The 56,315-nt window shown below is 64.2% G+C and carries 52 protein-coding genes (2 of these 52 running past the window's edge); 37 read left to right on the forward strand and 15 right to left on the reverse strand.

Annotation, left to right across the window (positions count from 1 at the left end; all coding sequences use genetic code 11):
* On the reverse strand, positions 1-428 hold the beginning of the coding sequence (locus AC1Q6Z_RS12050) for a Gfo/Idh/MocA family oxidoreductase (RefSeq protein ID WP_492647976.1). 586 nt of this gene lie to the left of the window's left edge; 428 of the gene's 1,014 nt are visible here — the first part of the coding sequence; its start codon is at positions 426-428; its stop codon lies beyond the left edge, outside the window.
* Between the two features lie 351 nt (positions 429-779).
* Between AC1Q6Z_RS12050 and AC1Q6Z_RS12055 the strand changes: the two genes are divergently transcribed.
* The 10 genes from AC1Q6Z_RS12055 to AC1Q6Z_RS12100 all read left to right on the forward strand — a co-directional run bounded on the left by AC1Q6Z_RS12055 (position 780) and on the right by AC1Q6Z_RS12100 (position 14,599).
* On the forward strand, positions 780-1,805 hold the full coding sequence (locus tag AC1Q6Z_RS12055) for a LacI family DNA-binding transcriptional regulator (protein ID WP_492647977.1): 1,026 nt from the start codon (positions 780-782) through the stop codon (positions 1,803-1,805).
* Between the two features lie 511 nt (positions 1,806-2,316).
* Positions 2,317-3,345 (forward strand): sugar ABC transporter substrate-binding protein, encoded by a 1,029-nt coding sequence (locus AC1Q6Z_RS12060; protein ID WP_492647978.1) that lies wholly within the window; start codon positions 2,317-2,319, stop codon positions 3,343-3,345.
* Between the two features lie 97 nt (positions 3,346-3,442).
* Entirely contained in the window at positions 3,443-4,399 is a 957-nt protein-coding gene (locus AC1Q6Z_RS12065; RefSeq protein ID WP_492647979.1) for an ABC transporter permease, read from the forward strand.
* 17 nt (positions 4,400-4,416) lie between these two features.
* Positions 4,417-5,190 carry an ATP-binding cassette domain-containing protein gene (locus AC1Q6Z_RS12070; protein ID WP_492647980.1) on the forward strand — a complete coding sequence of 258 codons (774 nt, stop codon included), beginning with the start codon at positions 4,417-4,419 and terminating at the stop codon, positions 5,188-5,190.
* On the forward strand, positions 5,190-6,164 hold the full coding sequence (locus AC1Q6Z_RS12075; RefSeq protein WP_492647981.1) for an ABC transporter permease: 975 nt from the start codon (positions 5,190-5,192) through the stop codon (positions 6,162-6,164). Before AC1Q6Z_RS12070 ends, AC1Q6Z_RS12075 begins: the two co-directional genes overlap by 1 nt.
* A 172-nt stretch (positions 6,165-6,336) precedes the next feature.
* The gene (locus tag AC1Q6Z_RS12080) at positions 6,337-7,620 is read left to right on the forward strand and encodes an efflux RND transporter periplasmic adaptor subunit (RefSeq protein WP_492648345.1); all 1,284 of its coding nucleotides are present in this window, start codon (positions 6,337-6,339) and stop codon (positions 7,618-7,620) included.
* Positions 7,621-7,630: 10 nt separating this feature from the next.
* Positions 7,631-9,568, forward strand: a complete 1,938-nt coding sequence (locus tag AC1Q6Z_RS12085) for a MacB family efflux pump subunit (protein ID WP_492647982.1) — start codon at positions 7,631-7,633, stop codon at positions 9,566-9,568.
* 68 nt (positions 9,569-9,636) lie between these two features.
* Entirely contained in the window at positions 9,637-11,499 is a 1,863-nt protein-coding gene (locus tag AC1Q6Z_RS12090) for a sigma-54-dependent Fis family transcriptional regulator (protein ID WP_492647983.1), read from the forward strand.
* Positions 11,500-11,660: 161 nt separating this feature from the next.
* The gene (locus AC1Q6Z_RS12095; protein WP_492647984.1) at positions 11,661-12,734 is read left to right on the forward strand and encodes a 2,3-butanediol dehydrogenase; all 1,074 of its coding nucleotides are present in this window, start codon (positions 11,661-11,663) and stop codon (positions 12,732-12,734) included.
* 65 nt (positions 12,735-12,799) lie between these two features.
* On the forward strand, positions 12,800-14,599 hold the full coding sequence (locus AC1Q6Z_RS12100; protein WP_492647985.1) for an NAD(P)/FAD-dependent oxidoreductase: 1,800 nt from the start codon (positions 12,800-12,802) through the stop codon (positions 14,597-14,599).
* Between the two features lie 48 nt (positions 14,600-14,647).
* On the opposite strand, the gene AC1Q6Z_RS12105 is transcribed toward AC1Q6Z_RS12100, so the two are convergent.
* From AC1Q6Z_RS12105 to AC1Q6Z_RS12115, 3 genes are all read right to left on the reverse strand, one after another.
* Positions 14,648-16,021, reverse strand: coding sequence for an aspartate aminotransferase family protein (locus AC1Q6Z_RS12105; RefSeq protein ID WP_492647986.1), 1,374 nt, complete (start codon positions 16,019-16,021; stop codon positions 14,648-14,650).
* Positions 16,022-16,032: 11 nt separating this feature from the next.
* Positions 16,033-17,529, reverse strand: a complete 1,497-nt coding sequence (locus tag AC1Q6Z_RS12110) for an NAD-dependent succinate-semialdehyde dehydrogenase (protein WP_492647987.1) — start codon at positions 17,527-17,529, stop codon at positions 16,033-16,035.
* 120 nt (positions 17,530-17,649) lie between these two features.
* Entirely contained in the window at positions 17,650-18,132 is a 483-nt protein-coding gene (locus tag AC1Q6Z_RS12115) for an Lrp/AsnC family transcriptional regulator (RefSeq protein ID WP_492647988.1), read from the reverse strand.
* A 102-nt stretch (positions 18,133-18,234) separates the two neighbouring features.
* On the opposite strand from AC1Q6Z_RS12115, the gene ehuR reads away from it, so the two are divergent.
* From ehuR to doeB, 10 genes are all read left to right on the forward strand, one after another.
* Complete coding sequence (ehuR, locus tag AC1Q6Z_RS12120) at positions 18,235-19,620, forward strand: MocR-like ectoine utilization transcription factor EhuR (RefSeq protein ID WP_492647989.1); 1,386 nt, start codon at positions 18,235-18,237, stop codon at positions 19,618-19,620.
* 120 nt (positions 19,621-19,740) lie between these two features.
* Positions 19,741-20,526 carry an ectoine/hydroxyectoine ABC transporter ATP-binding protein EhuA gene (gene ehuA, locus AC1Q6Z_RS12125; protein ID WP_492647990.1) on the forward strand — a complete coding sequence of 262 codons (786 nt, stop codon included), beginning with the start codon at positions 19,741-19,743 and terminating at the stop codon, positions 20,524-20,526.
* Between the two features lie 56 nt (positions 20,527-20,582).
* Positions 20,583-21,434 carry an ectoine/hydroxyectoine ABC transporter substrate-binding protein EhuB gene (gene ehuB, locus AC1Q6Z_RS12130; protein WP_492647991.1) on the forward strand — a complete coding sequence of 284 codons (852 nt, stop codon included), beginning with the start codon at positions 20,583-20,585 and terminating at the stop codon, positions 21,432-21,434.
* Between the two features lie 73 nt (positions 21,435-21,507).
* Entirely contained in the window at positions 21,508-22,167 is a 660-nt protein-coding gene (ehuC, locus tag AC1Q6Z_RS12135; RefSeq protein ID WP_327509192.1) for an ectoine/hydroxyectoine ABC transporter permease subunit EhuC, read from the forward strand.
* A 2-nt stretch (positions 22,168-22,169) separates the two neighbouring features.
* A complete protein-coding gene (gene ehuD / locus AC1Q6Z_RS12140; protein ID WP_256116388.1) occupies positions 22,170-22,832 on the forward strand; it encodes an ectoine/hydroxyectoine ABC transporter permease subunit EhuD in 663 nt (220 codons plus the stop codon).
* A complete protein-coding gene (eutA, locus tag AC1Q6Z_RS12145; RefSeq protein ID WP_439655479.1) occupies positions 22,832-23,608 on the forward strand; it encodes an ectoine utilization protein EutA in 777 nt (258 codons plus the stop codon). The genes ehuD and eutA overlap by 1 nt, the downstream gene beginning before the upstream one ends.
* Before the next feature lie 3 nt (positions 23,609-23,611).
* Complete coding sequence (gene eutB, locus AC1Q6Z_RS12150) at positions 23,612-24,613, forward strand: hydroxyectoine utilization dehydratase EutB (protein ID WP_492647992.1); 1,002 nt, start codon at positions 23,612-23,614, stop codon at positions 24,611-24,613.
* Positions 24,610-25,602 carry an ectoine utilization protein EutC gene (gene eutC / locus AC1Q6Z_RS12155; RefSeq protein WP_492647993.1) on the forward strand — a complete coding sequence of 331 codons (993 nt, stop codon included), beginning with the start codon at positions 24,610-24,612 and terminating at the stop codon, positions 25,600-25,602. The genes eutB and eutC overlap by 4 nt, the downstream gene beginning before the upstream one ends.
* Positions 25,603-25,636: 34 nt before the next feature.
* The gene (gene doeA, locus AC1Q6Z_RS12160) at positions 25,637-26,818 is read left to right on the forward strand and encodes an ectoine hydrolase DoeA (RefSeq protein WP_492647994.1); all 1,182 of its coding nucleotides are present in this window, start codon (positions 25,637-25,639) and stop codon (positions 26,816-26,818) included.
* Between the two features lie 3 nt (positions 26,819-26,821).
* Complete coding sequence (gene doeB, locus AC1Q6Z_RS12165; protein ID WP_492647995.1) at positions 26,822-27,814, forward strand: N(2)-acetyl-L-2,4-diaminobutanoate deacetylase DoeB; 993 nt, start codon at positions 26,822-26,824, stop codon at positions 27,812-27,814.
* Between the two features lie 3 nt (positions 27,815-27,817).
* On the opposite strand, the gene AC1Q6Z_RS12170 is transcribed toward doeB, so the two are convergent.
* The 9 genes from AC1Q6Z_RS12170 to AC1Q6Z_RS12210 all read right to left on the reverse strand — a co-directional run bounded on the left by AC1Q6Z_RS12170 (position 27,818) and on the right by AC1Q6Z_RS12210 (position 35,988).
* Positions 27,818-29,131 (reverse strand): aspartate aminotransferase family protein, encoded by a 1,314-nt coding sequence (locus AC1Q6Z_RS12170; RefSeq protein ID WP_492647996.1) that lies wholly within the window; start codon positions 29,129-29,131, stop codon positions 27,818-27,820.
* 15 nt (positions 29,132-29,146) lie between these two features.
* A complete protein-coding gene (locus tag AC1Q6Z_RS12175) occupies positions 29,147-29,815 on the reverse strand; it encodes a cysteine hydrolase family protein (RefSeq protein WP_492647997.1) in 669 nt (222 codons plus the stop codon).
* Positions 29,812-30,840: a branched-chain amino acid ABC transporter permease gene (locus AC1Q6Z_RS12180; RefSeq protein WP_439615763.1), complete on the reverse strand. Its 1,029-nt coding sequence runs from the start codon at positions 30,838-30,840 to the stop codon at positions 29,812-29,814. Before AC1Q6Z_RS12180 ends, AC1Q6Z_RS12175 begins: the two co-directional genes overlap by 4 nt.
* Positions 30,841-30,852: 12 nt before the next feature.
* On the reverse strand, positions 30,853-31,743 hold the full coding sequence (locus tag AC1Q6Z_RS12185; protein ID WP_492647998.1) for a branched-chain amino acid ABC transporter permease: 891 nt from the start codon (positions 31,741-31,743) through the stop codon (positions 30,853-30,855).
* 3 nt (positions 31,744-31,746) lie between these two features.
* Complete coding sequence (locus AC1Q6Z_RS12190) at positions 31,747-32,454, reverse strand: ABC transporter ATP-binding protein (protein WP_492647999.1); 708 nt, start codon at positions 32,452-32,454, stop codon at positions 31,747-31,749.
* Positions 32,447-33,181: an ABC transporter ATP-binding protein gene (locus AC1Q6Z_RS12195; protein ID WP_492648000.1), complete on the reverse strand. Its 735-nt coding sequence runs from the start codon at positions 33,179-33,181 to the stop codon at positions 32,447-32,449. Before AC1Q6Z_RS12195 ends, AC1Q6Z_RS12190 begins: the two co-directional genes overlap by 8 nt.
* Positions 33,182-33,235: 54 nt before the next feature.
* Positions 33,236-34,408, reverse strand: coding sequence for an ABC transporter substrate-binding protein (locus AC1Q6Z_RS12200; protein ID WP_256116402.1), 1,173 nt, complete (start codon positions 34,406-34,408; stop codon positions 33,236-33,238).
* 124 nt (positions 34,409-34,532) lie between these two features.
* Positions 34,533-35,183, reverse strand: a complete 651-nt coding sequence (locus tag AC1Q6Z_RS12205; RefSeq protein ID WP_492648001.1) for a cysteine hydrolase family protein — start codon at positions 35,181-35,183, stop codon at positions 34,533-34,535.
* Positions 35,173-35,988 carry an N-formylglutamate amidohydrolase gene (locus AC1Q6Z_RS12210; RefSeq protein ID WP_492648002.1) on the reverse strand — a complete coding sequence of 272 codons (816 nt, stop codon included), beginning with the start codon at positions 35,986-35,988 and terminating at the stop codon, positions 35,173-35,175. The genes AC1Q6Z_RS12205 and AC1Q6Z_RS12210 overlap by 11 nt, the downstream gene beginning before the upstream one ends.
* Positions 35,989-36,135: 147 nt before the next feature.
* Between AC1Q6Z_RS12210 and AC1Q6Z_RS12215 the strand changes: the two genes are divergently transcribed.
* The 3 genes from AC1Q6Z_RS12215 to AC1Q6Z_RS12225 all read left to right on the forward strand — a co-directional run bounded on the left by AC1Q6Z_RS12215 (position 36,136) and on the right by AC1Q6Z_RS12225 (position 38,644).
* On the forward strand, positions 36,136-37,032 hold the full coding sequence (locus AC1Q6Z_RS12215) for a MurR/RpiR family transcriptional regulator (RefSeq protein ID WP_256116407.1): 897 nt from the start codon (positions 36,136-36,138) through the stop codon (positions 37,030-37,032).
* Entirely contained in the window at positions 37,022-38,335 is a 1,314-nt protein-coding gene (locus AC1Q6Z_RS12220; protein ID WP_492648003.1) for a type I glutamate--ammonia ligase, read from the forward strand. The genes AC1Q6Z_RS12215 and AC1Q6Z_RS12220 overlap by 11 nt, the downstream gene beginning before the upstream one ends.
* Positions 38,336-38,410: 75 nt before the next feature.
* A complete protein-coding gene (locus AC1Q6Z_RS12225; protein WP_256116410.1) occupies positions 38,411-38,644 on the forward strand; it encodes a DUF2171 domain-containing protein in 234 nt (77 codons plus the stop codon).
* Positions 38,645-38,691: 47 nt separating this feature from the next.
* Here the strand turns inward: AC1Q6Z_RS12225 and AC1Q6Z_RS12230 are convergent, their stop codons facing one another.
* Positions 38,692-39,453 carry a DeoR/GlpR family DNA-binding transcription regulator gene (locus AC1Q6Z_RS12230; protein ID WP_435265761.1) on the reverse strand — a complete coding sequence of 254 codons (762 nt, stop codon included), beginning with the start codon at positions 39,451-39,453 and terminating at the stop codon, positions 38,692-38,694.
* 233 nt (positions 39,454-39,686) lie between these two features.
* On the opposite strand from AC1Q6Z_RS12230, the gene AC1Q6Z_RS12235 reads away from it, so the two are divergent.
* From AC1Q6Z_RS12235 to dmeF, 7 genes are all read left to right on the forward strand, one after another.
* Entirely contained in the window at positions 39,687-40,652 is a 966-nt protein-coding gene (locus tag AC1Q6Z_RS12235; protein ID WP_439615756.1) for an ABC transporter substrate-binding protein, read from the forward strand.
* A 98-nt stretch (positions 40,653-40,750) separates the two neighbouring features.
* Positions 40,751-41,767 carry a quaternary amine ABC transporter ATP-binding protein gene (locus AC1Q6Z_RS12240; protein WP_492648004.1) on the forward strand — a complete coding sequence of 339 codons (1,017 nt, stop codon included), beginning with the start codon at positions 40,751-40,753 and terminating at the stop codon, positions 41,765-41,767.
* Positions 41,768-41,771: 4 nt separating this feature from the next.
* A complete protein-coding gene (locus AC1Q6Z_RS12245; protein WP_492648005.1) occupies positions 41,772-43,802 on the forward strand; it encodes an ABC transporter permease in 2,031 nt (676 codons plus the stop codon).
* Positions 43,802-44,713 carry a phosphotransferase gene (locus AC1Q6Z_RS12250; protein ID WP_492648006.1) on the forward strand — a complete coding sequence of 304 codons (912 nt, stop codon included), beginning with the start codon at positions 43,802-43,804 and terminating at the stop codon, positions 44,711-44,713. Before AC1Q6Z_RS12245 ends, AC1Q6Z_RS12250 begins: the two co-directional genes overlap by 1 nt.
* On the forward strand, positions 44,710-47,151 hold the full coding sequence (locus tag AC1Q6Z_RS12255) for a GcvT family protein (protein WP_492648007.1): 2,442 nt from the start codon (positions 44,710-44,712) through the stop codon (positions 47,149-47,151). The genes AC1Q6Z_RS12250 and AC1Q6Z_RS12255 overlap by 4 nt, the downstream gene beginning before the upstream one ends.
* Positions 47,152-47,238: 87 nt before the next feature.
* On the forward strand, positions 47,239-47,511 hold the full coding sequence (locus AC1Q6Z_RS12260; RefSeq protein ID WP_492648008.1) for a metal/formaldehyde-sensitive transcriptional repressor: 273 nt from the start codon (positions 47,239-47,241) through the stop codon (positions 47,509-47,511).
* 27 nt (positions 47,512-47,538) lie between these two features.
* Positions 47,539-48,450, forward strand: a complete 912-nt coding sequence (gene dmeF, locus AC1Q6Z_RS12265) for a CDF family Co(II)/Ni(II) efflux transporter DmeF (RefSeq protein WP_492648009.1) — start codon at positions 47,539-47,541, stop codon at positions 48,448-48,450.
* 9 nt (positions 48,451-48,459) lie between these two features.
* Here dmeF and AC1Q6Z_RS12270 read toward each other — a convergent pair whose 3' ends face one another.
* A complete protein-coding gene (locus AC1Q6Z_RS12270; protein ID WP_492648010.1) occupies positions 48,460-49,101 on the reverse strand; it encodes a class I SAM-dependent DNA methyltransferase in 642 nt (213 codons plus the stop codon).
* Positions 49,102-49,181: 80 nt separating this feature from the next.
* On the opposite strand from AC1Q6Z_RS12270, the gene AC1Q6Z_RS12275 reads away from it, so the two are divergent.
* The 7 genes from AC1Q6Z_RS12275 to AC1Q6Z_RS12305 form a co-directional block, all read left to right on the forward strand.
* On the forward strand, positions 49,182-50,087 hold the full coding sequence (locus tag AC1Q6Z_RS12275; protein ID WP_492648011.1) for a phosphotransferase: 906 nt from the start codon (positions 49,182-49,184) through the stop codon (positions 50,085-50,087).
* A gap of 203 nt (positions 50,088-50,290) precedes the next feature.
* Positions 50,291-51,319 carry a substrate-binding domain-containing protein gene (locus AC1Q6Z_RS12280; protein ID WP_256116423.1) on the forward strand — a complete coding sequence of 343 codons (1,029 nt, stop codon included), beginning with the start codon at positions 50,291-50,293 and terminating at the stop codon, positions 51,317-51,319.
* A gap of 66 nt (positions 51,320-51,385) precedes the next feature.
* Entirely contained in the window at positions 51,386-52,912 is a 1,527-nt protein-coding gene (locus AC1Q6Z_RS12285; protein ID WP_492648012.1) for a sugar ABC transporter ATP-binding protein, read from the forward strand.
* Between the two features lie 22 nt (positions 52,913-52,934).
* Positions 52,935-53,924 carry an ABC transporter permease gene (locus AC1Q6Z_RS12290; protein WP_256116425.1) on the forward strand — a complete coding sequence of 330 codons (990 nt, stop codon included), beginning with the start codon at positions 52,935-52,937 and terminating at the stop codon, positions 53,922-53,924.
* Between the two features lies 1 nt (position 53,925).
* Complete coding sequence (locus AC1Q6Z_RS12295; protein ID WP_256116426.1) at positions 53,926-54,933, forward strand: sugar-binding transcriptional regulator; 1,008 nt, start codon at positions 53,926-53,928, stop codon at positions 54,931-54,933.
* Entirely contained in the window at positions 54,930-55,925 is a 996-nt protein-coding gene (locus AC1Q6Z_RS12300) for an aldo/keto reductase (RefSeq protein WP_492648013.1), read from the forward strand. Before AC1Q6Z_RS12295 ends, AC1Q6Z_RS12300 begins: the two co-directional genes overlap by 4 nt.
* Positions 55,926-55,937: 12 nt before the next feature.
* Positions 55,938-56,315, forward strand: the 5' portion of a protein-coding gene (locus tag AC1Q6Z_RS12305; RefSeq protein WP_492648014.1) for a glycerol-3-phosphate dehydrogenase/oxidase. The gene runs 1,371 nt beyond the window's last position; only the first 378 of its 1,749 coding nucleotides appear in the window; it begins with the start codon at positions 55,938-55,940; the stop codon falls past the right edge of the window.

Below are 56,315 nucleotides of genomic sequence, written 5' to 3' on the forward strand. Positions count from 1 at the left end.
GATCCATCCGCGAGCGCGGCCTTCATATCGCGATAGGACGGGTCGAAACGGCGCATGAAGCCGAGCTGGACAAACCGGCGACCGCGCGCGACTTCCGCGTCGATGACCGCGCGGCATTCTCCGGAATTCTGCGACAGGGGTTTTTCGCAGAGCACGGATTTGCCCACCTCGATTGCGGCAAGCGACAAGGGCGCATGGGTTTCGTCCGGGCTGGCGATGATCACGGCGTCGATGTCTTCGCGCCGGATCGTCTGAAGTGGGTCGGTGGAGATGTCGGCTGCGCCGCAATCCTCGGCTATCGCACGGGCGCGCGTTTGGGATGCGTCGCAGACGACCTGCAACACGGCTCCGGGCAAATCCTCAGACACGATCCGTGCATGGTCGGCACCCATGATGCCTGCACCGATAATTGCAATTCTGACCGACATTCCATGTTCCTTGTTTTCGAAGCGCGATGGGCACAACGACGGGTCGCTATGAGCGAGTTCCTATTGCGACAATTCAAGTTTGAAGCCTCGCGGCGGGCCCTGAGCTGGAGCAAGGCACTCGTCGATGAGAAGCAATGCCAGCTTCGAGCGTGAGGATTTTCTTCAATTGATCGGTTGGATTATCTGGATTGAAATGCCATCATTCAACGAAAGCGAAGGACGAATTTCGATGTCTTTCACATCAAATATATCGCACCGCACAAATCCAGACCGACGTCGTCGTCTTCTTAGTAACACGCGGTCACTCAGTCGATTCCATGATTTAAATCGCATCAGACTGTGAGAGGAAAAATGCCAAAACCGGCAAAGCCTGGAACATGGAAAGGGCCATCGGTCCAAGCGATCGCGAAGATTGCGGCTGTGGGCTCCGCGACGGTCGACCGAGTGCTCAACAACCGTAGCGGTGTGCGGGAGAAGACCCGTGCACGGGTTCTCGCGGCGCTTGAAAAACTCCGCCATGAGAGCGCCGACAGCGACGTTCCCGTCCTCATTCGCCTGTTCTGTGAATCGGGTGAAACATTCAATGCGGCCATGGCGGCGGCGGTGTCGGAGGTGAACCGCACGCAGGCCGGCATCGACATACAAGGCGTTTACGTAACAACAAGCGACGCCGAACCGCTCGCCTTCGCGCGGCGGATCGAGCAGGAAGGCGTAGAGGGAGACGGCGTCGTCGTCATTGGCCGGGAGCATCCGGCAACGAACCGGGCCATTCGAAAGCTCCGGACGATCGGCCGGCCGGTGGTCTGCCTTACAACCGATCTGCCGAGTTCACGACGAAGCACTTATGTCGGGAACGATCAGTATGCCGCCGGCAGTGTTGCGGCACTCTTGATCGGCAATGCGCTGCCGAAGGAAAACAGCAGCATTCTGGTTGTCATGAGCGTGCCGTTTCGCTGTCAGCAGGAGCGGGAGATGGGCTTTCGGCGCGTTCTGCGGTCCGATTTTCCGTACCTGAAGATCGAGGAACGCATGATCTCGGACGAAAGGCCCGAGAGCACATGCGAACAGCTAACGCGATACTTCGAGACGAATGGGCATCCCGCGGCAATTTACAACGTCGCTGGCGCCAATCGCGGCATTGCCAAGGCGCTGGAAAATGCGGGCAAGGCAAATGAGACAGTGTTCGTCGGTCATGAATTGTCCATCCATTCCCGCGCGCTTCTGGAGTCCGGAGTGATGGATTATGTCATTTCGCATGATTTCGCGGCCGAACTCGCCTCGGCAGCAAGATGGATAAAAAGCAATTTGAATGGCGTGACCAGCGAGCCAAGCTATTCGCAGGTTCTCGTCCACACGCGATACAATTGCGGCGCTTAGCGCCTTCTGTGGGCATCTAAGTGGTGCCGGCCCGGGTGGCCTTGCTGCCCATCGGCGACGGGGGAATATCCGTTCGTTTCGTCGATGATGCTCTATTTGAAGCTTAAAAGCTGCAAAGGGACGATGTAGTTTACATCATTCTCATTTCTCCCTTCATAATAAATGAAACATTTTCAATATATTATGTGAAGTACGCTCTCCACGCCAATTTGATGAAGAGAAAATCAGAATTCACCCCATGAAAACCTTGTGAACCTTCATCTTCATCAATGAAAATACGTCCAAGCGATCTGGTGGCCAGGTCGCCCCAGATAGTCACGAACGCCCACCGCAACGCCGACTTCTGTCCGAATCTGGAATAAATATTGACTATCTGAATATTGTGCAATAAATGTTGCATCGAGGAGTTCAGCAGGCAGCGTGGAGGTTGCCTGTGATGCCGTCTGAAAACGACTGAGCCAGGCGCTCGCATCGAAGACTCCGTTGCTTCAAATCAAGGAGGAGGAACCTTATGAAAATTGGAAAGAGCATCCTGTACTCTGCGCTTTTGACGTCTGCTGCGCTTGGCATCGCCCACGCCCAGGATGCCGAAAAGCAGTATCGCTTCGTCATGGTATCTCATATCGGTTCTAACGATCCGAACATGAATTGGCTGACGACATCCTTGAAGGAGTTCGAAGCGAAGTATCCGGACGTGAAGACCGAATACATCTCCACGAACAACTATTCCGTTCAGGAGCATGTCCGTCTGCTCGAACAAGCGATCGCAACCCAGCCGGATGGCATTGCGGTGCCGATCGTCAGTTCCGATGCCTTTGAAGGCCCGCTGCGCAAGGCGATCGAAGCCGGCATCCCGGTCGTCGCCTTCAACATTCCTGACGGTCGTCCGGACGGCGAGCGCATTCCCTATCTGACCTATGTCGGCGGCGACGAGTTCCTGACGGGCAAGAAGCTCGGCGAATATGCACTTACGAAGGTCGAGGCCGGGGAGATCCCGAAGCCCACGCATGTCGTCTGCGCAAGCCATGACTCGGCACATCAGGGCCTCAAGGCGCGCTGCGCGGGCATGAAAGAGGTGATGGAGAAGGCGGGCGCCAAGTTCGACGAACTCTTCATCGGCGCGGAGCCAGCAACGGCGCGCAACACGCTGCAGTCGTTCCTGCAGGCCAATCCGGACACCAACTATATCTTCACGGTTGCCGGCTGGTCGTCTCCCTGGGCCTGGGGTGTGGCGAACGAAATGAAGCTCGATCCGGACGTCGATGACAAGGGCGTCACCGTCCTGACCGTCGATGAAGGTCCTGTGTCGATCGAAGGCGTGCGTGCGGGCCATATTCTCGCGACGAACAGCCAGGGCTTTTGGTTGCAGGGCTATGCTCCCATGGAGTGGCTCTATTGGAACAAGAAGTTCGGATACGCGCCCCAGCAAAGCATTCTGACGGGTCCGCTTGTAATCAACAGGGATAATGCGGATCAGTGGGCCACGCAGGTCCGCGGCGTGTTCGGCGACAAGGCCTACGACGAACAGAACACCTGGTAACCGGTACCCTCCCGGGCGAGGGCGGCTGGCCTTTCGACAGGCTGGCTGCCCTCATTTGCGCATCCCGCGGCGCATATCAACGAGCAGGACCAGAACCATGAAATACCTTGTCCGCAGCCAGGGTTTTGGCGCGACGGTTGGCGTCATCGCCATGCTGGCCGTTTTCACAGTGATCGATTTTTCTGGCTGGTGGACGGTGCAGACGCTGTCCAACGTCACGCAATTTACGGCGATCCTCGCCTTGGTGGCATTGGGTCAGGCCCTCGTGATCATGACGAAGGAAATCGATCTGTCCGTCGGTTCGATCTATGGGCTGACGGGCGTTGCATTCATAACGCTGGAGCCCTCTTTGGGCGTGCCGGGCTCTTTGGTCGTGGCTCTGGGCATTGCGGCGGCTGCAGGGTTTCTCCAGGGAACCGCTGTCGTCAAGGGTGAACTCCCGTCGATGATCGTCACGCTTGGCGGCCTGTTCGCGGCGCGCGGCATCATCTATGTCTGGACAGGCGGCTCCGTCCACAATTTCTCTCCCGATGCCCGTACCCACGCCCTGACCCGCCTCTTGGGCGGAGAGCTATTCGGCGTTGCAGCGGCAATATACTGGGTGGGCATCATTTCCGTCTTGTTGTCCATCATGCTCTGGGGCACCCGCTTCGGGAACCGGCTTCTGGCGACCGGCGGCAGTCGGGAAAGCGCTGAATCACGCGGCGTCCGCACCGACCGCGTCAAGACGGCAGCCTTTGTCCTTTGCTCGCTGCTTGCGGGCTTCGCCGGCATCCTGACGCTGTGCAACCAGCCGCAAACCCACGTGACGCTCGGCGAGAACATGGAACTCGAGGCCATCTCGGCAGCGGTAATCGGCGGGTGCCTTCTGAGCGGCGGGCGAGGATCGATCCTCGGTGTCATCCTCGGCGCCTTGATCGTCGTCAGCTTCCGCTACGAGTTGATCGCGCTCGGCGCGCCATCGTCCTGGTACATCACTTTCGTCGGCGCCGTTCTCATCGTGGCGGTTATTTTCAATCAGAAGCTTGCCCGCTTTATCGGGCACAGCGTTTGACGCGGGAGGACGCTCAAATGACCCAACAACCTCTGATCCAGGTGAAAAACCTCGACCTCTATTTCGGTGCCTTCCACGCCCTGAAAAACGTCACGGTCGATTTCAACGCGGGCGAACTGATCGGCTTGGTCGGCGACAACGGTGCCGGCAAGACCACACTGATCCGCGTTCTGTGCGGCATCCACCCCCCGACAAAAGGGGAGGTGTTCTTCGATGGCAAGAAGGTGGAAAAATTCCATCCGAAGCTCGCCATCGATCAGGGTATCGAGACCATTCAGCAGTCCGTTGGCCTCTGCGACAACCTTTCGATCGCGCGCAACTTCTATCTCGGCCGGGAGCCGGTCAAGCGCATCCTCGGCATACCATTCCTCGATTTCGCGAAGATGCGCGAGAAATCGAGCCGCGTTATCCGGCAATTCGGCCTTCGCGAAAATGTCTCGGCAGACGACGAGGTGGAACGGCTGTCGGGTGGAGAGCGTCAATCGGTCAAGATCGGCCGGGCCGTCGAGTTCAAGAATCGCGTCGTGATCATGGACGAGCCGACCAACCACCTGTCGGTTCGCGAACGCGAGCATGTCAATGAACTGGCGGTGCAATTGAAGGAGCAGGGTTTGCTCGTCATCTACATCACGCACGACATCTTTCAGGTGCACAAGCTCGCCGATCGCATCGTTATCATGGAAAACGGCGAAAAGGTCGCCGATGCGTCGACGGACAGCATGTCGGCGGAGGCGCTCGAAGACGTCATCCGCCAGGGCGGCCGTCTTGTCGAGAAGCAGGAGGCGGTCTGATGGCGCTGTCCGCGGCAAAGCCCGTCATTCGCCGTCACACGGAAATCGGCATCTTCCTGATCGGCGCCATCCTGATTGTCATTTTCGCTTCGACCTCTGAGGGGCGTTGGGCAAACCTCTATAATATCGGAACGATCATGCAGGTGACCGCGACGCTCGGCTTGATGAGCCTGGGTGTTGCCATCGTGATCGGGACCGGCGAAATCGACATTTCGGTCGGCTCGACCTTCGGCATGGGTGCGCTCGCTCATCTCTGGCTTGCCGTCCGTGTTGATCCCGTATTTGCCGCTTTGGCCGCCATCGTCGTGGGCGCGGCGATCGGTTACGTGAACGGCTGGTTGGTAACGAGGACCAAAACGCCTTCGCTGATCATCACGCTTGGCACGCTGATGATTTTCCGCGGCATCGCCATCGCTTTGACGGACGGCTTTTCCTTTTCCATTCCCTATGCTGCGCGCAACGGTTGGACCTACTTCCTTCTCGGTGGTGGTGACTTTCTCGGCTTCAACACTGCCCTGTTCTGGTTGATTGCCGCCTTTGCCGTGCTCATCGTCGTCCTGAAGGCCATGCCATTCGGCAACCGGCTGCTGGCCGTTGGTGGCTCAGCCGACAGCGCGCATTCGCGCGGTGTGCGTGTCGATCGGATCAAGCTCTCCGCATTCGTCATCTGCGGCACGCTCGCCGCCTTTGCCGGTGCGCTTGAGGCTGGAAAGCTCGGGTTTGCGGATGGTTCCATGGGGCGCCTGATGGAATTGCAAGCCATCGCTTCCTGTGTTCTGGGCGGTTGCTTGTTGGCCGGCGGACGGATTTCACTGATCGGAGCGCTGATGGGCGCTTTCGTCCTGTCCTCCATTCAATCTTATCTGGTCGTCACAGGCGTTCAGCCGCAATGGTTCATCCTCATTCTCGGCCTCATCGTCGTCGCGGCGGCCTATGGAGACAAGTCACTGCGAAATTGGGCGATCCGAAAATAGCGAATATTTGCCTAGCCAAGGCTCGGCGGCGGAGCCTAAAGAGGACTTCTAGGTCTGCTCCGGCGAACATTACGAAAATATAATGATCACAAGGGCTTCTCCTTTGGCGGTTACGGTGCCACCTTTGTTTTAAAGGGACGGCAGAGGCATGGCCTCGACCTATGGGAAGCCGATGACCAAGACCGCACGACCGCAAAAGGACGACAAGCCTGCCGATGAGGCGGGCCGGACCAATGTGACCTTCATGCCCGGCGCGACCCCGCCCGCCCGGCGCAAGCGGCGCTCGCGCGCCTGGATTTGGCTGCCGGTGATCGCGGTGCTTGCCGGCGCCGGCTATTATGGCTGGACCCGTTATGCGCCGGCCGAGACGACGACCGCTGTCATCACGCAGGCCGTCGTACGCGGTGATGTCGAGAATGCGGTGACGGCGGTCGGTACGCTGGAGGCGGTCAAGTCCGTCGATGCGGGCGCGCAGGTCTCCGGCCAGCTCAAGGTGCTGCATGTCGAGATCGGCGACACGGTCACGAAGGATCAGCTCGTCGCCGAGATCGACCCCGCGACGATCGAGAACCGCATCGAGATCAACCGCGCCGAGCTCGCCAATCTCCAGGCGCAGCTTCAGTCGCGCAAGGCGCAGCTCGTCTTCAAGCAGGCCAACATCACCCGCCAGCGCAATCTCATCGCCGGCAATGCCGTGGCCCAGCAGGCGCTCGATCAGGCCGTGGCCGATCTTGCGGCGGCGGAAGCCGACGTCAACGCCATCGACGCGCAAATCCGCAAGCAGCAGGCGACGCTGGCCGGCGACGAGGTCGACCTCGGCTATACCAAGATCTTTGCGCCTATGGCCGGCACCATCGTCGCCAATCCGGTCAAGGAAGGCCAGACGCTGAACGCCAGCCAGACCGCGCCGACCATCGTCACCATCGCCGATCTCTCGACCATGACGGTGCGCGCCGAAGTGTCCGAAGCCGATGTCAGCCGCCTGAAAGTGGGCATGGAGGCCTATTTCACCCTGCTCGGCCAACCGGGAAAACGCTTTGCCGGAAAACTCCGCCAGATCCAGCCCTCGCCGACCGTCGAGAACAATGTCGTGCTCTACAACGCGCTGTTCGACGTGCCGAACCCGGAGGGCGAGCTGATGATCTCGATGAGCGCGCAGGTGTTCTTCGTGCAGGCGGCCGCGCGCGACGTGCTCGTTGTTCCGAGCGGTGCGATCAGCCTGAAGCGGAACGAGGCGGGCGGCAAGCCGGAAACCGAGGTGACGGTCGTCACCGCATCCGGCGCCACCGAGACCCGCAAGGTCGAGACCGGCATCCGCAACCGCGTCAGCGTCGAGGTGAAGAGCGGGCTTCAAGAGGGCGACCGCGTCGTCATCAGTGCAGGCTCCGACAGCGGGCGCCCGGCCGGCGGCAACCGGGGGCAGCGCCGCGGCATGCGCATGCCGCCGATGTTCTGAGGGCGATGCCATGACCGCACTCCTCTCCCTTCGGGACGTCACAAAGACCTTCTTCAACGACGGTTTCGCCGTGGAAGTCCTGCACGGCGTCACGCTCGATATTGAGGCGGGGGAATTCGTCGCGATCATCGGCCAGTCCGGTTCCGGCAAATCGACGCTGATGAACATTCTCGGCTGCCTCGACCAGCCGACCTCCGGCGATTACCGGATCGACGGCGAGCCCGTGTCGGATTTCGAGACGGACGAGCTTGCGGCGCTGCGCCGCCGCACCTTCGGCTTCGTCTTCCAGAGTTACAATCTCATCCCGACCGCGAGTGCGCGCGAAAATGTCGAGGTGCCGGCGATCTATGCCGGCCTCCCGGCGCGCGACCGGCAGGAGCGGGCGGAGGGGCTGCTTCAGTCGCTGCGCCTCGGCGACCGGCTCGACCACCGGCCGAACCAGCTCTCCGGCGGCCAGCAGCAGCGCGTGTCGATCGCCCGCGCGCTGATGAACGGCGGCCGCGTCATCCTCGCCGATGAGCCGACAGGCGCGCTGGACAGCCAGAGCGGCGAGGAGGTGATGGCGCTGCTGCGCAAGATGCACCAGGACGGCCATACGATCATCCTGATCACCCATTCGCGCGAGGTGGCCGAGGCCGCCGACCGGCTGATCGAGATCCGCGACGGCCGCATTGTCTCCGACCGCGCCCGCAAACCGCGGCCGTCCTCGGAGGCCGCGGCCGGCTTGCATGCGGCGGTGAAAGAGGGTTCCGCCGCGATCGCCGATATTTCCGAGGCGATCAAGATGGCGCTGCGGGCGCTGCACGCCAACCTGTTCCGCACGGTGCTGACCCTGCTCGGCATCGTCATCGGCGTCGGATCCGTGGTGGCGATGCTAGCGATCGGCACGGGCGCGCAGAATTCCGTGCTCGACCGCATCTCCTCGATGGGCTCGGACCTGCTGCTGGTGCGGCCCAACATGGCGAATTTCCGCGGAACCGGCCAGCCGGTGACGCTCATCCCGTCCGATGCCGACGCCATCCTCACCGTGCCGAACGTTAGTTTCGCCGTGCCGGAAATGACGAGCTCCGTTACGCTGCGCTCCGGCAATATCGATTACCAGACGACCGCCAACGGCACGGTGCCGGACTTCCCGCGCGCCAAAAGCTGGACGGTCGCCTCCGGCGAATTCATCAATGCCGACGACATGGACACCTACGCGCCTGTCGCCGTGCTCGGCCAGACGGTGGCGAAGACGCTGTTTCCCGATGGCGGCAATCCGCTTGGTCAATATGTGCTGGTCAACAAGATCCCCTTCCAGGTGATCGGCGTGATGAGCGAGATGGGCGCGAGTGCCGGCGGCAACGACCAGGACGACGTGATCCTCGTGCCGTTGTCGACCGGCAGCATGCGGCTCTTCGGCCAGCGCAATGTGCGCACCATCACCGTGCAGGTGGAGGATGCCGCCGCGATCGACCAGACGCAGGAGGCCGTGCAGGCGCTGCTCAACGAGCGCCACAAGGCCGAGGATACGCAGATCACCAACATGTCCTCTGTGCGCGAGGCCTTCACCGAAACCTCCAACACGATGAAGCTCTTTCTCGGTTCGGTCGCCGCGATTTCGCTACTCGTCGGCGGTATCGGGGTGATGAACATCATGCTGGTGAGCGTGCGCGAGCGCACCCGCGAGATCGGCGTGCGCATGGCGACGGGCGCGCGGCGGCGCGATATCCTGCTGCAGTTCCTGATCGAGGCCTTGGTCGTCTCGGCGATCGGCGGGGCCATCGGCGTGGTGCTGGGGCTGTCTGTCGGCGGGCTGGCGCAGGCCTTCGGCATGCCGGTGAGCTTCACGATCGGCCCGGTCGCGCTCGCCTTCGCCTGCTCGTTCCTGACAGGGCTGGTCTTCGGCTACCTGCCCGCCCGCAACGCCTCGCACCTGCAACCGGCCGTGGCGCTCGGCGCCGATTGAGTGGCCCCGACTAGATGGATTGTCGTCAAGCGCCTCCTGTGCGACCATGCGCGTGGGAGGATGGATGCATGGTGTCGACGCTGTCGCACATTCGTGAGATCGAACGCGTCGCAATGGGCGCGGTCAGCCCGCGCGACGCGCCCGTCATCCAGTCCTGGCTGCGCTGCCTGCACGATTACAAGCTCGATCCGACCGTCGCGCAGGAAGCCTATATCGTCCCGGAAGTGAAGCTGCGTGAGCATCGCGAGCAGGCGGAAGAGCTGATCCGCATCGGCCGCTCCGGCCTTGAAACCCTGTTCAACCAGATCGCCGAGCAGAACTATGTGCTGCTGCTATCAGATGCACGCGGCGTCACCGTCGATTTCATGGGCGATCCGACCTTCGATAACCAGCTGCGCCGGGCCGGGCTCTATCTCGGCTCGGAATGGTCGGAAAACCGCGCCGGCACCTGCGCCGTCGGCGCCTGCATCGTCTCCGGCGAGCCCGTCATCATCCACCAGGACGATCACTTCGATACCAGCCATATCGGACTGACCTGCACCGCAGCCCCGGTCTTCGACACGCTGGGCGCCCTCACGGCCGTGCTCGACATATCCCAGCTCCGCTCGCCGACCGCCAAGGCGAGCCAGCAACTGGCATTGCATCTCGTCGCCTCCACTACGCGGCGCATCGAGCTTGCCAACCTGATGACGCGCACCCGCAACGACTGGGTGCTGCGCCTTGCCCGTTCGCCGGAATTCCTCGATGTCGATCCGGATGCGGCTATCGCGCTCGACGGCAGCGGCCGCATCACCGGCATGACCCATGGCGGTTTCGGTGCGCTCGCCCGCTCGATGAACATGCACGGCGTCGCAACGCGCGATTTTCTCGGCCAGCCGATTTCCGAGGTCTTCGACATGGATGTCGACGACCTGCCGCGTTTCATGCGCGGGCGGCCGAACGGCGAGCGGCTGCTGCGCGCCCGCAACGGCCTGGTGCTGTTCGCCAGCGCCATCGCCCCCGCCGTCAGCATCCGCGCGCCGGCGGTGCCGGAGTCGCGCCTGCCGCGCGCACTGCGCGATCTGAGCAACGGTGATACCGCGATGGAACGGGTGCAGGCGCGCGCGGCAAAACTCGCGGCGCGCGATATCCCCATCCTCATCCAGGGCGAAACCGGCAGCGGCAAGGAATTTCTCGCCCGCGCGATCCATGACAGTTGCGGCAATCCCGGCAATTTCGTCGCGGTCAATTGCGCGGCGATCCCCGAACATCTCATCGAATCCGAACTTTTCGGTTACACGCCCGGCGCCTTCACGGGCGCCAGCCAGAAGGGCAAGCGTGGCCTTATCGAGGAGGCGAGCGGCGGCACGCTGTTCCTCGACGAGATCGGCGACATGCCGCTTGCGCTGCAAAGCCGGCTGCTGCGCGTGCTCTCGGAAAACGAAGTCCAGCCGGTCGGCGCTCTGAAGGCGCGGGCGGTTCGCCTGCGGGTGCTCTCCGCCTCGCACCGCGATCTCGCCGACCTGGTGAAGGAAGGCCGCTTCCGCCAGGACCTCTATTATCGCCTGAATGCCGCGACCCTAACGCTGCCGTCGCTGCGCGACCGGCAGGATCTCGGCTGGCTGCTCGACCAGTTGCTCCGTCGCATCGAAAAGGAAAACGGCCAGACCTACCGCATCGACAAGGCGGCGCGTGCCGCCCTGCTCTCGCATGACTGGCCGGGCAATCTGCGCGAGCTTTCCAATGCGCTGCGCGTGGCGGCTGCCCTTGCGGAGGGCGATCTTATCGACCTCGATTGCCTGCCGGAGCACCTCTTTGCCGAACCGGCCGCACAGGATGACGACGAACTGCGCCGGGCACTCAGCGACTGCGGCAACAACGTCTCCGCGCTCGCCCGCAAACTCGGCGTCAACCGCTCCACCATCCACCGCCGCCTGAAGCGCCTCAACTGACGCAACAGCCGCAACACCTGTTGCGCGTGACCTGTTGCATCAGCTTTGCCTGCCAAGCCGCCTGTTTCGTAAATCATTGAAAAAGCGGATAGAACGAGCCACTTTCCGTTCTGGCACGCCGCTTGCTGACCTCCTGTGCAAGAACAACAGGAGGAAAACCAATGAAGGCTCTGCGCTTTCACGCCGCCAAGGATCTGCGCATCGAGGAGGTCGATACGCCGCCCACGCCCGGTCCGGGCGAGGTGCTTGTCGAAAACAGGTTCTGCGGCATCTGCGGCACGGATCTGCACGAATATGCCTATGGCCCGATCTTCGTACCCAAGGAGCCGCATCCCTTTACGGGCGCGCATGGGCCGCAGATCCTCGGCCATGAATTCGGCGGTGTCGTCAAGGCGGTGGGCGAAGGTGTCAGCCATGTGAAGGCCGGAGACCGGGTGTCGATCCAGCCGCTGATCATGCCGCGCAGCGGCGACTATTATGCCGATCGCGGCCTGTTTCACCTGAGCGGCAATCTCGCGCTCGCCGGCCTGTCCTGGCATTCCGGCGGCATGGCGCAGGCGGCGCTTCTCAACGACTACAACGTCCAGCCCATTCCGGATGCGCTTTCCGATCAGGAAGCCGCCCTGATCGAGCCGACGGCGGTTGCCGTCTATGCCTGCGATCGCGGCGGGGTGACAGCCGGCAACAGCGTGCTTGTCACCGGCGCCGGGCCGATCGGCATACTCGTCGCCATGGCCGCACGCGCCGCCGGCGCCTCGCAGCTCTTCCTCTCCGACCTCAACGATACCCGGCTGGCGCTGGCGCGGGAGGCGCTCGGTGAGGTTCGCACGATCAACCCGAAGACGGAGAAGGTCGGCGACGTGATCCGCGCCGAAACGGAAGGCGGCGTCGGCTGCGACGTCGCCATCGAATGTGTCGGCAACGAACATGCGCTGAAGAATTGCGCCGATGCGGTGCGCAAGCAGGGCGTCGTCGTGCAGACCGGGCTCCACCCCGGCGAAAACCCGCTGAACTGGTTCGACGTCACCTTCAAGGACATCGATATCCGCGGCTCCTGGGCTTATCCGACCCATTACTGGCCCCGCGTCGCCCGCCTCATCGCCAGCGGGCAGATCCCGGCGAGCCGGATCGTCACCAAATATGTCTCGCTCAGCGAGGCCGTCACGGAGGGTTTCGACCAGCTGCTCGATCCCGCCGGCAAACACCTGAAAATCCTGATCGACCTGTCCCGATAGGCGATCCGTCTTGCGGGGCGGTTGAGGAGCCGCCCCGTTTTTGAAACTGAGCAGGAGGAGAAACTATGCTCGACAAGACCCCGACCACCCGCATCCAGGCGCTTCTCGATAGCTTTGGCGCGGCACTCGAAGCCGGCCGGATCGACGACGCCGTCAACCTGTTTGCCGAGGAATGCTACTGGCGCGACCTCGTCGCCTTCACCTGGAACCTCAAGACCGTCGAGGGCCGCGACCAGGTGCGTGACATGCTGCAGGCGCAGCTTTCCACGGCCAAACCGTCGAACTGGCGCGTCGCTCCCGGCGAGGCGGCGACGGAAGCGGACGGCGTGCTCGAAAGCTGGATCACCTTCGAAACAGCGACCGGGCGCGGTTATGGCCTCGTGCGTTTCAAGGACGGCCTGATCTGGACGCTGCTGACGGCGCTTTCCGAGCTGAAGGGGCACGAGGAGAAATCGGGCTTCACCCGCCCGCTCGGTGCAAAACATGGCCAGAATCTCGGCGCCAAGACCTGGAAGGAAGAGCGCGAGGACGAGGCCCGCACGCTCGGCTACGAGACGCAGCCCTATACCGTCATCATCGGCGGCGGGCAGGGCGGCATCGCGCTTGGCGCGCGGCTGCGCCAGCTCGGCGTGCCCACCATAATCCTCGAAAAGAACGACCGGCCGGGCGATAGCTGGCGCAAGCGCTACAAGTCGCTCTGCCTGCATGACCCCGTCTGGTACGACCACCTGCCCTATATCGATTTCCCGAAGAACTGGCCGGTCTTCGCGCCGAAGGACAAGATCGGCGACTGGCTGGAATTCTACACCAAGGTCATGGAGCTGAACTACTGGACCCGCTCCACCGCCAAATCCGCCAAATGGGACGAGGCGGCGAAGGAATGGACGATCGTTGTCGACCGCGACGGCGAGGAGGTGGTGCTCCGGCCGAAGCAGCTGGTCTTCGCGACAGGCATGTCCGGCAAGGCGAACATCCCGGACTTCAAGGGGCGCGAGCGGTTCCAGGGCGAACAGCATCATTCCTCCCAGCATCCGGGGCCGGATGGCTACAAGGGCAAAAAGGTCGTGGTGATCGGCTCGAACAATTCGGCCCACGACATCTGCGCCGCCCTCTACGAGGCGGGCGTTGATATTACCATGATCCAGCGCTCGACGACGCATATCGTGCGCTCCGATACGCTGATGGATATCGGCCTGGGCTCGCTCTATTCCGAGCAGGCGCTGGCCAATGGCGTGACGACGGCCAAGGCCGACCTGATCTTCGCGTCGCTGCCCTACCGGATCATGCACGAGTTCCAGATCCCGCTCTACGACAAGATGCGCGAGCGCGACGCCGACTTCTACGCGGCGCTGGAAAGGGCCGGCTTCCAACTCGACTGGGGTTCGGATGGCTCCGGCCTCTTCATGAAGTACCTTCGTCGCGGCTCCGGCTACTACATCGATATCGGCGCCTCGCAACTGATCATCGACGGCAAGGTCAAGCTTGCGGCCGGCCAGGTGGAGGAGATCACGGAGAACTCCATCAAACTCTCCGACGGCAAGGAAATCCCGGCCGACGTCATCGTCTATGCCACCGGCTACGGCTCGATGAACGGCTGGGTGGCCGATCTCATCGACCAGCAGACGGCGGACACGGTGGGCAAGGTCTGGGGCCTCGGCTCGGATACGCCGAAGGATCCGGGGCCGTGGGAAGGCGAGCAACGCAACATGTGGAAGCCGACGCAGCAGGAAGCGCTGTGGTTCCACGGCGGCAACCTGCACCAGTCGCGGCACTATTCGCAATATCTGTCGCTGCAATTGAAGGCGCGCATGGAAGGCATCCCGACGCCGGTCTATGCCCTCCAACCGGTGCATCACCGGAAGTAGGCCGGCAACGGCGGGCAGCGTTCGTCGCCGCCCGCCGCTTCCAAGAGCTTAGCCGAGAACCGACTTGATCGCGTCAGCCGCAGCCTTCACCACGATATCGGCTTCGTCCTTCGTCAGGCAAAGCGGCGGCGCGAAGCCGAGGATATCACCCTGCGGCATGGCGCGACCGATAACGCCGCGTTCCAGAAGGGCTGCGGAGACCTGCGGGCCGATCTTCTTCGAGGGATCGAAGAAGGCCCGGTCGTCCTTGTCCTCGACGAATTCGATCGCCGCCATCAGGCCATCGCCACGCACCTCGCCGACATGTCTGTGGTCGCCGACGGCCTTCGCCAGCTCGCCACGGAAATAGGCGCCCGTCGAGCCGGCATTCTCGACGAGGCCGAGTTCGTCGATCAGTTCGAGATTGGCGACACCCGCGGCGGCGCAGATCGGGTGCGAGGAATAGGTCCAGCCATGGCCGATAGCGCCAAGCTCGTCCGAGCCCTTGACCAGAACCTCCCACATCTTGTCCGAGACGATGGTGCCGGAGAGCGGCGCATAGGCCGAGGTGAGACCCTTGGCGATGGTGATCAGCGCCGGCTTCATGCCGTAATGGTCCGAGCCGAACATCGTGCCGAGGCGGCCGAAGCCGGTGACGACCTCGTCGGCGACGAGCAGGATGTCGTATTTGTCGAGCACGGCCTGGATCTTCTGCCAGTAGCCCTTCGGCGGCGGTACGATGCCGCCGGTGCCGAGGATCGGCTCGCCGATGAAGGCGGCGACGGTGTCCGGGCCTTCGGCGAGGATCATCTCCTCCAGCTTGTCGGCGCAATATTGCGAGAACTGCTCCTCGTCCATCGAGCGATCCGGCCGGCGGAAGAAGTAGGGGGCTTCCGTGTGCAGGATCGGCGCGCGCGGCAGGTCGAAGGCATTGTGGAAGAGGTGAAGGCCGGTCAGCGAGCCGGTCATGACGCCGGAACCGTGATAGCCGCGCCAGCGCGAGATGATCTTCTTCTTCTCCGGCCGGCCGAGGATGTTGTTGTAGTACCAGATCAGCTTGATGTTGGTCTCGTTGGCATCGGAGCCCGAGAGGCCGAAATAGACGCGGCTCATGCCTTCCGGCGCGCGGTCGATGATCATCTTGGACAGCGTGATCGAGGCTTCCGTGCCGTGGCCGACATAGGCGTGGTAATAGGCAAGGTTCTTGGCCTGCTCGGCAATCGCATCGGCGATCTTCTGGCGGCCGTAGCCGACATTGACGCAATAGAGGCCGGCAAAGGCGTCGAGGCTCGTCTTGCCGTTGCTGTCCGTGATGTAGACGCCTTCGCCGCCCGCGATGACGCGCGTCGGTGTTTCGCCGCGGGCGTGCATGCCCATATGGGTCGAGGGATGGAAGAAGTGATCGCGGTCCCAGGCGGTCAGTTCGTTGCGTTGGTCGAGCATGGTCTTTCCTTTCAAGCAGCCGTATCGATGCAGAGATATTTGAGTTCGGTGAAGGCCTCCATGCCGTGGCGCGAGCCCTCGCGGCCGAGGCCGGATTGTTTCCAGCCGCCGAAGGGGATCGGGCCTCCGGTGATCTTTACGCGGTTGATCGCCACCATGCCGTATTCCAGCGCGCGGGCAAGCCGCATCTGGCGTGCACCGCTTTCGGTGACGACATAGGCGACGAGGCCGTATTCGGTGTCGTTGGCGCGGGCGATCACCTCCGCCTCGCTGTCGAAGGGGGTGACGGCGGCGACGGGGCCGAAGGTTTCTTCGCGCATGATCAGCGTATCATCGGAGACGTCGGCAAGTAGCGTCGGCTCGTAGAACAGCGGCCCGGCCTTGTGGCGCTTGCCGCCGGTCAGCAGCGTGGCACCCTGCGCGAGCGCATCGGCCACCTGTTCCTCCACCTTGGCGATGGCGCGCTCGTGCATCAGAGGGCCGATCTCCGCGCCGGCCTCAAGCCCGGCCCCGACCTTCAGCGCCTCGATGCGCGCCTTGAAGGCTTTCGTGAAGGCGGCAAGCACGGGGCGCTCGACATAGATGCGGTTGGCGGCGAGGCAATCCTGGCCGGAGGTGGCGAACTTGGCGTTGATCGCGATGTCCGCTGCCTTGTCGATATCGGCATCGGCGAAGACGATCAGCGGCGCATGGCCGCCGAGCTCCATCACGAGGCGCTTCATGGTCGGCGCGCATTGGCCGGCGATCAGCTTGCCGATCTCCGTCGAGCCGGTGAAGCTCAGCGCCCGAACGCGGGCATCGGCATTCATGCGGCCGACGATGGTCGCCGCATCGCCTGTTACCACATTGAAGACGCCGGCCGGAATGCCGGCCCGCTCGCCGAGTTCGGCCAGCGCCAGGGCTGAAAGCGGCGTCTCGCTGGAGGGATGGGCGACCACGGTGCAGCCGGCGGCGAGCGCTGCCGCGGCCTTTCGGGTGATCATCGCGCAGGGGAAATTCCACGGCGTCACGATGCCGACGACGCCGAGCGCCTCGCGTCGCACGATCATCTCGGCGCCGGGCAGGTGGCTGGTCACGCTCTCGGCGTTGAGCCGTTTGCCTTCCTCGGCATACCACTCGATGAAGGAGGCGGCGTAATCGATCTCGCCGCGGGATTCGGCAAGCGGCTTGCCCTGTTCCAGCGTCATCAGCAGCGCGAGGTCTTCGCGCGCCTCAAGGATCAGCCCGTGCCACTTGCGCAGAGTGACGGCGCGCTGCTGCGGCAGCAGGTCCCGCCAGGCGGGAAAGGCCTGCGCCGCGGCGGAAATGGCCTCCGTCGTCTGCTCGGCATCGAGCGAAGCGACCCAGGCGAGCGTTGCGGACGAGGCCGGGTCCGTCACGGCAAAACTGTTGCCCTCGCGGCCCGCCACCCAGCGGCCGCCGATATAGGAGAGTTCGCGCAGCAGGTGAGGGTCGGCGAGGCGGGCAAGCGCGTCGTGGAAAGTCGTCCGGGCGAATACGGCGGTCATGGCGGCCTCCTCTGGCTTCAGTGGCCGGGAGTCTGCCAGAGGCGGAACGACAGATTGTCTATTGCCGGGTGTGGCGGCAGAGACTTTGGCCAAATCGGAGACGCGCCGTAGACAATCTCTCTATTCGGGCGACGGCAGCAGCGTCGTCAGCGGCAGCACGGTCTCCTCCTTCACCGTCTTGGTGACGATGTAGGTGAAATAGCGGTCGATGCCGAGTTCGCGGTCGAGCAGGCTGTCGACGAGGCGCTGGTAGGCGTCGATGTCCGGCGCCATGATCTTCAGGATGTAATCGACGCCGCCGCCGACCGACCAGCAGGCGACGATCTCCGGCGTCGTTGCCACCGCGCGCTCGAAACGGTCGAAATCCGCCTGCCGGTGGTTGGCCAGCGTCACCTCCATCATGACGCTCGCGACCGGCGCCAGCCGCCGCACCGCGACTCGTGCGTGATAGCCGGTGACGATGCCCGCCTTTTCCAGCTTGCGCAGCCGGAGCCAGCAGGGCGTCGGCGAAAGCCCCGCCTTTTCCGCCAGCGCCAGCTTCGTGATGCGCCCGTTCTCCTGGATCGCCTCCAGGATGCGGAAATCAATGGCGTCGAGTTTCATGCGGTCGCCCTCCGGGCGGGTATCATGTCAAATACGGGAAAAAGACCATGGAAAGGCATTTTGGCGTTGTCAATTGAACTGAATTTGAGCACTGTTGAAATCATGACAAATTGGCGTCCCGATATATCCCAATTGCGCCGGCCGGCCTACCTCTCCCTTGCCGAGCAGATCGCCCGCGCCATCCAGGAAGGGCTGCTGCCGAACGGTACACGCCTTCTGCCACACCGCAAGCTCGCCGACGACCTCAAACTGTCTGTGCAGACCGTGAGCCGCGCCTATGACGAGTTGATCCGCCGCGGCCTGATCTCCGGCGAGATCGGCCGCGGGTCCTTCGTGCAGACCCGGCCGAAGGAGCCCGAGCCACCCTACCTGCCGGAACGGCTCGGTGAACTGGTCGATCTGTCGATCCTGAAACCCGTCTGCGAGCAGTTGCATCTGGAGCGCATGCGGGAAGCCTTTGGCTGGCTCGCGGAAAACCTGCCGTCGAGTTCGGCGCTGTCCTTCCGGCCGAACATGGTGTTCCCGCGCCATCGCGCCGTGGCGGCCGAATGGCTGGCCCGTTGCGGCCTCGATATCTCGCCGCTCAACATCAGCCTCACCAATGGCGCGACCTCCGGCATGACCGTGGCGCTGATGAGTGTGGCGCCACCCGGCGCGACCGTCGCGACCGAGGCGATCAGCCATCACACGCTGGTGCCGCTTTCTACGTATCTCGGCCTGCACCTGGAAGGCCTGCCGATCGACCATGACGGCATGATCCCCGAAGCGCTCGACGAGGCCTGCCGGAAAGGCGTGATCCGCGCCGTCTTCCTCCAGCCCTCCGTCATCAACCCGACCGCCACGCTGATGAGCGCCGAGCGCCGGCAGGCGCTGGCCGAGGTCGCGCGGCGCAACGATATCGCGATCATTGAGAACGATATTCTGGGGCCTTTGGTCGAAAACAGGGCGCCGCCGCTGGCGGCCTATGCGCCGGAGCGCACGCTCTACATCACCAGCTTCACCAAGATCACGGTGCCGGGCCTGCGTATCGGTTATCTCGCCGCGCCCGACCGCTATGTCGCTGCCGTCGCCAACAGGCACCTCGTCTCGAACTGGATGGCGACGCCGTCGATCGCCGAGATCGCCACGCGCTGGGTCAGCGATGGCACGGCGATGGAACTCGTCAACTGGCAGCGCCGGGCGCTCGCCGCGCGCCACGCCATTGCCGAGGAAACCTTCGCGGGCCTACCCTATCGCTCGCATCCGCAGAGCCTGCATGTCTGGCTGCCGCTGCCGGAGGGGCACACGGAAGAGGGCTTCGTCTCCCAGGCCCGCCTGCGCGGTGTCGCCATTGCTCCCGGCTCCTCCTTCCGCACGGCGGATCAGGGCTGGCACCCGGCCGTGCGCATCTCGCTCGGCTCGACGACAGAGCAGGAACTTCGCACCGGTCTCGGCATTCTGGCTTCATTGGCCAGCGGAAATCCGGAGGCGTTGCTGCTCGCGATTTGAGGCAAATGCCTGCCAAAGAGGCGACAGGACAATAATTGTCATGATATTATTATTCGGATTGACATGATTTAGATCGCCGCGCATCGTTAGGCCATCACGTCTCAACAGGGAGAGACATGCATGGCTGCACCGATCATCCGCATCGACAACATCACGAAGCGCTACGGCCCGCTGACCGTGCTCGACGGGTTGTCGATGGAGGTGCTGCCGGGCGAAAAACTCGCGCTCATCGGCCCGTCCGGTTCCGGCAAGACGACGATCCTGCGCATCCTGATGACGCTGGAGACGATCAGCGGCGGCCATATCCAGGTCGACGGCGACCAGCTTTACCACATGCCGAAGAACGGCAGCCTTGCGCCGGCCGACGAGCGCCACCTGCATCGAATGCGCGAGAAGATCGGCATGGTCTTCCAGCACTTCAATCTCTTCCCGCACAAATGCGTGCTCGACAATGTCACGCTCGCGCCGATGCTGACCAAGGGTGTGGCGCGGGCGGCGGCTGAGAAGCGGGCGATGGAGCTTCTCGACATGGTGGGCCTCGCCGACAAGGCGAAGAACATGCCCGCCCAATTGTCCGGCGGACAGAAGCAGCGTGTCGCCATCGCCCGCGCCCTCGCGCTCTCGCCCAAGATCATGCTGTTCGACGAGGTCACCTCCGCGCTCGATCCCGAGCTTGTCGAGGAGGTGCTGAACGTCATGCGCAAGCTCGCCGCCGAGACCGACATGACCATGCTGCTCGTCACCCACGAAATGGGTTTTGCGCACGATTTCGCCGACCGCGTGCTGTTCTTCGATCGCGGCAAGATCGTCGAGGAAGGCAAGCCGGACGACATTTTTACCCATCCCAAGCAGGAGCGCACGCAAAGCTTCCTGCGCAAGATCATCGCGGCAGGGCACCGCGTCTGAGGGCGTAGAAACCTCAAGAGAATTGCTCCAAGCAACAACCAGAGGAGTTCGGAACAATGAAGAGCAGACATTTTTGGAACATGGCCGCGGGTGCAAGCGCACTGATGGCAATCGTCGCCGCAGCCCCGGCTTCGGCCGATGACGGCAAGCTTGCGGAGCTGAAGGAACAGGGTTTCGCCCGCGTCGCCATCGCCAACGAGCCGCCGTTCACGGCAGTCGCCGCTGACGGCAAGGTTTCGGGTGCAGCTCCCGACGTCGCCCGCGAGGTCTTCAAGCGCCTCGGCGTTGCGGACATCGTCGCGTCGATCTCGGAATATGGCGCGATGATCCCCGGCCTCCAGGCCGGCCGCCACGACGTCATCACCGCCGGCCTCTTCATGAAGCCGGAGCGGTGCGCCGCCGTCTCCTATTCGGAGCCGATCCTCTGCGATGCTGAAGCCTTTGCGCTGAAGAAGGGCAACCCGCTCGGCCTCAAGAGCTACAAGGACATCGCCGACAATCCGGATGCCAAGATCGGCGCGCCGGGCGGCGGCACGGAAGAAAAGCTGGCGCTCGAGGCCGGCGTGCCGCGCGACCGCGTCATCGTGGTGCCGGATGGCCAGAGCGGCCTGAAGATGTTGCAGGACGGCCGTATTGACGTCTATTCGCTGCCGGTGCTGTCGATCAACGACCTCGTTTCCAAGGCAAGCGACCCGAATGTCGAGGTCGTGGCCCCGGTCGAAGGCGCCCCGGTCTATTGCGACGGCGCCGCCTTCAAGAAGGGCGACGAGGCGCTGCGCGATGCCTTCGACGTCGAACTCGCCAAGCTGAAGGAATCCGGCGACTTCGCCAAGATCATCGAGCCCTACGGCTTCTCCGCCGCCGCCGCCATGTCGACGACACGCGAAAAGCTCTGCGCGGCGCAGTAAGCGTCGGCCTGCATATCGAGCACTCCCTTATGAAGGGAGTGCTCTACTTCAACCACTCTCGTACGGGAAGATGATGACCGACTGGTCCGGCTATATAGGGCTGATCCTGCAAGGCGCGCTCGTGACGCTTCAGCTCACCCTCATGGGATCGGTGCTCGCCGTCATCATGGCGTTCGTCGCCGGGCTTGGCCGCGTCAGCCGCTTCATGGCGGTCCGCGCGCTCGCCACCACCTATATCGAATTCTTCCGCGGCACCTCGATCTTCGTCCAGCTGTTCTGGGTCTATTTCGTGCTGCCCTTTGCCGGTGTCACGCTGTCGCCGCTCCAGGCCGGTGTGCTCGCGTTGGGGCTGAATGTCGGCGCCTATGGGGCGGAGGTGGTGCGCGGCGCCGTCAAGGCGATCGGCCGAGAGCAGCGTGAGGCCTGTGTGGCGCTCAACCTGACGCGCGGCCAGGCGATGCGCCATGTTATCTTGCCGCAGGCGCTGCCGCTGATGCTGCCGACCTTCGGCAACAATGCGATCGAGCTTCTGAAGGGCACGGCCGTCGTATCGCTGATCTCGCTCACCGACATGACCTTCCAGGCGCAGGTTGTGCGCGCCCAGACCGGCAGCACGCTGATCCCCTTCGCGGTGATCCTCGTGCTCTACTTCCTGATGGCGCTGGCGATCTCCACCGGCATGCGCTGGCTGGAGCGTCGCGTCACCCGCGGCCTCGATGGCGTGAGGACCTGACGATGGAATGGGACTGGAATTTCGTCTGGGAGATCATGCCGACCCTGCTCGAAGGGTTGAAGATTACCATTCTCGCCACCGTGCTCGGTGCCGCCGTCGCCGCCGTGGTCGGCCTCGTCTTCGCCATCCTGCGCATGACCGCGCCGAAGCCGATCGCGCGCGCAACCAGTTTCATCGTTGAGTTCATCCGCGGCACGCCGCTGCTCGTGCAGCTCTATTTCATCTTCTACGTGCTGCCGGATATCGGCATCCGCCTGCCGGCGCTGCTGGCCGGCGTCATCGGGCTCGGCGTGCACTACGGCACCTATGCGGCGGAAGTCTACCGCGCCGGCATCGAGAACGTGCCGCGCGGCCAGTGGGAGGCGGCGAAGGCAACGAACCTTTCCGCGCGCCAGACCTGGATCCACGTCGTCCTGCCGCAGGCCATTCCGCCGATGATCCCGGCGCTCGCCAACTACTTGATCGCCATGTTCAAGGAGACGCCGCTGCTCTCCGCCATCACCGTGCTAGAGCTGATGAACCAGGCAAAGAGCGTCGCCAACAGCAGCTATCGCTATATCGAGCCGATGACGATGGTCGGCATCTTCTTCCTGATCATGAGCCTCATCTCCGTCGTCTTCCTGCGCTGGCTGGAAGAGCGTTATGCCCGCGTGGAGGAACGCTGATGCAGAGCCTGGACCTTGCTCTCGCCTCCCGTGCGCCAAAACTCGATGACCGCCCGCTCGCAAAGCGCATCGGCCTGATCATCCTTGCCACCGACCACACGACGGAAGTGGATTTCCAGCGCATGGTGGCAAATGAGCGGATCGGCGTCTATGTCACCCGCATTCCCTATGCCAATCCGGTGACGCCGGAGAACCTGCGTGCCATGCAGCCGTCGCTGACGGCCGGCGCGGCGCTCATCCTGCCGGACGAGCCGCTCGACGTTGTGATGTATTCCTGCACCTCGGCCTCGGTCGTCATCGGCGACGCTGCTGTGAAGGCGGCGGTGAAGGCGGCCAAGCCGACTGCGGCCGTGGTGACGCCGACCGCCGCTGCGGTGTCAGGCCTGAAGGCCTTCGGTGCGAAGCGGATCTCTGTCCTGACGCCCTACACGATCGAAACCAGCAAGCCGATGGCGGACTATTTTATCGCGCTCGGTTTCGACATCGCCCGCTTCACCTGCCTCGGCCTGACGGACGATCGCGAGATGGCGCGGATTTCGCCGGCGGAAATCGTCGCCTTTGCGAAGGAGGCGACTGCGCCCGACTGCGATGCGCTCTTTATCTCCTGCACGGCTGTACGCGCGGCGGGTGTTGCGGCTGAAATCGAGGCCGCCATCGGCAAGCCGGTCGTGACCAGCAATCTTGCGACGGCCTGGGCCTGCCTGCGGCTGTGCGGCGACGATGCAGCGCGGCCGGAGCTTGGCCGGCTGATGACGCTTGCCTATCCGGGTCGGTAAGCCATGGCAAACCTTCCCGTGACATTGGCCGATATCGAACAGGCTGCCCGGCGCATCGAGGGCCGCATCCTGCGCACGCCCTTCGTGCTGTCGGCATCGCTATCCGAACGCTGCGGCGTGCCGGTGGGCCTGAAGCTCGAACACCACCAGACGACCGGCAGCTTCAAGCTGCGGGGCGCGACCAATGCCGTGCTTTCGCTTTCGCCGGAAGAGCGGGCGAGGGGCGTCGTTGCCGCCTCGACGGGCAATCACGGCCGCGCACTTGCCCATGCGGCGAAGGCCGAAGGTTCGGTCGCGACGATCTGCATGTCCCGGCTGGTGCCGGAAAACAAGGTGGCGGAAATCCGCCGGCTCGGTGCGACTGTCCGCATCGTCGGCCGGTCGCAGGACGAGGCGCAGGTCGAGGTGGACCGGCTGGTCGCCGAAGACGGCCTCGTCATGGTGCCGCCGTTCGATAATGCCGCCGTGGTGGCGGGGCAGGGGACGCTTGGCCTGGAGATCGTCGAGGCGATGCCGGATGTCGCCACCATGCTCGTGCCACTCTCGGGCGGGGGGCTTGCCGCGGGTGTGGCTGCGGCGGTGAAGGGGCGCTCGCCGAAGACGCGCGTCATCGGCCTCACGATGGAACGCGGCGCGGCGATGAAGGCGAGCCTCGATGCGGGGCGGCCAGTACAGGTCGAGGAGGTGGCGAGCCTTGCGGATTCGCTCGGCGGCGGCATCGGCCTCGACAATGCCGTGACCTTCCGCATGTGCCGCGCGCTGCTCGACGAGGTGATCCTGCTCTCCGAAGCCGAGATCGCGGCCGGCATGCGGCATGCCTATACGCAAGAATGCGAGGTGATCGAAGGAGGGGCTGCGGTCGGCATCGCGGCGCTGCTTTCGGGTCGTCTCGGCAGGCTCGACGGCCCCGTGGCCGTCATTCTTTCCGGCCGCAATGTCGACATGGGCCTGCACCAGCGGGTCATCAACGGCGAGGCCGATCCGTTTGCGGAGGACGCGGCGTGACGAAGATGAAGATACTGACCGAAGCGGACCTGCGCTGCATCGTGCCGCTCGACCTGGAGGCGATCGCCTGCGTGGAGGAGGCGTTCCACGCGCTTGCCACCAAGGCCGTCGTCATGCCGCCGATCCTCAGGCTCGACATGCCGGAGCAGCGGGCGGAGGTGGACGTGAAGACCGCCTATGTGCCCGGCCTCGATGGTTTTGCCATAAAAATCAGTCCCGGCTTCTTCGACAATCCGAAGATCGGCCTGCCGAGCACCAATGGCCTGATGGTGCTGTTTTCGACGAAGACCGGCCTCGTGCAGGCCTTGCTGCTCGACAACGGCTACCTGACGGATGTGCGCACGGCCGCCGCCGGTGCCGTTGCAGCGCGATACCTTTCGCGCACGGACGCGTCGGTCGCCGCCATTTTCGGCGCCGGCATGCAGGCGAAGCTGCAACTGGAAGCGCTGAGCCTTGTTCGCCCGATCCGCGAAGCCCGCATCTGGGCGAGGGATGAAGCGAAGGCCGAGGAGGCTGCGGCGGAGCTGGCGCTGAAGCTGGGCTTCCCCGTACGGGCGCAAACCGATGGTCGGGCGGCGGTCGATGGGGCGGATGTCATCGTCACCACCACGCCCTCCGAAACGCCGATCCTCAAGGCCGAATGGCTGCAGCCGGGCCAGCATATCACCGCCATGGGCTCGGATGCCGAGCACAAGAACGAGATCGAGCCGGCGGCCATTACCGGCGCCGGCCTCTATGTCGCCGACAGCCTGAAGCAGACGCGCCGGCTCGGCGAATTGCACCATGCCATCGAGGCGGGGCTTGTCACCGAAGGCACCACCTTCCCCGAACTCGGCGAGATCATCGCCGGGCGCAAACCGGGCCGCAGCGGCCCCGAGCAGATCACCGTGGCGGATCTCACCGGCACGGGCATCCAGGACACGGCCATCGCAACGCTTGCCGCCGCCCGCGCGGCTGCGGCGGGTGCCGGCACGACCTTCGAGAGTTGAGACCGGCTTTTCGCCGGGTATAGAGGAAACACCGATGAAACAAGCGAACCTGAAGTTCTCACTTCCGGAGTATGAAACGCGCCTTGAAAAGACGCGGAAGGCCATGGAGGCCAAGGGCATCGACGTGCTGATCTGTAGCGATCCGTCGAACATGAACTGGCTGACGGGCTATGACGGCTGGTCCTTCTATGTGCACCAGTGCGTCGTCGTGCCGCCGACCGGCGAGCCGATCTGGTATGGCCGCGGCCAGGATGCCACCGGCGCGAAGTTCACCGCCTATCTCAAACACGAGAATATCATCGGCTATCCGGACCACTACGTGCAGTCCACCGAGCGCCACCCGATGGATTACCTCTCGGCCAAGCTCACCGAACGCGGCCTCGATAAGCTGACGATCGGCGTCGAGATGGACAATTACTGGTTTTCCGCCGCCGCCTTCGCCTCGCTCACAAAACACCTGCCGAATGCCCGCTTTGTCGATGCGACCGCGCTCGTCAACTGGCAGCGCGCGGTGAAAAGCGAGACGGAAATCAAGTACATGCGCAATGCAGCGCGTATCGTGGAGGCCATGCACCAGCGCATCTTCGACAAGATCGAGGTCGGCATGCGCAAATGCGACCTGGTGGCCGAAATCTATGACGCCGGCACGCGCGGCGTCGATGGCATCGGCGGCGATTATCCGGCGATCGTGCCGCTGCTGCCGTCGGGCGTCGAGGCCTCCGCGCCGCATCTCACCTGGGACGACCGGCCGATGAAATCCGGCGAGGGCACCTTCTTCGAGATCGCCGGCTGCTACCATCGTTACCACGTGCCGCTGTCGCGCACCGTCTTCCTCGGCAAGCCGACGCAGGCCTTCATCGATGCCGAAAAGGCGACGCTCGAAGGCATGGAGGCGGGGCTTGCGGTCGCAAAGCCGGGCAATACCTGCGAGGACATCGCCAATGCCTTCTTCGGCGTGCTGAAGAAATACGGAATCGTGAAGGACAACCGCACGGGCTACGGCATCGGCGTTTCCTACCCGCCGGACTGGGGCGAGCGCACGATGAGCCTGCGCCCCGGTGACAAGAGCGAGCTCAAGCCCGGCATGACCTTCCATTTCATGACCGGCCTCTGGCTGGAAGACATGGGTTTCGAGACGACGGAAAGCATCCTCATCACCGAGACCGGTGTCGAGTGCCTGGCCAATGTGCCGCGCAAGCTTCTCGTGAAGGACTGAGCCATGCGTGCTTCTCCGATCAGCCCCACGGTCGATTTTTCGGCCGAGGGTGTGCAGCACGGCTTTTTGCGCCTGCCCTACAGCCGGGACGATTCTGCCTGGGGCTCGGTGATGATCCCGGTGACGGTGATAAAAAACGGGGAGGGGCCGACGGCCCTTCTCACCGGCGGCAACCATGGCGACGAATATGAAGGGCCGATCGCGCTCTTCGATCTCGCGCGCACGCTGAAGGCGGAGGATGTGTCCGGCTGCGTCATCATCGTTCCGGCGATGAACTATCCCGCCTTCCTTGCCGGCACGCGCACCTCGCCGATCGACAAGGGCAACATGAACCGCAGTTTTCCGGGCGCGCCGGATGGCACGGTCACGCCAAAGATCGCCGATTATTTCCAGCGCACGCTGCTGCCGCTCGCCGATATCGTGCTCGACTTCCATTCGGGCGGCAAGACGCTGGATTTCCTGCCCTTCTGCGCCGCGCATATTCTCTCTGACAAGGCGCAGGAAGCAAAGGCCTTCGACCTCGTCAGCGCCTTCGGCGCGCCCTGGTCGATGAAAATGCTGGAGATCGACGCCGTCGGCATGTACGACACGGTGGCCGAGGAGATGGGCAAGGTCTTCATCACCACCGAACTCGGCGGCGGCGGTACGGCGACCGCAAAGAGCGCTGGCATCGCCAAGACCGGCGTCTCGAATGTGCTGAAGGCGGCTGGGATCCTGAAGGGCTCGGTCGAGGCCACGGACACGACCTGGCTCGACATGCCGGACGGCAATTGTTTCTCCTTCGCCGAAGACGGTGGGCTGATCGAGCCGCTCTACGATCTCGGCGACCGGGTGAAGAATGGCGACGTCGTCGCCCGCATCTACCCGGTCGGGCGCACGGGCGTGGCTCCTCTGGAGGTGAAGGCGAAGATGGACGGCATTCTCGCTGCCCGCCACTTCCCCGGCCTCGTCAAGTCCGGCGACTGTGTCAGCGTGCTGGCTGATATCGTCGACTGACGGCTACCAGCCGGCAAACTCTGCGAGAAGGCTTTCGTCGACGCGCCCTGCCGCGACGTCGGCGAGCGCCTGATCGAGGATGGCGACGCCCTCCTGTGCCTGGTTTTCGGTGAGCGTCAGGGGCGGGGTGAATTCCAGCACGTTGGAGCGGACCCCGACGTAGTAGAGCACGAGGCCGAGCTGGAAGGCACGGTAGACGGTGAGCGCCGTCTGCCGCGCGGCCGGTTCGCGGGTTGTGCGGTCGGTGACGAGCTCGACGCCGAGCGCGAGGCCACGGCCGCGTACATTTCCGATGAGGGAATGGCGGGCGGCGAGGCGGTTGAGCGCTTCGCGCAGTACATTGCCGGTTCGCTCTGCGTTCTGCACCAGATGGTCGCGCTCGATCGTTTGCAGGACGGCGAGAGCGGCGGCCGCGCAGACCGGGTTACCGTGCACCGTTTGTAGCGAGAAGGCGACGGCGTGGTTCAGGATGGCTTCCGGGCCGACCACCGCCGAGATCGGCAGGCCGCCGCCAAGGCCCTTGCCGAAGACGACGATGTCCGGCTCGATATCGGAATGTTCGAAGGCGTGGAAGCGGCCGCTGCGGCCAAGGCCGACCTTCACCTCGTCGGAGACGAGCAATATGCCGTGTTTACGGCAGAGTGTTTCCACCGCCTTGAAGTAACCGTCCGGCGGCACCAGCATGCCGCCGTCCGACTGGATCGGCTCGATGAAGAAGGCGGCGACCTCTTCCGGCGGCACCTCGGTTGCGAAAAGGGTTTCGAGATGGGAGAGGGCTGCGTCCTTCGCGGCCTCGGGGCTGCCGGCGGCATAGCTGTTCGGGTAGGGCACCAGCGTCAAGCCCTCGGCCCTTGTGCCCTGCTGTGAAGGATGGCCGGAGACGGCCATCGAGCCGACGGTGCCGCCGTGATAGGCGCCGCTGAAGGCGAGGATACGCGGCCGGCCGGTGGCGGCCACCACCATGCGGGCCACCGTCTCATTGGCGTCCGAGCCGGAATGGCCGAACCAGACCCGGCCGCGGGCACGCTCCGGCACCAGCGAGAGCAGCTTTTCGGCAAGCAGCACGCAGGGCTCGTTGGCGGTCGAGAGGTAGCTCGCGCCCGCCTGGTCGGAGAGCGCGCGGTTGACGGCCTCGCGGACAGCGGGATGCGAATGGCCGAGGCTTGCCGCCCCCCAGGAGGCGGCGAAGTCGAGAAGCTGCCGTCCGTCGTCTCCCGTCAGATAGGCGCCGCTGCCGCCGACGACCGCCTGCGGAAAGAACCGCAGGTGCGCCATGGTGGAGACGGATCGGCTTTCGCGGGCGTAGAGACCGGACATGGCGCGTTTCCTCGTTTATTTGAAGAAGGTGATGACCTCGTCGAGCTGGACGACATGGCAGTAGATCATGTTTATGATCTCCAGTTCCCGCTTGTGCAGCTCGTCCGTCGCCGCAGCACCGCAATCGTCGACGACGACCACGCCGAAGCTTTCGTCGGCGAGGCTGCGCACGGTCGAGGAGACGCACTGGTCGGTGAAGATGCCGCAGCAGATGACGTCCTTGATACCCATATTATGCAGGATGAGGCGCAGGTTCGTGCCGGTCAGCGCGCTGTCGGTCGTCTTGGTGATGACGATCTCGTCGGGTCGCGGTTCCAGTTCCGGCACGACCTGGCCTTCCGGCAATTCCTTCGGCAGCAGCAGGTAGTTGAAGCCCGGCTTCTTCTGGCTCAGCGACCGGTCGCGGCCGTCCGGCTTCTGGCAGGCGATGCGGGCGTAGATGACCTCCACCTTGCGCTTGCGGCATTCGTCGATCAGGCGCGCGGTGTTGGGGATCACCGTTCCGCGCATGCGGTCGTAGAAAGGCTGCCAGCGGGCGGTTTCTTCCCGCGTGTCCTTCGGGTCGAGATAGGTGTTCTGCATGTCGATGACGAGGAGCGCCGTCGTTTCCGGATCGAGCACGATATCGTCCGGCTCGTCGGCATTGGCGTAATAGAAGGAGCGGTAGGCGGTCTTCCAGGTCATGGGGCGGTTTCCTTCTTGCGGCGGGCGCGGGTGAGGATGTGGCCGATCTCGCGGTTGGGGAAGAGACCGCCGGGTTTCAGGATCATTACGGCGATCATGGCGAGCGCTAGCACGATTTCGGTAAGCCCGATGACCTGGCCGGCGCCGAAGGACGTGGCGTTGAGCGCGCCCTCGGTGCTGCGCAGGCCCTCATAGGCGACGGTGATCAGCACCGTGCCAGCGACGGCGCCCGTCACCGTGTTTGCTCCGCCGATCACCAGCATGGTGATGATCAGGAAGGTCTCCTTGAGATAGAAGGCTTTTGGCGCAAAGGACGTGATGAAGTGGCCCCAGAGCGCGCCGCCGATGCCGGCGATGAAGGCGGCGAGAATGAAGGCGCGCCAGCGCAGGTGCGGAATGTTGGCGCCGAGCGCTGCCGCGGCCACCTCGTCCTCGCGGGAGGCGCGCAGCAGCTTGCCGGTGCGCGATTCCTTGAAGAGCAGGGCCACGATGACGACGATGCCGGCGACGATGGCGGCGATCGGCATGTCCGTCGTCTTCGGCAGGCCGAAGAGCGTGCGCGGGCCGTTGGTGAAGGCGCTCCAGTTGTTCATGACCGTGTAAAGCACGACGAGCAGCGCGAAGGAGGTGATGACCGACGCGGCATCCGAAAGCCGCATCAAGGGGTAGGCGACGACGGCCGCCACCGCCGCCGCCAGCACGCCGGCTGCCAGCATGGCAAGCAGCGGCGAGACTTCCACGACCTTCATGAACTCATAGAGATCGGGCAGCGCCATGCCCTTCATCTGTGCCGGAATGGTGAGCACGGCGGAGGTATAGGCGCCAAGCCCCATGAAGCCGATATGGGCGAAGGAGAGCAGGCCGGAATTGCCCATGAAGGTCTGCAGGCCGACGACGAGCACCAGCGAGATCAAGAGGTTGGTGGCGATGCGGTCGTAGAGGCGGATGCCGAGCAACTGGCTGCCGACGCCGATGACGACAATGACGGCGATGAGGATGAGGGCGGTGAGATAGGAATGTTTCATGGGTTCCGCTCCTCAGGTCCGCTGGCCGCTGGCCGGACCCTTGATGAGGCCTTGCGGGCGCCAGAGCAGGATCAGGATGACGAGGCTGAAGGTGAAGGCGTCGCGGAACTTCAAAAGATCCTGCGACAGGGTGTAGTTGAGTGTCGTATCGATCAGCGCTAGCAGGAAGCCGCCGACAACCGCGCCGGGCAGGCTGCGCATGCCGCCGATGACGGTGGCGATGAAGGCGACGAGCAGCGGTTCCAGTCCGACGCCCGGCACGACCGTGCCGATGCGGCCGATCCAGAGAATGCCGACGACGCCGGCCAGAAAGCCGGAGAGTGCGAAGGCCGACGAGATGATGAGGTTTGCCGGCACTCCCAGCATGCGCGCCATGGTGAAGTTGGTGGCGGCGGCGCGCATGGCGATGCCGAGCGTCGTCCTGCGCATCAGGAAGGCGACGGCGGCGAGCAGCACGATGGAGGCGGCAATCGTGATGAGGTTGCGCACCGGGGTGATGGCGCCGCCGATCGTGACGGTCTGCGAGAAGATTTCCGGCAGCGGCACGTTGCGCGGGCGCGGCGAGATGAAGAGCAGGGCCGCGTTCTGCAACAGGTTGGAGAAGGCGAAGGAGGTGATCAGCACCGCCGTTACCGACTTGGCGCGCACCGGGCGGAAGGCGACGTAGTCGGTGAGGATGCCGAAGACGATCGCCATGACAACGGCGAGCACCGCCATGATGATCCACGGCAGGCCGGAGCCGCTGGCGAGGAACATCGTGTAGCCGGCAACCATGATGAGTTCGCCATAGGCGAAATTCACCAGCCGCAGAATGCCGTAGACGATGACGAGGCCGAGCGCCATCAGGGCGTATGCGCCGCCAAGGCTGAGCACGTCGATGGTGAACTGGATCGCGAAAGCCATGGGTCAGCCTCCCAGATAATGCGCGCTGAGATCGCTTGTCGCGCGGATCTCGTCGGCCGTGCCGGATGTGACGATCGCGCCGAGCCGCATGACATAGGCGCGGTCGGCGACGGCGAGCGCCTGGTTCACGTTCTGCTCGACGAGCAGGATGGTGAGGCCGGATTTTTTCAGCGTCTCGATCATCTCGAAGATGCGCTCGACGATGGCCGGCGCAAGGCCGAGCGAGGGCTCGTCGAGCAGCAGCACGGTGGGGCGCGACATCAGCGCGCGGGCGATGACGAGCATCTGCTGCTCGCCGCCGGACAGCGTGCCGGCCGGCTGGTGCGAGCGTTCGGCAAGGCGCGGGAACAGCGTGTGCAGGCGCTCAAGGTTCTCGCGGTTGCCGGCCTGGTCGCGGCGGTGGATATAGGCACCAAGCATGAGGTTTTCGGCGACCGTCAGGTCCGGGAAGACATCGCGGGTTTCCGGCACGGTGGCGAGGCCGGCGCGCACCACCTGTTCGGGGCTCGCCGCCGTGATGTCCTTGCCTTCGAGCGTAATGGAGCCGCCGGACGCCTTCAGCGCGCCGGCGATGCATTTGATGGTCGAGGATTTGCCCGCGCCATTGGCGCCGAGCAGGCTCACCAGCTCGCCCTTGCCGACGGTGAAGCTGATGCCGCGCACCGCGCGGATCGTGCCGTAGCTGACGGAGAGGTCACGCACATCAAGCATGGACCGCTCCCTTGCCGAGATAGGCCTCGATGACGGCCGGGTGGCTGCGCACATGGGCGGCGTCGCCTTCCGCGATGGTGCGGCCGGTGGCAAGCACATGCAGCCTGTGGCAGAGACGCATGATCAGCCCCATGTCGTGATCGATGATGAGGAGGCCGAGGCCGCGTGTTTTCGGCAGCTCGGACAGCGTGTGCAGCAGGGTCTCGGTCTCCGCGTCGTTCATGCCGGCCGCCGGTTCGTCGAGCAACAGGAAACGAGGTTCGGCGGCGAGCGCACGGGCGATTTCCACACGGCGCTTGTCGCCATAGCTGAGGCTTTCGCCGAGCTCGTCGGCCTTGGCGGCAAGGCCGAGTTCGTTGAGCACTCCCTTTGCGCGCTCGGTGGCAACCGCAAGCGAGGCACCCTTCGCGAGCGCTGCGGCCTCGACATTTTCCAGCACCGTCATCGTGTTGAACAGGCGGACGATCTGGAACGAGCGGCTGACGCCTTGCAGCGCGATTTCGCGCGGCGAGAGGCCCGAGAGCCTAGTGTCGCCGGCGGTGATCGTGCCGCCCGCCAGCTTCACCTGGCCGGTGATCGCATTGATGAGCGTCGTCTTGCCGGAGCCGTTCGGCCCGATGAGGCCGACGACCTCGCCGGTCGAGACGGAGAGGGACACATGGTCGAGGGCGCGAAGGCCGGTGAATTCCACCGACACGTCGTTTACCGCGAGGCGCGTTTCAGACATGGCTTTCCCGATAGTAATGGGCCGGCCACAAGGCCGGCCCGCAGGCAGGGGCGATCAGGGCTTCGGCAGGGATTCCGGCTTGCGCCATCCGACGAAGGTCGGCTTGCCGCCCTTGAGCTCGATGAGGGCCGCCGCCTTGTTCGGAACGTGGCCTTCCTCGTTGGTGCCGTAGTCGAGATCGCCGGTCAAAAGCTTGAACTGGCCGTCTTCCAGCGCCTTGGCAACGGCCGCACCATCGGTCGAGCCGGCCGCCTTGATCGCCTGGGCGATCATCATGATCGTATCCCAGCCGGTCGAAACGAAGGAGGTGTCCGGGTCCTTACCGAACATCTCCTTGTAGAGGCCGATGAACTTCTCCATTTCCGGATCCGCTCCCGCGCCCATCCAGGTATGCGTGACGAAATAGACGTCGTTGCCGAACTTTTCGCCGAGCGCCTGGTGCATGGCCGGGTCGTCATAGGCATCGCCGCCGAGGATCGGCGCATCGTAGCCGACTTCGCGCAGCGCCCGGATGATCACGCCGATATCCGTGCCGTAGGACGAGACGAAGATCACGTCCGGCTTCTTGCCGAGCGCCTGGAGACGTGCGAGCTGGGCGGAAAAGTTGTTGTCGCCGTTCGTATAGGTGTCTTCGAGGATGACCTCGCCGCCATCCGCCTTGAACTGCTCGACGAAATATTTCGAGAGCGACTTGGTGTAGGCGATGAACTGGTCGGTGACGACATAGGCCGTTTTCCAGCCCTTTTCCTTGAAGGCGAAGTCGGCGGCCGTCGCACCCATCGTGGTGTTCCACATGGAGAGCGTGAACTGCTTGTCGCCGAGCGACCAGGAGGAATAGAGCGGGTCGGAGGCGCAGGTCGAGATGCCGACGAGACCGGCGGACTGTGCCTCGCGGCTGGCCGGCGAACCGAAGTCGAAGTCGCAGGGCGCGACGATGACCTGGGCGCCCTTGTCGATCAATTCGACGGCGACATTGCCGACCGTCACCGGATCGGACTTGCCGTCGATGTTGATGAACTCGATCTGCTTGCCGAGCACGCCGCCATTGTCGTTCAGGAATTTCACGGCGACCTGCGCGCCGTTATAGCCGGGCGTGTCGAGCGGGGCCTGGATGCCCGTCATCGACAGCGCGCCGCCGATCACGATCTTGTCGTCGGCGGCAAGGGCCGCGGTGGAGGCCAGCGCGAAACTCGTCGCCGCCAGAAGCAGTCTGGAAGTCTTCATCATGGTCGTTCCCCTTTTGTGGTGCCTTTTCGGCAGTGAATGGATCGGCGGTCCGGCCTTTTTGTTTTGTTCTGCGGCCCGCCCTGGAATGCTCCTTGTGTCCGTCCCGTCGGTTCTGTTTGCGGGCTTACTGCCCGATTTCGTTCAGCAGCGCGTCGGTCGAGACCTGCCGGCAATAGCCCTTGATCGTGCGCAGCGAATTGTCGTGGCGCTCCTGCGAATAGGTGCCGCAGGCATCCGGCACGAGCGTCACGAGATAGTTGAGGTCGCAGGCGTCGCGCACGGCCGATTCCACGCACTGGTCGGTCAGCAGTCCACAAAGCACAAGTTGTTTGACGCCGAGATTGCGCAGCACATAGTCGATATGCGTGGAGACGAAGACGCTGGACGAGCTCTTCGGGAAGACGATCTCGTCTTCGAGCGGCGCCAGTTCGTCGATCACCTTGCCATCGGACGAGCCCTTCGGCACGTTGAAGCCGGTGATCTTGTAGTCGAGGCCGCGGTCGCGGCCGTCCTTGGTGAGGCTCTCGATAGTGGTGTGCAGCACCTCGATTCCGGCCTTGCGGAAGCCCGCCAGCAGGCGCTGCATGTTCGGGATCGCCACCTCGTGGATGCGCTTGAAATAATAGCCGTACTGGCCCGCAATATCCGCGTCGGAAACGTCCTTGAACTCGCCGCCGTCGCGCCGCACGGAAAAGTTCTGCACGTCGATGAAGAGGATGGCGGAGGCGGCCGGATCGAGCGGCACGTCGCGGGTGGTCAGATGGTCAGCGGCCATCGGTGGGTCCTTCGAGGGTTTCTGCCGCGAGAAGCAGGGGGCCGGCCAGCCGGTCGGCCCATTCCTGCTGCCCGCGGGCGTCGTTGATGAGGTCGTTGCGCACTTCGAGAAGCACATGCGGAATGCCGCGCCGCTCGCCGTGCACGGGGATCGTGTAATCGGATGTGTCGTCGACGTGATAGGGCGCGTTGAGCTTGACGGTGACGTCCGGATTGGTGGCGTGGAAGGTTTCCGCCAGCCGTTCGGCAAGGCGCGCATCGTGATTGTAGAGCAGGCCCAGTTCGAAATCCCGCACCGCGCCGGTGGCGCGCATCACCGGCGTGAAACTGTGCACCGAGACCAGGAGAAGGGGCTTGCCGCTCGCCTGCCGCTGGTCGAGCGCCACCGCGATCGCCTCGTGCAGCGGCTGGTGGATTTCCACGTAGCGGCGCTGGCGTTCCTTGTCGGTCACGTCGGCATTGACCGGCACGACCGTGCCGTCGCTGGTCGTGACGATGCAGTCCTTCGCCTCGAAGGGCCGGTTGCAGTCGATGACGAGCCGGCTGTAGCGTTGCAGGATCAGGGCGGCATCGAGGCGTTCGGAGAGCGCGCGGGCGACCCCTTCCGCACCGACGTCATAGGCGATGTGACGGTCCATCTCGTCTGCCGCAATGCCGAGATCGCCGAGCGCTGCCGGAACCGCGCGGCCGGCATGCTCGCAGGTGAGGAAAATCGCCGATCGCCCCGTGGAATTGATCCATTCCACGGGATCGGGGTCTCCCGCCTGCAGCAATCTCGTCGTGTCGCGGTCTGCGAACCTCAGCATGAAATGGGATCCGTCCTGCAGCCCGAGGCGCGGGCTTCTATGGCCAGCAGTCAAAGAAATTTTCCGATCATAGTCAATCGAATTTTTCCATTTGACTAATTTTTTTCAAGGCGCGAATATTCGTTTCAGCAAAGGGAACGAACGCCAATGAGCGATGGTAAGTCGTCGACGACGATCCGCACGAGAATCCGCGATGCCGCAGCGCAACTCACCGCCAGCGAGCGCAAGATCGCCAATGCCATCCTTGCGGACTACCCGTTCACCGGGCTTGAAAGCATTCAGGAACTGGCGGCGAAGACCGGGGTCAGCGCGCCCTCCATCACCCGCTTTGTCAGCAAGATCGGCTGTGGCGGCTTCCAGGACCTGCAACGCCAGCTCATCACCGAGCTGAAGGAAGGGCAGCGCTCGCCGCTCGACCTCAAATCCAGCCAGAAGCCGGTCGGCCATTCGGAATTCCTGTCGGAATATGTGGCGCGCGTCTCGGCGGTCATGCAGGAAATGACGGCGACGGTGTCGCAGGCGCAGTTCGATATTCTCGCCGACCTGCTCGCCGATCCCTCGCGCAACATCTTCCTGCTCGGCGGCCGCGTCAGCGACAATGTCGCCTCGTTCCTGTCGATCCACCTGAGGCAGATCCGCAGCGGCATCTACCACATGGCCGACAACCCGGAAATGTGGCCGGAGCACGTGCTGCGCATGCGCAAGAAGGACGTCGTGCTGCTGTTCGATTTCCGGCGTTACCAGCTCAGCCTCTCGCGTCTTGCCGAGACGATCGCTGAAAAGCGCGGCGCAACGATTGTCGTCGTCACCGACAAGTGGATGTCGCCGGCCGCCCGCAGCGCCGATCATATCGTGGCGCTGCCGATCGATGCCGGCACGGCCTGGGATACGGTCGCCGCCGCCATGGCACTCGTCGAGGCGCTCATCGTGCGCGTCTCCGAGGCCGATTGGGAAGCGACGCAGAAACGCATCAAGGATTGGGACGGCATCCGCTTTTCGATGCCGGGTTATGACCAGATCAACGGGGACGCAGATGAAACGTGAGGAAATGATGGTCGCCTGCTGCGGCGACCTTTCGGGCAAGGTGCGCGGCAAGGCTTTTCCGCTGGCGCAGATGGAAAAGCGTCTGAAACGCGGCGTCGGCTGGACGCCGACCAATGTGCAGATCACCTGCTTCGACAACATAGCCGAAAGCCCCTTCGGCTCGCTCGGCGACCTCGTGCTCATCCCCGACGCCGCGACGAGCGTCAGCATCGAAAGCGAGGAGGGGGCGCCCAACGAGAATTTCGTCATCGGCAATATCCGCTATACCGATGGCCGGCCGTGGGAATTCTGCACGCGCTCGATCCTCGAAGCCGCCCTTGAGCGGCTGGAGAGGGTGGCGGGCGTCACGCTCTACGGCGCCTTCGAGCACGAATTCCAGATCAAGCACCTCGTCTCGGAGGTCGGCAAGGCCTTCACGCTCGGCGGTTTCCAGGAGGAGCGGCATTTTTGCGAGGCGATCGTCGCCGCCATGCGCGAGGCGGGCGTGACGCCGGATACGATCCTCAAGGAATTCGGTGCCGGCCAGTTCGAGGTGACGATGGGGCCGCAGAAGGGCGTCACGGTCGCCGACCACTCGCTGATCACCCGCGAGCTCGTCCAGCTCGTCGCCCGCGAACTCGGCTACGATCCGACCTTCACGCCGATCCGCGATCCCGCCGGCGTCGGCAATGGCGTGCATGTGCATATCAGCATGCTGGATTCCGCCGGCAATCCGGTCACCTACGACCCGAACGGCAAACACGAACTCTCCGATGTCGCGGGCAAATTCGTCGCCGGCATCCTGAAATATCTCGACTCGATCATCGCCATCACCGCGCCGAGCGTCGTCTCCTACCTGCGGCTGACCCCGCATCGCTGGAGTGCCGCCTTCAACAATCTCGGTTTTCGCGATCGCGAGGCGTCCGTGCGGATCTGCCCGGTCTCGGACATCAGCGATATCGCGCGCGCCGCCCAGTTCAACTTCGAATTCCGCGCCGCCGACGGCGCCGCCAATCCGCACCTGGCGCTCGCCGCGATCGTCCATGCCGGCGTGCAGGGCATCGAGGAGGGGCTGGCGGTGCCGGAGGCGACGCAGGAGGACCTGTCGCTGCTGAATGTCGAGGGGCTGGCCGCCCGCGGCTACGTGCGCCTGCCGCAGACGCTCGAAGCAGCGCTCCAGCGCTTCCGGGGCAATGCAACGGTGTGCGGCTGGTTCCCGGAAGGGTTCGCCGACGTCTACGTCAAGCACAAGGAGGGCGAAATCGCCTATCTCGCCGGCAAGACGCAGGCCGAGATTTGCGCCGCCTACGAGGCGGCCTACTAGCACCGCGGGCGCGGGAACCACGCGAGGGTCCCCGCGTTTCTTCCGGGTGACGTTTCACCTGAAAGGAGAAGTCCCATGGTCGCTGCAAGCGAAATCCGTGAACATATGGAAGTCCGGGCTGCCGATGGCGGTCACATCGGCACCGTCGACCATATGGAGGGCGAAAGCCGCATCAAGCTCACGAAGAGCGATTCGAAGGATGGCCAGCATCACCTGATCCCTCTCGACTGGGTCGATCACGTCGATGCGCATGTGCACCTGAACAAGGACGTCGAGGAAGTCGAGCGGCAATGGTCGACGATGAACTGACGTGATTTCGAGCGGTCCGGCGGGTCTCCTGCCGGGCCGCTTTGCGTTCAGCGTGCCAGGACGACGTTGACGCCTGCGGCCTTCAGCGACGACGAGACGTCGCGCGGCGGGGCCTTGTCGGTGAAAAGGTCGGTCAGCGCGCTGAACTCGCATACGCGCACCAGGCCCTGCCGGCCGAATTTCGTGTGGTCGGTGACGACGATCGCGCGCTTTCCGCGCGACACCACGGCACGCGCGAATTCCGCCTCTTCCAAGTCGTAGTCCATAACGCCGATCCCGGCATCGATCGCGCCTGTGGAAATCACCGCATGGCCGACGGTGAAATGGCTGATGAACTCGATCGCCGAGACGCCGAAAGCGGCCCCGTTGTCGCTGCGAAGCTCCCCGCCGGCCATATAGACGCGGTTGTCGTTGACCGTCGAAAGCGTGCGGGCGATGTCGGAGGAGTTGGTGACGACGGTCAGCCGCCGGTGGCCCAGCAGTTCGCGGGCAAGATAGCTCGTCGTCGTGCCCGTATCCAGCATGATCGAATCACCGTCGCGGATCGTCGCGGCCATAGCGATGGCGATCGCCTTTTTCGCCTCGCTGTTTTCGCGCATGCGCTTTTCGAAGGGCGCTTCGCCCACCACGGAGGGCAGCGCCACGGCGCCGTGCATCTTCAGCACGGTGCCGTTGGTCGTCAGCGGCTTGATGTCCCGCCGCACGGTTTCCAGCGAAACCTCGAGTTTCTTTGCGAGATCGGCGATCGTCACCGTGCCGTCCTGCTGGAGCAGGCGGAGAATGTCGTTGTGGCGCTTGGAGTGGTTCATCGTCGTCGTGTCCGCATGCGTTCTCCTGCTTCATAATCCTAGATGGATCATCTGGCAAGAAAGCCGCAAAAGCAGGCATAAAGACATAAAAAGCCACAGTGCAGGATTGACAGGCGCTTTCATCCCGCGTGAGATTGGCGGCGTGCACGGGTCGACAGATACAAAAGTACGGGGAACGGCCTCCTGCGCACGCAGAACAGCATCGACTTCAAAGTGCGACCGGGAGATCACGCATGTTTCAACCTATTCGCCTGTCAGGAATGCTTGCCGCGACGCTCTGCCTGTCCGCGGCCCTCACGATGGCGCCCGCCAGGGCGCAGGAATCCACCGATCCCATCAAGCTCACGCTGCATGACTGGACCGGCCAGCTCATCACCACGGAAATCATGGGCGAGGTGCTGAAGAAGGCCGGCTATTCCGTCGAATATGTCCAGGCCGACTATCTCGCACAATTCGCGGGCCTGGAGACAGGCGACCTGCATGTCGCCATGGAAATGTGGGAAACCACCGGCCGCGACGCGATGGACGCCGCAACAGCCACCGGCAAGGTCGAGAATTTCGGCGAGACCGGCATGCAGGCCAAGGAAGAGTGGTGGTATCCGGAATACATGAAGGAGAAATGCCCCGGCCTGCCGAACTGGGAAGCGCTGAAGAGCGAAGCCTGCGCCGAGGCCTTCTCCATTCCGGAAACCGCGCCGAAAGGCCGGTATCTGGGCGGCCCGGTCACCTGGGGCGGTTTTGACGACGAGCGCGTCGAGGCGCTGGACCTGCCCTTCGAGGTGATCCATGCCGGCACCGATGCCGCCCTCTTTGCCGAGCTCGAAAGCGCCTACCAGCGCCAGGCGCCGATCCTGCTGTGGATCTACGCGCCGCACTGGGCGCCGGCCAAGTACAAGGGCGAATGGGTGGAGTTCCCGCCCTATTCGAAGGAATGCTACACGGACCCGGCCGTCGGCGTGAACCCGGATGCCGCCTATGACTGCGGCAAGCCCTTCGGCCCGATCTGGAAGGTCGGCTGGTCGGGCGTCAAGGACAAGTGGCCGGGCGCCTATGCGGCGATCAAGGCGTTCAACATCAACAATGACGAGATGGGCGCGATGATCACCAAGGTGGACCTCGACGGCAAGAAGGTCTCGGAGGTGGTCGCCGAATGGATGGCGGCCAACGAGCCGCGCTGGTCCGGCTGGATCAAGAAGTAGAAGCGCCAGGCCCGGCTCCCGCCAGCAGGGGGCCGGGTCGTTTCCTTGAGCGTGCGGTCCCGGAAGGGCTGCGTTTCGATTACGCGACCGGAAGAACGATGGCTTCTCACGAACCGAAACTTGTCTGCCGCGGCGTCTGGAAGATTTTTGGCGCCGGCGGCAAATCCCTGATCGGCACGGCCGGGCGGCCGACGAGCGCGGACCTGCGCGCGGCCGGCGCCGTCGGCGCGGTGCGCGACGTTAATATCGAGGTCCGCGAGGGCGAGATCTTCGTCATCATGGGCCTGTCGGGCTCCGGCAAGTCGACGCTGGTGCGCTGCCTGTCGCGTCTCATCGAGCCGACCTCCGGCGACATCCTCTTCAACGGCGAGAACCTGCTGGCGGCAAGCGAAGCGCGGATGATCGAAATCCGCCGCCACCAGATGGGCATGGTGTTCCAGCATTTTGCGCTTCTGCCGCACCTGACGGTGCTGGCAAACGTCGCCTTTCCGCTGGAAATCCAGGGCATCGAGCGGTCCGCGCGCGAGGAGCGGGCGCGGCGGATGATCGACCTCGTCGGCCTGGCCGGCAAGGAGAGCGCCTTCCCGCGCGAACTTTCCGGCGGCCAGCAGCAGCGTGTTGGCATCGCCCGCTCGCTGGCGGTGGAACCGGAACTCTGGTTCCTCGACGAGCCGTTTTCCGCACTCGACCCGCTGATCCGGCGCGAAATGCAGGACGAATTCCTGCGCTTACAATCCGTGCTGAAGAAGACCATCGTCTTCATCACCCATGATTTCGACGAGGCGATCCGCCTTGCCGACCGCATCGCCATCATGAAGGACGGCGAGATCGTGCAGGCCGGCACGCCGGAAGACCTCGTGCTGAACCCGGCCACGCCCTATGTGGCGGAGTTCACGCGCAGCGTTGCGCGGGCCAAGGTCGTCAAGGTGGGCTCGCTGATGCGGCCGCTCAACGGCGTGCTGCCGCTGACCTCGATCCGCGCCGCCGCACCCATTGCCGAGGCCGCGCCGCTCTTCTCCGCAGGCAACGAGGCGCTGGCCGTGCTCGACGGCGCGGGAAAACCCGTCGGCCTCATCGACCGCACCGCGGTCGTCGACGTGATGATGCGGGGTTGACGGCATGAGCGCCTCCTTCCCCTTCCTCCAGCCCGTCTCCGAGCCGATCCCGGAAAACCCCTCCATCGCAACGGCGCGGGCGCGCTGGCTGTGGCCTACGGCGCTCGCGGTCTTCGTCCTCTTCTGGCAGTTCGGCGACGGGTTGGCGAAATGGGCTTTCTCCTACCCGCGTGCCCTCGAAATCCCCGCCGCGCGCTGGATCGGCAAGGCGACGAAATGGCTGCTGGACGAGGCGAGTTTCGGGCTCTTCACCTTCACGGATCTCACCCGGTTCGTCGCCGAAATCATCGATCTGCCCTACCGCGTGGCGCTCGGCCTGCTCTCGACGGGCCTGCTCTCGGGGCAGGGGTCGAGCGCGGTGCAGCAGGTGCCGCCGCTCTCCTGGCTGGCGGTGCTCGCCATCGTCGCGCTGATCGGCCATCACGCCGGCGGTGTCCGGCTGGCGGCCCTCGTCACCGCCTGCTTCGGCTTCCTCGTGCTCTTCGGCCAGTGGACGAGCGCCATGGTGACGCTCGCCTCCATCGTCGTGGCGGTTCCGATCGGCGTCGTCGTCGGCCTGCTTCTCGGCCTTGCCGCCTGGCGCTGGCCGCTCTTCGAGCGCGTGCTGGTGCCGGTGCTCGATCTGATGCAGACGATCCCGGTCTTCGCCTATCTCGTGCCCGTCCTCGTCTTCTTCGGCTTCGGCCCGACATCGGCGATCGTCGCGACGCTGATCTACGCCCTGCCGCCGATGGCGCGCGTCACCATTCTCGCCATGCGTTCGGTGCCATCGGAAATCCGCGACCTCGGCAACATGGTCGGGTGCAGCCGGCGGCAGATGACGTGGAAGGTCATGGTGCCGTCGGCCAAGGACGGCCTGATGGTCGGCGTCAACCAGGTCATCATGCTCTCGCTCAACATGGTGATCATCGCCTCGATGATCGGCGCCGGCGGCCTCGGTTTCGACGTGCTCGCCGCCCTTCGTCGCCTCGATATCGGCGCCGGGCTGGAGGCGGGCTTAGCGATCGTCGCGCTCGCCGTGGCGCTCGACCGGCTGAGCCAAGCCTATGCGGAAAAGGCGGGAAAACCGGCGGCCGGCATCCCGGCAGGGAGCGGCTTCGTCTCGCGCCACCCCTATCTCGTCGCCGCACTGGCGATCGTCGTCGTGACCTTCGTTGCGGGCCTTGCCGTGCCCGCGCTTCAATCCTTTCCCGAAGCCTGGCAGGTCTCCACCGGTAGCTTCTGGTCCGAGGTCGTGCGCTGGATCAACATCAACTTCTTCGACGCGCTGGAGGCGATCCGCAACGTTATCCTGCTGAACCTGCTCGTGCCCCTGAAGCGACTGCTCGCCGACCTGCCCTGGGCCGGCGTCGTGGCGCTGCTGGCTTTGGCGGGATACAGGCTTGGCGGGCTGCGCCTCGCCTTGCTGGTCGGCGTGCTGGCCTTCCTGATCGCGGCGACGGGTCAGTGGGAAAAGGCGACCGTCACCGTCTATCTCTGCGGCGTCTCCGTCGTCTTCGCCTGCCTGATCGGCGTGCCGCTCGGCATCCTCGCGGCCGAGCGCGACCGGCTCTGGCGCTGGCTGCAACTCGTCATCGATACGCTGCAGACGCTGCCCTCCTTCGTCTATCTCATGCCGGTCGTCATGCTGTTTAGGGTCGGCGATTTCACCGCGATGATCGCCGTCGTCGCCTATGCCGTCGTGCCGGCGATCCGCTACACGGTGCTCGGCCTGCACCGGGTCGATCCGCGCGTGGTGGAAGCCGGCCGCGCCATGGGCTGCACGCCACGCCAGATTCTTACCAAGATCAAGCTGAAGCTGGCGCTGCCGGAGATCCTGCTCGGCCTCAACCAGACCATCATGTTCGCGCTCTCCATGCTGGTCATCACCGCGCTGGTCGGCACGCGTGATCTCGGGCAGGAGGTCTATATCGCGCTCACCAAGGCCGATACCGGCCGCGGCATCGTCGCCGGCCTGTCCATCGCCTTCATCGCCATCATCGCCGACCGGCTGATTTCCGCCGGCGCCAACCGCATCCGTGAGAGGGTGAGCTGATGGAGGGACATATCGAGATCAGCCGCGCCGTCGAGGACCGTATTCGCGCTCTGCCCTGCTGGACAGGCCGCATCGAGATCGCGCCTCTGAAAGGTGGCATCAGCAACGAGAGCTATCTTGTGAGCGATGGGGCCGGGCGCCATGTCGTGCGCTTCGGCCGGGACTATCCCTTCCACCACGTTTTTCGTGAGCGGGAGCTGATGACCGCGCGGGCCGCTCATGCCGCCGGTTTCGGCCCGGAGGTTCAATATGCCGAGCCGGGCCTCATGGTCTCCGCCTTCCTCGGCGCAAAAACCTTTGGCGCAGAGGACGTCGCTGCGGAACGTCGGCGCGTGGCGGAGCTGCTGCGCTGCTTCCATACCAAGATGCCGGCGGAGATCAGCGGCGCCGCCTTCCTCTTCTGGCCGTTCCATGTGGTGCGCGACTATGCCCGCACCCTGAAGGACGGCGGCAGCCGCATGAAGCCGCATCTGCCCGGCTACCTCGCGCTCGCCGAGGAGCTGGAGGCGGCACAGGCGCCCTTGCCGATCGTCTTCGGCCACAACGATCTTCTGCCGACGAACATCCTCGACGATGGCGACCGCCTCTGGCTGATCGATTTCGAATATGCCGGTTTCTCCACCGCCATGTTCGATCTGGCCGGCGCCACTTCCAATGCCGGGCTTTCGCCGGACGAGGCCGACGATTTCCTAGATGCCTATTTCGGCGGCGCGCCGGACCCGGCGATCCGCCGCTCGCATGCCGCCATGCAATGCGCTTCGCTGTTGCGCGAGGCGATGTGGAGCATGGTCTCCGAACTCCATCTCACCGCGCCGGGCGCCGACTATGTCGGCTACACGGCGGACAATCTCGATCGCCTCGACAGGGCGCTTGACCACTACAGAACAAAATACGGGAAACACACCAAATGACCCTGCCATCCCATGCTGAGATCGTTGTCATCGGCGGCGGCATCATCGGCTGCTCGACGGCCTATCATCTCGCCCGCGACCACAAGGCGGATGTGATCCTTCTGGAGCAGGGCACGCTGACCTCCGGCTCCACCTGGCATGCCGCCGGCCTCGTCGGCCAACTCCGCTCCTCCGCCTCGATCACCCGCGTGCTGAAATATTCCGTCGATCTCTACAAGGGCCTCGAAGCCGAGACGGGCCTTGCCACCGGCTGGAAGATGACGGGCTGCCTGCGCCTTGCCACCAACCAGGACCGCTGGACCGAGTTCCGCCGCCTCGCCACCACCGCGAAAAGTTTCGGCATGGACATGCACCTGCTGACGCCGCAGGAAGTGAAGACCATGTGGCCGCTGATGGAGGTCGGCGACCTCGTCGGCGCGAGCTGGCTGCCGACCGACGGGCAGGCGAGCCCGTCCGACATCACCCAGTCGCTCGCCCGGGGTGCGCGCATGCACGGCGCGAAGATCGTCGAAAATGCGCGCATCACGGGTTTCGATATCGAGGATGGCCGCATCCGGCGTGTGCGCACCACGCTCGGCGATATTTCCTGCGAAAAGGTCGTCAACTGCGCCGGCCAGTGGGCGCGGCAGGTGGGGGCCATGGCGGGCATCAATGTGCCGCTCCAGCCGGTCAAGCACCAATATATCATCACCGAAAAGGTGCCGGGCCTTGCCACCGACGCGCCGACGATCCGCGACCCCGACCGCCGCACCTATTTCAAGGAGGAGGTCGGCGGGCTGGTGATGGGCGGCTACGAGCCGAACCCGCAGCCCTGGACGACCGGCGACGTGCCCGACGACTTCGCCTTCCGCCTCTTCGACGACGATTTCGACCATTTCGAACAGCATATGGAGCAGGCGATCGCCCGCGTGCCGGCGCTGGAAAAGGTCGGCGTCAAGCAGATGATCAACGGGCCGGAGAGTTTTACGCCGGATGGCAACTTCATCCTCGGCGTCGCGCCGGAATGCAAGAACATGTTCGTCGGCGCCGGCTTCAATGCCTTCGGAATCGCGTCCGGCGGTGGGGCGGGCTGGGTGCTGGCGCAATGGGTCGTCGACGGTGAGGCGCCGCTCGATCTCTGGGTGGTCGATATCCGCCGTTTTTCCGGCATGCACCGCGATCGCCAATGGGTGCTCGACCGCACGCTGGAGGCCTATGGCAAACATTATACGATCGGCTTCCCGCATGAGGAATATGAAAGCGGCCGCCCGCGCGTCGTCTCGCCGCTCTATGAGCGGCTGAAGGCGCATGGCGCGGTGTTCGGCTCCAAGCTCGGCTGGGAGCGGCCGAACTGGTTCGCCCCGAAGGGTGCCGAGCCGAAGGACATCTATTCGATGGGCCGGCAGAACTGGTTTTCCGCCGTCGGCGACGAGCATCGCCATGTGCGCGAGGCGGTCGGTATCTTCGACCAGTCCTCCTTCGCCAAATACGAGATGACGGGGCCGGATGCATTGAAGGCGCTCGACTGGATCTGCGCCAACGATGTCGGCAAGCCGGTCGGCCGGCTCACCTATACGCAGCTTCTCAACACCCGCGGCGGCATCGAGGCGGACCTGACGGTGGCGCGGCTTGCCGACGAGACATTCTACGTGGTCACCGGCACCGGCTTCCGCACCCATGATCTCGGCTGGATCGAGGACCATATCCCCGACGATCTCGACGTGACGCTGCGCGACGTCACGGAGGATTTCGGCACGCTCTCGCTGATGGGGCCGAAGGCGCGCGATGTGCTCGCTGCCGTCACGGATGCCGACGTCTCCAATGGCGGTTTCCCCTTCGGCCATGTGCGGGAGATCGCGATCGCCGGCCATGTCGTGCGCGCCTTGCGCGTCACCTATGTCGGCGAACTCGGCTGGGAGCTGCATGTGCCGATCGATGCCATCGGCACCGTCTTCGACGCGCTGATGGCGGCGGGCGCTCCCTTCCATATCCGCCCGGTCGGCTACCGTGCGCTGGAATCGCTGCGCCTCGAAAAGGGTTATCGCGCCTGGGGGTCCGATATCACGCCGAACGATACGCCGCTCGATGCCGGCCTCGGCTGGGCTGTGAAGCTGCGCAAGAACACGGATTTCCTTGGCCGCCGCGCGCTGGAGGCCCTGCAGGGCGAAACGCGCAAGAAGGCGCTCGCCGGTTTCACGGTCGACAACCCGGACGTCGTGCTGGTCGGTCGCGAGACGATCCTGCGCAACGGCGAGCCCGTCGGCTACCTCACGAGCGGCGGCTACGGCTATACGCTCGGCAAGAATGTCGGCTACGGCTATGTGCGCCGCGCCGAGGGCGTGGACGACGATTTCCTGACGGGCGGCGACTACGAACTCGTCGTCGCCATGGAGCGCACGCCGGCAAAAATCCACCTCGAACCGCTCTATGATCCGGCGGCCGTGCGCGTGAAAGTCTGAGCGCACGGCCTGGGAAGGCCTTCGGGCCTTCCTTGATCGCGGAACATATAGTATAGGGGGGTATACTATAAGTTCGAAGGTGATGACGTGAGCCATACCATCCAGCAGAAGGACAAGCTGATCGCCCGCGTGCGCCGCATCCGCGGCCAGCTCGAAGGCATCGAGCGGGCGCTGGAGGGTGAGACGGGCTGCGGGGAGATCATGCGCCAGCTCGCGTCCGTGCGCGGCGCGCTCGGCGGGCTGACGGCGGAGGTGATGGAGGATCACCTGCGCCACCACGTCATCGCCGCGGAAAGCAAGGCGGACTGTCTTCAGGGCGGCGAAGAGCTGATCGAGGTCATCCGGACCTATCTGAAATAGCGCCGCCCGCAACGAAAGGGGCAAACCATGGCCACGCATGACCATGTCTTTCTCGGTTCCGATCACAGCCGCAACGAACGCAAGGTTTGGCTCGTCATCGCGCTGACGGCGAGCATGATGGTGGCGGAAATCGTCGCCGGCACGCTTTACGGCTCGATGGCGCTGGTGGCGGACGGCTGGCACATGTCCACCCATGCCGGTGCCATGCTGATCGCCGCGCTGGCCTACGCCTATGCCCGCCGCCATGCGCGCGACCCGCGCTTCACCTTCGGCACCGGCAAACTCGGCGATCTTGCGGGCTTCGCCAGCGCCATCGTGCTGGCGCTGATCGCGCTCCTCATCGGCTGGGAAAGCTTCGTGCGCCTCGCCAATCCGGTCGCGATCGGCTTTGAACAGGCGATCGCCGTCGCTGTCGCTGGGCTTGCCGTCAACCTCGTCAGCGCCTGGCTGCTGCGGGACGACCACACGCGCCATCACCATGGCCACGATCACGACCATCACCATCATGAACACCACGCGCAGGACAACAATCTGCGTGCCGCCTATCTGCATGTACTCGCCGATGCGCTGACCTCGATCCTCGCCATCGTCGCGCTGCTGCTCGGTCGCAGCTATGGCTGGCTCTGGGCCGATCCGCTGATGGGCATCGTCGGCGCGCTGGTCATCGTGCGCTGGTCGTGGAGCCTGATCCGCGAGACGGGCGGGGTGCTGATCGATGCAGCGCCGGAAGGGGCGGGGCTCGCGGACGAGATCCGCGCGACGCTGGAGCGCGGCGAGGAGCACATCACCGACCTGCATGTCTGGCAGGTCGGCCCCGGCCATCACGCCGCCATCGTCGCGCTTTCATCGCCGCATCCGAAGGCGCCGTCCGACTACAAGGCACGGCTTGCCCATCTCGGTGCGCTGTCGCACGTTACCGTCGAAGTCCAGCCGGCATAGTTTTGCCGTTCAGGCGTGGCGCAGCACTTTCAGCACCACGCCGCGGCTCGGCACGGTGCCGGTCTCGCCAGGCATGGAGACGTAAGGGACGGTTTCCTCCGCCCGCAGCAGAATGCCCTCCCGCTCCAGCTCGGCAAGCCGGTCGGCAAAGCCGTCGTTCCAGAGCGTGTTCTTCACCGTGAGCACGATGATGCCGCCCGGTTGCGTGACGCGGAGAAGCTCCGGCAGGCCTTCCACGCCGACATGGCCGGAGGTGAAGACGCCGGCCGAGACGACGCCGGCGAAATGCCGGTCCGGGAAGGGCAGGGGATTGCCGAGCGCGGCGCGGTGCAGGGCGGCATAGACGTTTTTCGCCGCTGCGCGCGCGAGCATGCCTTCGGAAATGTCGAGGCCCTCGACATGGGCGTAACCGAGGATCGACAGCCATTCGCCGATGAGCCCGGTGCCGGCGCCAGCATCGAGCAGCGGTGAAGCGCCCCGCGGCAGGTGGCGCGCGAGAAGGCCGAGGCAGATCGACGGGTGGCGATAGCCGGCGCTCGCCATGTCGGCGTCGTAGGTCTCGGCCCAGCGGTCGTAGAGGGCTGCCACCTCTTCCGTGCCGCTTGCATTGTAGACTGCGCCGAGTGCACCCTCATGATGTCCGTTTGCCATGGCCTTCCCTCGTGTTTTGATGATGATAGCGAAAGGGCGAAATCTGTGGAACCGTCATCGCTGGCCAAAAGGAGGTGTTCATGAACGAAGAGCAGCAGGCGATGGAGGCGATTGCAGGAATCCCGCTCCTGGAAGGCTATGACGGCCCTATCGAGCGGCTCGGCGGCCTCACCAACCTCGTCTTCCGCGCGGGTGAATGGTGCCTGCGCGTGCCCGGCAAGGGCACGGAGGAATATATCGACCGCGGCAACGAGGCGATCGCGGCGAAAGAGGCGGCACGCGTCGGCGTTGGCCCGGAGGTTTTTCACGCGGATCCGGCGACCGGGCTGATGGTCACCCGCTTCATTCCCGGCGCGACGACGATGACGCCCGAAGGTTTCAACGCCGTCTCCGGTGCCCCGGCGCGGGCGGGCGAAGCTTTCCGGCGTCTGCACGACAGCGGAGCGGTCTTCCCGGCGCGTTTCGAGCTCTTTGCGATGATCGACGACTATCTCGCCGTGCTCTCCACCAAGGACGTTGCTCTGCCGGAGGGATATCACGACGGCTTGCGCGAGGCCGAAACGGTGCGCGCGGCGCTCGCCGCCCATGCGCTGCCCGTCGTCGCCTGCCATTGCGACCCGCTTTGCGAGAACTTTCTCGATACGGGGGAGCGCATGTGGATCGTCGACTGGGAATATTCCGGCATGAACGACCCGATGTGGGACCTCGGCGATCTCTCCGTCGAGGCGGAATTCACCGGCGCCCAGGAGGAGGAGTTGATCCGCGCCTATTTCGGCGGGGAGCCGAAGCCCGCCGAGCGCGGCCGCATCGTCATCTACAAGGCGATGTGCGACCTGCTCTGGACGCTCTGGGGCCTCATCCAGCTCGCCAACGGCAATCCGGCGGCCGATTTCCGCGCCTATGCGGACGGGCGGTTTGCCCGCTGCCGCGCGCTGATGGCCGATCCGGTCTTTACGGCCTCGGTTGACGCTGTAGCGAAGGGCTGAAAGATATTTCACCTCTCGGGCTTGATTTCAGCCTATAATCCTGAAATATATTTCATATCATGAATTATATTGACAGGGGCCGCGTCATGCGGTTACCTGCCCATACCGGACTTCGAGGAGGAAATCCGGATTTCAACGCGATCATCGGCGTCGTTTCGGCGCCAACGGGTTTTTGGGAGGGGTCTTTGCCCCGAGGAGGACACTTGCGCACTTTTCTGAGCACGACCGCGATGGCGGTCCTCGCAGCAACGCTTTTTGCCGGTTCCGCGGCGGCCGAGACGGAAAACCCGTTCCGCTGCAAGCCGGGCGAAAAATACGTCATGAACGTCATGGTCTCGGGCGTCGAATACTGGTTCCCGGTCTATGAAATGTTCAAGCAGGCCGGCCAGCAGCTCGGCTGCGAGACGGAATATACCGGCACGCCGGAATATGACGTCAACAAGCAGATCGCCACCTTCGACCAGGCGCTCGCGCAGAACCCGGCCGGCATTCTCGTGCATCCGATGAACTCCGACCCGTTCATCGAGCCGATCAACCGCGCCATCGACCAGGGCACGGCCGTCGTGACGTTTGCGGCCGACTCGCCGCTCTCCAAGCGCGTTTCCTTCATCACCTCGGACAACACCCGTGAAGGCACCTACGCCGCCGACGCGATTGCCGAGAAGCTGGGCGGCAAGGGCGAATATGCGGTTCTGGAAAATCCGGGCCAGGACAACCACGACAAGCGCATCGCCGCCTTCATCGCCCGCATGGAAGAGAAGTGGCCGGACATGAAGCTGGTCGGCCGCGCTGCCTCCAACCAGGATCCGACCAAGGCCTATCAGGGCCTGTCGAGCCTCATTCAGGCCAATCCGAACCTCGGCGCCGTCTTCATGCCGGAAGCCAACTCGGCGATCGGCGCGGCGCAGGCCAACAAGGAAGCGGGCGGCAAGGTCCTCGTCATGTGCGCGGACGTCAACGCCAACATCCTCGACATGATCAAGGCCGGCGAAGTCTTCGGCTCGATCAACCCGAACCAGGGCATGCAGGGTTACATGGGCTTCATGCTGCTGTGGCTGGCAAAGCACCCGGAACTGATCGACCCGATGAACGACGCCAAGCGCTCGGGCTTCAACCCGATGAGCATCCCGGTCGTCGACAACGGCCTGTCGATCGTGACCGCCGAAAACGCCGACGACTTTTATTGGGACAAGTACCTGAAGCGTCGCGGCACCAAGGGCATCGAGGAGTAAGCTCCTAAACGAACGCCATCCGCGCCTCGCGGCGCGGATGGTCTCGAAAGGAGAGGGAGGAAGACGATGGCGGAGCCGGTGCTCACCATTCACGGCGTGACCAAGCATTTCGGGGCGGTGAAGGCGTTGACCGACGTCGATTTCACGCTCGAACGCGGCGAGGTCCATGCGCTCTGCGGCGAAAACGGTGCCGGCAAGTCGACGCTGATGAACATCATCGCCGGCGTGCTGCAGCCGACCGAAGGCGAAATCCGTGTCGACGGCAAGGCCGTGCGCATCGCCTCGCCCGCTGCCGCCCAGTCGCTCGGCATTGGCCTCGTGCACCAGGAAATCGCGCTCTGCCCGGATGCGACGGTCGCCGAAAACATGTTCATGGCCGCGACCAACCGTCGCCGCACGCCCTTCATGAATTACCGCGCGCTGGAACGCGACGCGCAGGCGGTGATGAACCGTCTTGCCGCCATCGATGTGCGCCGGAAGGTCGCGGACCTGCCGATTTCCAGCCAGCAGCTCGTCGAGATCGCCAAGGCGCTGACGCTCGACTGCCGCGTGCTGATCCTCGACGAACCCACCGCCGCCTTGACCGAAACCGAGGCGCAGCAGCTCTTCTCGATCATCCGCGACCTCAAGGCGAATGGCATCTCGATCATCTATATCAGCCATCGCATGGCTGAGATCTTCAGCCTGTGCGACCGGGTCACCGTGTTCCGCGACGGCCGCTACGTCTGCACCGACCGCATTGTCGACGTGACGCCGGATGACGTGGTGCGCCGCATGGTCGGGCGCGAGATCACGCAGCTCTATCCGGACAAGCTCGGCGCGGACGAAGCGATGGGCACCACCATCCTCGAAGTGGACCGCATCGGCGATGATGCGCGCTTCCAGGATGTCAGCTTCAAACTGCGCAAGGGCGAAATCCTCGGCATCGGCGGCCTCATCGGCTCCGGCCGCACGGAAATCGCCGAGGGCATCTGCGGGCTTCGTCCACGCTCGGAAGGCACGGTGCGCCTGCATGGCGATACGCAGAAGATCAAATCCTATTCGGATGCCGTGAAGGCGGGCATCGTCTACCTGTCCGAGGACCGCAAGGGGTCCGGTGTCTTTCTCGAACTGTCCATCGCGCAGAACATTTCCGTGCTGGACCTGAAGGCGCTGACCAACCCTGCCGGCATGCTGAAGCGCCGGGCGGAGACTTCCCTGGCGGAGGATTTTGCCAAGCGGCTCGGGGTGCGCATGAGCGGCGTCGATGCGCCGGTCAAGTCGCTGTCCGGCGGCAACCAGCAGAAGGTGGCGATCGCCAAGCAGCTTGCGGTCAAGCCGAAGGTCATCCTGATGGATGAACCGACGCGCGGCATCGATGTCGGCGCGAAGACCGAAATTCACCGCCTGCTGCGCGATCTTGCGCGCTCGGGCATCGGCATCATCGTCATCTCTTCGGAAATGCCGGAACTGCTTGGGCTCTGCGACCGCGTGCTTGTGGTGCGCGAAGGCCGCATCGCCGGTGAACTCGGCGCGGACGAGATGACGGAGGAGGCCGTGATCCGCCTGGCCTCGGGCATGGGCACGGCAAAGGCGGCGAACCATGCCGCGTGAGAAGAAACTGGGAGAGACGGGAATGGCAATCGACACGATGGCGGCAGGCGCGCCGAAGACATCGTCCTTCAAGCGCATCGGCACGATGCGCGAGGCCGGGCTGATCGCGATCATCCTCGCGCTCTGCGTGATCATGAGCTTCGCCTCGCCGCACTTCCTGACGCTCGGCAACTTCCGCGCCATGCTGATGAGCTTTTCCGTCGAAGGCATCGTCGTCGTCGGCATGACGATCCTGCTCATCGTCGGCGGCATCGATCTGGCGGTCGGCTCCGTCGTCTGCTTCGCGATGGTGCTGTCCGGCTCGCTGTTCCTCGCCGGGCTCGATCCGTGGACGGCCTCCTTGATAGGCATTCTTGCGAGCAGCGCCATCGGCGGCATCATGGGCTTCTTCGTGACCGTCGTCGGGCTCAACCACTTCATCACGTCGCTGGCCGCGATGGTGATCGTGCGCGGTCTCTGCCTCATCATCACCAAGGGCACGCCGCTCTCGCTCTTCACGCTGCCCGCCGGCTTCAAGGCGGTGGGGCAGGGCACGTTCTACGGTGTGCCCTATGTCATCCTGATCTTCGTCGCCGTCGTCGTGCTGTTCGATTTTCTGCTGCGCCGGGCGACCGCCTTCCGCAAGGTTTTCTATACCGGCAGCAACGAGAAGGCCGCGCTCTATTCCGGCATCAAGACCAACCAGGTAAAGTTCTGGGTGACGGTGCTGTGCTCTACGCTCGCCGGTGTCGCAGGCGTCATCTACATGTCCCGCTTCGGGGCGGCGACCCCCACCTTCGGCGCCGGCATGGAGCTCAACATCATCGCCGCAGCCGTCATCGGCGGGGCCTCGCTCAACGGCGGCTCGGGCACCATTCTCGGTGCGATCCTCGGCATCGCGCTGCTCTCGGTCGTCACCTCGTCGCTGATCCTGCTCAATGTCTCGGTCTACTGGCAGGACATGATCAAGGGCTGCATCCTGCTCGCCGCCGTCTCCATCGACCATTTCATGCACAAGCGGAAGGCCGCCTGACATGCCGATCGCCAAGCTGAAACCCAAGACCACGGCGCCGCGCGAAGAGATCGTCATTGCCCGCCAGATGCACCAGGCGCTCGTGCTGCACTTCCTGGAAGGCCTGACGCAGGCGCAGATCGCCGACCAGCTCGGCCTGTCGCACGCCACCGTCAACCGCCTCATCAAGCGCGGCCGCCAGCTCGGCCTCGTCGAAATCAAGATCAAGTCGCCGGTCGAGCCCTTGGTCGACATGGAAGAACGGCTTCTGGCGCTCGGCGGCATCAGCCGCGCCGTCGTGGTGCCCACGGTCTCCGACAATCCGCAGACAGCACTTCAGGCGGTCGGCGAGGCGGCGGCCCGGCTGCTGCTCGAAGAGATCGCCGATGGCGACACGATCTGCATCACCGGCGGCAAGGGCGTCAGCGCCGTCGTCGCCGGCCTCCAGGCACCGCGCCGCTTCGATGTCGAGGTCATTCCCGGCACGGGCTGCGTGCAGGGCAAACACTACACCGACGTCAACCACGTCTCGACGATGATGGCCGACCGGCTCGGCGGGCGCTCCTACCAGATCCACGCGCCGCTCTTCGCCGACGATGCCGAACAGCGCGAAATGCTGATCAACATGCGCTCCGTCGCGGATGTGTTTCAGCGGGCGCGGGAGGCGAAAGTGGCGGTGGTCGGCATCGGCTCGATCCTCACGGACGATTCGAGCTATTACGACCTGCACCCGTCCTCCAGCACCGACCGCGCGGCAATCGAGCGCTCGGGCGCGAGCTGCGAACTGCTCGCCCACCTGCTCGATGATCACGGTCGTGTCTGCGACTACAGCCTCAACCGCTCGCTGGTCTCGCTGACGCTCAAGGAATTCGCGTCGATCCCGACAAAGATCGGAGTCGCAAGCGGCCCGAACAAGGCCGGCCCGATCCTCAGCGTTTTGCGCGGCAACCATCTCGATACGCTCGTCACCGACGAGGCGACCGGCGCACGCATTCTCGACATGGCATCCCAGGAAGGATTTTCCGCATGAGCGGCGAACAATTGACCCGTGACATCGGACGCTCCGGCGTCAAGGCCTCCGCCGTCGGCCTCGGCACCTGGGCGATCGGCGGCTGGATGTGGGGCGGCACGGACGAGGCGGAATCGATTGCCGCCATACAGGCCTCGCTCGATGCCGGCGTGACCCTCATCGATACCGCGCCCGCCTATGGCCTCGGCCGCTCGGAAGAGATCGTCGGCAAGGCGCTGGCAGGCCGCCGCGACAAGGCGGTGATCGCGACGAAATGCGGGCTCGTCTGGCATACGCAGAAGGGCAACCACTTCTTCGACCAGGACGGCAAGCCGGTGCACCGCTATCTCGGTCGGGATGGGATCATCCACGAGGTCGAAGAAAGCCTGCGCCGGCTCGGCACGGACTATATCGACCTCTACATTACCCACTGGCAGGACCCGACGACGCCGATCGAAGAGACCGTCGCGGCGCTGGAAGAACTGAAAAAGGCCGGAAAGGTCCGCGCGATCGGCGCGAGCAACGTCAACCGTTCGGAACTCGAACAATATATTGCCACCGGGTCGCTCGATGCGATCCAGGAGCGGTTCAGCATGATCGATCGCGAGATCAAGGCGGACCTGCTGCCGCTCACTATCAAAAGCGGCGTGTCAACGCTCAGCTATTCCTCGCTGGCGCTCGGCCTGCTGTCGGGCACGATCGGGCCGGACCGGGTGTTTGCCGGTGACGACCAGCGCAAGGACAATCCGCGCTTCTCCGTCGCCAACCGGCAGAAGGCCAAGGATTTTTCCGAGGCGATCCGGCCGGTCGCGGAACGCCACGGCGCCAGCATCGCGCAAGTCGTGATCGCCTGGACGCTGGCGCAGGAGGGCGTGACCTTCGCGCTCTGCGGCGCGCGAAACCCGGCGCAGGCGCTCGACAATGCGCGGGCCGGCACGCTCAGGCTTTCGAGTGACGATCTTGCGGCCATCAACGCCGCCATATCGGCGCAACTCGCCACCATGGACGGATAACGGGCTGCCATCATGAACCGTGCAGAGACAATGGACGGGCTTCGCCGGAGCCCGAAGGTGGACGTGTGCGTCCTCGGCGGCGGCATCAACGGGCTCAGCGTCTTCCGCGAGCTGGCGTTGCAGGGCGTCGACGTGCTGCTCGTCGAGAAGGACGACTATTGCTCCGGCGCCAGTGCCGCCCTCTCGCGCATGGTTCACGGCGGTCTTCGTTATCTGGAAAACGGCGAATTCAGCCTGGTGCAGGAATCGCTCGTCGAGCGCGACCGGCTGCTGCGCAACGCCCCGCACTATGTCGCGCCGCTGCCGACGACAGTGCCGATCTTCGACGTCTTTTCCGGTCTCGCCAATGGCATCGTGCGTTTCCTCGGCCTCACGCGCCGCCCCAGCCGC

The organism is Shinella sp. GW835-FHT14H05 (assembly GCF_058793575.1).

What these genes read in the sequence shown, in the direction of transcription:
- AC1Q6Z_RS12055 (WP_492647977.1), top strand. Translation starts at nt 780, where the DNA reads ATGCCAAAACCGGCAAAGCCTGGAACATGGAAAGGGCCATCGGTCCAA.
- AC1Q6Z_RS12060 (WP_492647978.1), top strand. Translation starts at nt 2,317, where the DNA reads ATGAAAATTGGAAAGAGCATCCTGTACTCTGCGCTTTTGACGTCTGCT.
- AC1Q6Z_RS12065 (WP_492647979.1), top strand. Translation starts at nt 3,443, where the DNA reads ATGAAATACCTTGTCCGCAGCCAGGGTTTTGGCGCGACGGTTGGCGTC.
- AC1Q6Z_RS12070 (WP_492647980.1), top strand. Translation starts at nt 4,417, where the DNA reads ATGACCCAACAACCTCTGATCCAGGTGAAAAACCTCGACCTCTATTTC.
- AC1Q6Z_RS12075 (WP_492647981.1), top strand. Translation starts at nt 5,190, where the DNA reads ATGGCGCTGTCCGCGGCAAAGCCCGTCATTCGCCGTCACACGGAAATC.
- AC1Q6Z_RS12080 (WP_492648345.1), top strand. Translation starts at nt 6,337, where the DNA reads ATGACCAAGACCGCACGACCGCAAAAGGACGACAAGCCTGCCGATGAG.
- AC1Q6Z_RS12085 (WP_492647982.1), top strand. Translation starts at nt 7,631, where the DNA reads ATGACCGCACTCCTCTCCCTTCGGGACGTCACAAAGACCTTCTTCAAC.
- AC1Q6Z_RS12090 (WP_492647983.1), top strand. Translation starts at nt 9,637, where the DNA reads ATGGTGTCGACGCTGTCGCACATTCGTGAGATCGAACGCGTCGCAATG.
- AC1Q6Z_RS12095 (WP_492647984.1), top strand. Translation starts at nt 11,661, where the DNA reads ATGAAGGCTCTGCGCTTTCACGCCGCCAAGGATCTGCGCATCGAGGAG.
- AC1Q6Z_RS12100 (WP_492647985.1), top strand. Translation starts at nt 12,800, where the DNA reads ATGCTCGACAAGACCCCGACCACCCGCATCCAGGCGCTTCTCGATAGC.
- AC1Q6Z_RS12105 (WP_492647986.1), bottom strand. Translation starts at nt 16,021, where the DNA reads ATGCTCGACCAACGCAACGAACTGACCGCCTGGGACCGCGATCACTTC.
- AC1Q6Z_RS12110 (WP_492647987.1), bottom strand. Translation starts at nt 17,529, where the DNA reads ATGACCGCCGTATTCGCCCGGACGACTTTCCACGACGCGCTTGCCCGC.
- AC1Q6Z_RS12115 (WP_492647988.1), bottom strand. Translation starts at nt 18,132, where the DNA reads ATGAAACTCGACGCCATTGATTTCCGCATCCTGGAGGCGATCCAGGAG.
- ehuR (WP_492647989.1), top strand. Translation starts at nt 18,235, where the DNA reads ATGACAAATTGGCGTCCCGATATATCCCAATTGCGCCGGCCGGCCTAC.
- ehuA (WP_492647990.1), top strand. Translation starts at nt 19,741, where the DNA reads ATGGCTGCACCGATCATCCGCATCGACAACATCACGAAGCGCTACGGC.
- ehuB (WP_492647991.1), top strand. Translation starts at nt 20,583, where the DNA reads ATGAAGAGCAGACATTTTTGGAACATGGCCGCGGGTGCAAGCGCACTG.
- ehuC (WP_327509192.1), top strand. Translation starts at nt 21,508, where the DNA reads ATGACCGACTGGTCCGGCTATATAGGGCTGATCCTGCAAGGCGCGCTC.
- ehuD (WP_256116388.1), top strand. Translation starts at nt 22,170, where the DNA reads ATGGAATGGGACTGGAATTTCGTCTGGGAGATCATGCCGACCCTGCTC.
- eutA (WP_439655479.1), top strand. Translation starts at nt 22,832, where the DNA reads ATGCAGAGCCTGGACCTTGCTCTCGCCTCCCGTGCGCCAAAACTCGAT.
- eutB (WP_492647992.1), top strand. Translation starts at nt 23,612, where the DNA reads ATGGCAAACCTTCCCGTGACATTGGCCGATATCGAACAGGCTGCCCGG.
- doeA (WP_492647994.1), top strand. Translation starts at nt 25,637, where the DNA reads ATGAAACAAGCGAACCTGAAGTTCTCACTTCCGGAGTATGAAACGCGC.
- doeB (WP_492647995.1), top strand. Translation starts at nt 26,822, where the DNA reads ATGCGTGCTTCTCCGATCAGCCCCACGGTCGATTTTTCGGCCGAGGGT.
- AC1Q6Z_RS12170 (WP_492647996.1), bottom strand. Translation starts at nt 29,131, where the DNA reads ATGTCCGGTCTCTACGCCCGCGAAAGCCGATCCGTCTCCACCATGGCG.
- AC1Q6Z_RS12175 (WP_492647997.1), bottom strand. Translation starts at nt 29,815, where the DNA reads ATGACCTGGAAGACCGCCTACCGCTCCTTCTATTACGCCAATGCCGAC.
- AC1Q6Z_RS12180 (WP_439615763.1), bottom strand. Translation starts at nt 30,840, where the DNA reads ATGAAACATTCCTATCTCACCGCCCTCATCCTCATCGCCGTCATTGTC.
- AC1Q6Z_RS12185 (WP_492647998.1), bottom strand. Translation starts at nt 31,743, where the DNA reads ATGGCTTTCGCGATCCAGTTCACCATCGACGTGCTCAGCCTTGGCGGC.
- AC1Q6Z_RS12190 (WP_492647999.1), bottom strand. Translation starts at nt 32,454, where the DNA reads ATGCTTGATGTGCGTGACCTCTCCGTCAGCTACGGCACGATCCGCGCG.
- AC1Q6Z_RS12195 (WP_492648000.1), bottom strand. Translation starts at nt 33,181, where the DNA reads ATGTCTGAAACGCGCCTCGCGGTAAACGACGTGTCGGTGGAATTCACC.
- AC1Q6Z_RS12200 (WP_256116402.1), bottom strand. Translation starts at nt 34,408, where the DNA reads ATGATGAAGACTTCCAGACTGCTTCTGGCGGCGACGAGTTTCGCGCTG.
- AC1Q6Z_RS12205 (WP_492648001.1), bottom strand. Translation starts at nt 35,183, where the DNA reads ATGGCCGCTGACCATCTGACCACCCGCGACGTGCCGCTCGATCCGGCC.
- AC1Q6Z_RS12210 (WP_492648002.1), bottom strand. Translation starts at nt 35,988, where the DNA reads ATGCTGAGGTTCGCAGACCGCGACACGACGAGATTGCTGCAGGCGGGA.
- AC1Q6Z_RS12215 (WP_256116407.1), top strand. Translation starts at nt 36,136, where the DNA reads ATGAGCGATGGTAAGTCGTCGACGACGATCCGCACGAGAATCCGCGAT.
- AC1Q6Z_RS12220 (WP_492648003.1), top strand. Translation starts at nt 37,022, where the DNA reads ATGAAACGTGAGGAAATGATGGTCGCCTGCTGCGGCGACCTTTCGGGC.
- AC1Q6Z_RS12225 (WP_256116410.1), top strand. Translation starts at nt 38,411, where the DNA reads ATGGTCGCTGCAAGCGAAATCCGTGAACATATGGAAGTCCGGGCTGCC.
- AC1Q6Z_RS12230 (WP_435265761.1), bottom strand. Translation starts at nt 39,453, where the DNA reads ATGAACCACTCCAAGCGCCACAACGACATTCTCCGCCTGCTCCAGCAG.
- AC1Q6Z_RS12235 (WP_439615756.1), top strand. Translation starts at nt 39,687, where the DNA reads ATGTTTCAACCTATTCGCCTGTCAGGAATGCTTGCCGCGACGCTCTGC.
- AC1Q6Z_RS12240 (WP_492648004.1), top strand. Translation starts at nt 40,751, where the DNA reads ATGGCTTCTCACGAACCGAAACTTGTCTGCCGCGGCGTCTGGAAGATT.
- AC1Q6Z_RS12245 (WP_492648005.1), top strand. Translation starts at nt 41,772, where the DNA reads ATGAGCGCCTCCTTCCCCTTCCTCCAGCCCGTCTCCGAGCCGATCCCG.
- AC1Q6Z_RS12250 (WP_492648006.1), top strand. Translation starts at nt 43,802, where the DNA reads ATGGAGGGACATATCGAGATCAGCCGCGCCGTCGAGGACCGTATTCGC.
- AC1Q6Z_RS12255 (WP_492648007.1), top strand. Translation starts at nt 44,710, where the DNA reads ATGACCCTGCCATCCCATGCTGAGATCGTTGTCATCGGCGGCGGCATC.
- dmeF (WP_492648009.1), top strand. Translation starts at nt 47,539, where the DNA reads ATGGCCACGCATGACCATGTCTTTCTCGGTTCCGATCACAGCCGCAAC.
- AC1Q6Z_RS12270 (WP_492648010.1), bottom strand. Translation starts at nt 49,101, where the DNA reads ATGGCAAACGGACATCATGAGGGTGCACTCGGCGCAGTCTACAATGCA.
- AC1Q6Z_RS12275 (WP_492648011.1), top strand. Translation starts at nt 49,182, where the DNA reads ATGAACGAAGAGCAGCAGGCGATGGAGGCGATTGCAGGAATCCCGCTC.
- AC1Q6Z_RS12285 (WP_492648012.1), top strand. Translation starts at nt 51,386, where the DNA reads ATGGCGGAGCCGGTGCTCACCATTCACGGCGTGACCAAGCATTTCGGG.
- AC1Q6Z_RS12290 (WP_256116425.1), top strand. Translation starts at nt 52,935, where the DNA reads ATGGCAATCGACACGATGGCGGCAGGCGCGCCGAAGACATCGTCCTTC.
- AC1Q6Z_RS12295 (WP_256116426.1), top strand. Translation starts at nt 53,926, where the DNA reads ATGCCGATCGCCAAGCTGAAACCCAAGACCACGGCGCCGCGCGAAGAG.
- AC1Q6Z_RS12300 (WP_492648013.1), top strand. Translation starts at nt 54,930, where the DNA reads ATGAGCGGCGAACAATTGACCCGTGACATCGGACGCTCCGGCGTCAAG.